The 54,519-nt window shown below is 70.3% G+C and carries 57 protein-coding genes (1 of these 57 only partly in view); 25 read left to right on the forward strand and 32 right to left on the reverse strand.

What is annotated here, in order from left to right; translation table 11 throughout:
• Positions 1-34 precede the first annotated feature (34 nt).
• Positions 35-583, reverse strand: coding sequence for an NYN domain-containing protein (locus ACT3UL_RS04735; protein ID WP_193117724.1), 549 nt, complete (start codon positions 581-583; stop codon positions 35-37).
• Positions 584-707: 124 nt separating this feature from the next.
• The gene (locus ACT3UL_RS04740) at positions 708-1,958 is read right to left on the reverse strand and encodes an IS256 family transposase (RefSeq protein WP_444576983.1); all 1,251 of its coding nucleotides are present in this window, start codon (positions 1,956-1,958) and stop codon (positions 708-710) included.
• A gap of 1,213 nt (positions 1,959-3,171) precedes the next feature.
• Here ACT3UL_RS04740 and ACT3UL_RS04745 point away from each other — a divergent pair.
• Positions 3,172-4,761, forward strand: coding sequence for an HNH endonuclease signature motif containing protein (locus ACT3UL_RS04745; RefSeq protein WP_444576984.1), 1,590 nt, complete (start codon positions 3,172-3,174; stop codon positions 4,759-4,761).
• Between the two features lie 21 nt (positions 4,762-4,782).
• On the opposite strand, the gene fdhA is transcribed toward ACT3UL_RS04745, so the two are convergent.
• The 5 genes from fdhA to ACT3UL_RS04770 form a co-directional block, all read right to left on the reverse strand.
• Positions 4,783-6,009 (reverse strand): formaldehyde dehydrogenase, glutathione-independent, encoded by a 1,227-nt coding sequence (fdhA, locus tag ACT3UL_RS04750; RefSeq protein WP_193117726.1) that lies wholly within the window; start codon positions 6,007-6,009, stop codon positions 4,783-4,785.
• A gap of 151 nt (positions 6,010-6,160) precedes the next feature.
• Positions 6,161-6,487: a DUF2249 domain-containing protein gene (locus ACT3UL_RS04755; RefSeq protein WP_444576985.1), complete on the reverse strand. Its 327-nt coding sequence runs from the start codon at positions 6,485-6,487 to the stop codon at positions 6,161-6,163.
• 212 nt (positions 6,488-6,699) lie between these two features.
• A complete protein-coding gene (locus ACT3UL_RS04760; protein WP_444576986.1) occupies positions 6,700-7,761 on the reverse strand; it encodes a Gfo/Idh/MocA family protein in 1,062 nt (353 codons plus the stop codon).
• A gap of 56 nt (positions 7,762-7,817) precedes the next feature.
• Positions 7,818-8,717: a sugar phosphate isomerase/epimerase family protein gene (locus ACT3UL_RS04765; RefSeq protein WP_444576987.1), complete on the reverse strand. Its 900-nt coding sequence runs from the start codon at positions 8,715-8,717 to the stop codon at positions 7,818-7,820.
• A gap of 105 nt (positions 8,718-8,822) precedes the next feature.
• The gene (locus ACT3UL_RS04770; RefSeq protein WP_444576988.1) at positions 8,823-9,998 is read right to left on the reverse strand and encodes an ROK family protein; all 1,176 of its coding nucleotides are present in this window, start codon (positions 9,996-9,998) and stop codon (positions 8,823-8,825) included.
• Between the two features lie 173 nt (positions 9,999-10,171).
• Between ACT3UL_RS04770 and ACT3UL_RS04775 the strand changes: the two genes are divergently transcribed.
• The 4 genes from ACT3UL_RS04775 (at position 10,172) to ACT3UL_RS04790 (ending at position 14,644) form a co-directional block, all read left to right on the forward strand.
• Entirely contained in the window at positions 10,172-11,674 is a 1,503-nt protein-coding gene (locus ACT3UL_RS04775) for a protein adenylyltransferase SelO (protein ID WP_444576989.1), read from the forward strand.
• Between the two features lie 265 nt (positions 11,675-11,939).
• Positions 11,940-13,361 carry a mechanosensitive ion channel gene (locus ACT3UL_RS04780; protein WP_444576990.1) on the forward strand — a complete coding sequence of 474 codons (1,422 nt, stop codon included), beginning with the start codon at positions 11,940-11,942 and terminating at the stop codon, positions 13,359-13,361.
• Between the two features lie 270 nt (positions 13,362-13,631).
• Positions 13,632-14,192 carry a type 1 glutamine amidotransferase domain-containing protein gene (locus ACT3UL_RS04785; RefSeq protein WP_444576991.1) on the forward strand — a complete coding sequence of 187 codons (561 nt, stop codon included), beginning with the start codon at positions 13,632-13,634 and terminating at the stop codon, positions 14,190-14,192.
• Between the two features lie 35 nt (positions 14,193-14,227).
• Entirely contained in the window at positions 14,228-14,644 is a 417-nt protein-coding gene (locus ACT3UL_RS04790; protein ID WP_444576992.1) for a hypothetical protein, read from the forward strand.
• Positions 14,645-14,736: 92 nt separating this feature from the next.
• On the opposite strand, the gene ACT3UL_RS04795 is transcribed toward ACT3UL_RS04790, so the two are convergent.
• The 3 genes from ACT3UL_RS04795 to ACT3UL_RS04805 all read right to left on the reverse strand — a co-directional run bounded on the left by ACT3UL_RS04795 (position 14,737) and on the right by ACT3UL_RS04805 (position 17,272).
• On the reverse strand, positions 14,737-16,443 hold the full coding sequence (locus ACT3UL_RS04795) for a DUF4091 domain-containing protein (RefSeq protein ID WP_444576993.1): 1,707 nt from the start codon (positions 16,441-16,443) through the stop codon (positions 14,737-14,739).
• A 77-nt stretch (positions 16,444-16,520) separates the two neighbouring features.
• Positions 16,521-16,769, reverse strand: coding sequence for a helix-turn-helix domain-containing protein (locus ACT3UL_RS04800; protein WP_444576994.1), 249 nt, complete (start codon positions 16,767-16,769; stop codon positions 16,521-16,523).
• Positions 16,769-17,272, reverse strand: a complete 504-nt coding sequence (locus ACT3UL_RS04805; protein WP_444576995.1) for a DUF2975 domain-containing protein — start codon at positions 17,270-17,272, stop codon at positions 16,769-16,771. Before ACT3UL_RS04805 ends, ACT3UL_RS04800 begins: the two co-directional genes overlap by 1 nt.
• Positions 17,273-17,761: 489 nt before the next feature.
• Here ACT3UL_RS04805 and ACT3UL_RS04810 point away from each other — a divergent pair, with 489 nt between their 5' ends.
• The 8 genes from ACT3UL_RS04810 (at position 17,762) to ppsA (ending at position 28,085) form a co-directional block, all read left to right on the forward strand.
• Positions 17,762-18,448, forward strand: coding sequence for an alpha/beta hydrolase (locus tag ACT3UL_RS04810; protein WP_444576996.1), 687 nt, complete (start codon positions 17,762-17,764; stop codon positions 18,446-18,448).
• Between the two features lie 431 nt (positions 18,449-18,879).
• Positions 18,880-20,280: a hypothetical protein gene (locus ACT3UL_RS04815; RefSeq protein ID WP_444576997.1), complete on the forward strand. Its 1,401-nt coding sequence runs from the start codon at positions 18,880-18,882 to the stop codon at positions 20,278-20,280.
• Positions 20,281-20,282: 2 nt separating this feature from the next.
• Positions 20,283-20,840 carry a hypothetical protein gene (locus tag ACT3UL_RS04820; RefSeq protein WP_444576998.1) on the forward strand — a complete coding sequence of 186 codons (558 nt, stop codon included), beginning with the start codon at positions 20,283-20,285 and terminating at the stop codon, positions 20,838-20,840.
• A gap of 454 nt (positions 20,841-21,294) precedes the next feature.
• The gene (locus ACT3UL_RS04825) at positions 21,295-22,773 is read left to right on the forward strand and encodes a hemolysin family protein (RefSeq protein ID WP_444576999.1); all 1,479 of its coding nucleotides are present in this window, start codon (positions 21,295-21,297) and stop codon (positions 22,771-22,773) included.
• Positions 22,770-23,810 (forward strand): hemolysin family protein, encoded by a 1,041-nt coding sequence (locus tag ACT3UL_RS04830; protein WP_444577000.1) that lies wholly within the window; start codon positions 22,770-22,772, stop codon positions 23,808-23,810. Before ACT3UL_RS04825 ends, ACT3UL_RS04830 begins: the two co-directional genes overlap by 4 nt.
• Positions 23,811-23,880: 70 nt before the next feature.
• Positions 23,881-24,504, forward strand: coding sequence for a class I SAM-dependent methyltransferase (locus ACT3UL_RS04835; protein WP_444577001.1), 624 nt, complete (start codon positions 23,881-23,883; stop codon positions 24,502-24,504).
• A 145-nt stretch (positions 24,505-24,649) separates the two neighbouring features.
• Positions 24,650-25,663 (forward strand): pyruvate, water dikinase regulatory protein, encoded by a 1,014-nt coding sequence (locus ACT3UL_RS04840; RefSeq protein WP_444577002.1) that lies wholly within the window; start codon positions 24,650-24,652, stop codon positions 25,661-25,663.
• Between the two features lie 28 nt (positions 25,664-25,691).
• Positions 25,692-28,085 carry a phosphoenolpyruvate synthase gene (ppsA, locus tag ACT3UL_RS04845; RefSeq protein ID WP_444577003.1) on the forward strand — a complete coding sequence of 798 codons (2,394 nt, stop codon included), beginning with the start codon at positions 25,692-25,694 and terminating at the stop codon, positions 28,083-28,085.
• Between the two features lie 45 nt (positions 28,086-28,130).
• On the opposite strand, the gene ACT3UL_RS04850 is transcribed toward ppsA, so the two are convergent.
• The gene (locus ACT3UL_RS04850) at positions 28,131-28,517 is read right to left on the reverse strand and encodes a hypothetical protein (RefSeq protein WP_193117742.1); all 387 of its coding nucleotides are present in this window, start codon (positions 28,515-28,517) and stop codon (positions 28,131-28,133) included.
• Between the two features lie 42 nt (positions 28,518-28,559).
• Positions 28,560-30,221, reverse strand: coding sequence for a LarC family nickel insertion protein (locus tag ACT3UL_RS04855; protein WP_444577004.1), 1,662 nt, complete (start codon positions 30,219-30,221; stop codon positions 28,560-28,562).
• Between the two features lie 116 nt (positions 30,222-30,337).
• On the opposite strand from ACT3UL_RS04855, the gene ACT3UL_RS04860 reads away from it, so the two are divergent.
• Complete coding sequence (locus tag ACT3UL_RS04860) at positions 30,338-30,544, forward strand: hypothetical protein (protein ID WP_444577005.1); 207 nt, start codon at positions 30,338-30,340, stop codon at positions 30,542-30,544.
• Positions 30,545-30,559: 15 nt separating this feature from the next.
• Here the strand turns inward: ACT3UL_RS04860 and ACT3UL_RS04865 are convergent, their stop codons facing one another.
• On the reverse strand, positions 30,560-31,063 hold the full coding sequence (locus ACT3UL_RS04865; protein ID WP_444577006.1) for a hypothetical protein: 504 nt from the start codon (positions 31,061-31,063) through the stop codon (positions 30,560-30,562).
• Positions 31,064-31,217: 154 nt separating this feature from the next.
• Positions 31,218-32,225, reverse strand: a complete 1,008-nt coding sequence (locus ACT3UL_RS04870; protein ID WP_444577007.1) for an HD domain-containing protein — start codon at positions 32,223-32,225, stop codon at positions 31,218-31,220.
• Between the two features lie 54 nt (positions 32,226-32,279).
• Between ACT3UL_RS04870 and ACT3UL_RS04875 the strand changes: the two genes are divergently transcribed.
• Complete coding sequence (locus ACT3UL_RS04875; RefSeq protein ID WP_444577008.1) at positions 32,280-32,843, forward strand: GNAT family N-acetyltransferase; 564 nt, start codon at positions 32,280-32,282, stop codon at positions 32,841-32,843.
• A 9-nt stretch (positions 32,844-32,852) separates the two neighbouring features.
• Here ACT3UL_RS04875 and ACT3UL_RS04880 read toward each other — a convergent pair whose 3' ends face one another.
• From ACT3UL_RS04880 to ACT3UL_RS04900, 5 genes are all read right to left on the reverse strand, one after another.
• Entirely contained in the window at positions 32,853-33,395 is a 543-nt protein-coding gene (locus ACT3UL_RS04880; RefSeq protein ID WP_444577009.1) for a hypothetical protein, read from the reverse strand.
• A gap of 279 nt (positions 33,396-33,674) precedes the next feature.
• Entirely contained in the window at positions 33,675-34,085 is a 411-nt protein-coding gene (locus ACT3UL_RS04885) for an MFS transporter (RefSeq protein WP_444577010.1), read from the reverse strand.
• A gap of 34 nt (positions 34,086-34,119) precedes the next feature.
• Positions 34,120-35,187: a MerR family transcriptional regulator gene (locus ACT3UL_RS04890; RefSeq protein ID WP_444577011.1), complete on the reverse strand. Its 1,068-nt coding sequence runs from the start codon at positions 35,185-35,187 to the stop codon at positions 34,120-34,122.
• Between the two features lie 339 nt (positions 35,188-35,526).
• A complete protein-coding gene (locus tag ACT3UL_RS04895; RefSeq protein ID WP_444577012.1) occupies positions 35,527-35,766 on the reverse strand; it encodes a type II toxin-antitoxin system prevent-host-death family antitoxin in 240 nt (79 codons plus the stop codon).
• Between the two features lie 206 nt (positions 35,767-35,972).
• Positions 35,973-36,524: a hypothetical protein gene (locus ACT3UL_RS04900; protein WP_444577013.1), complete on the reverse strand. Its 552-nt coding sequence runs from the start codon at positions 36,522-36,524 to the stop codon at positions 35,973-35,975.
• A gap of 139 nt (positions 36,525-36,663) precedes the next feature.
• Between ACT3UL_RS04900 and ACT3UL_RS04905 the strand changes: the two genes are divergently transcribed.
• From ACT3UL_RS04905 to ACT3UL_RS04935, 7 genes are all read left to right on the forward strand, one after another.
• On the forward strand, positions 36,664-37,194 hold the full coding sequence (locus tag ACT3UL_RS04905; RefSeq protein WP_444577014.1) for a TetR/AcrR family transcriptional regulator: 531 nt from the start codon (positions 36,664-36,666) through the stop codon (positions 37,192-37,194).
• Positions 37,191-37,535 carry a DMT family transporter gene (locus ACT3UL_RS04910; RefSeq protein ID WP_444577015.1) on the forward strand — a complete coding sequence of 115 codons (345 nt, stop codon included), beginning with the start codon at positions 37,191-37,193 and terminating at the stop codon, positions 37,533-37,535. The genes ACT3UL_RS04905 and ACT3UL_RS04910 overlap by 4 nt, the downstream gene beginning before the upstream one ends.
• Positions 37,535-37,867, forward strand: coding sequence for a DMT family transporter (locus ACT3UL_RS04915; protein WP_444577016.1), 333 nt, complete (start codon positions 37,535-37,537; stop codon positions 37,865-37,867). The genes ACT3UL_RS04910 and ACT3UL_RS04915 overlap by 1 nt, the downstream gene beginning before the upstream one ends.
• Positions 37,868-38,190: 323 nt before the next feature.
• Complete coding sequence (locus tag ACT3UL_RS04920) at positions 38,191-38,628, forward strand: GNAT family N-acetyltransferase (protein ID WP_444577017.1); 438 nt, start codon at positions 38,191-38,193, stop codon at positions 38,626-38,628.
• Positions 38,629-38,812: 184 nt separating this feature from the next.
• Positions 38,813-39,913 (forward strand): phospho-N-acetylmuramoyl-pentapeptide-transferase, encoded by a 1,101-nt coding sequence (mraY, locus tag ACT3UL_RS04925; RefSeq protein ID WP_444577018.1) that lies wholly within the window; start codon positions 38,813-38,815, stop codon positions 39,911-39,913.
• Positions 39,914-40,072: 159 nt separating this feature from the next.
• Positions 40,073-41,284: an MFS transporter gene (locus ACT3UL_RS04930; RefSeq protein ID WP_444577019.1), complete on the forward strand. Its 1,212-nt coding sequence runs from the start codon at positions 40,073-40,075 to the stop codon at positions 41,282-41,284.
• A gap of 76 nt (positions 41,285-41,360) precedes the next feature.
• The gene (locus tag ACT3UL_RS04935) at positions 41,361-42,332 is read left to right on the forward strand and encodes a GNAT family N-acetyltransferase (RefSeq protein ID WP_444577020.1); all 972 of its coding nucleotides are present in this window, start codon (positions 41,361-41,363) and stop codon (positions 42,330-42,332) included.
• An 18-nt stretch (positions 42,333-42,350) separates the two neighbouring features.
• Here ACT3UL_RS04935 and ACT3UL_RS04940 read toward each other — a convergent pair whose 3' ends face one another.
• From ACT3UL_RS04940 to ACT3UL_RS04950, 3 genes are read right to left on the reverse strand one after another with little or no spacing between them, the layout of a single operon-like run.
• The gene (locus ACT3UL_RS04940) at positions 42,351-43,235 is read right to left on the reverse strand and encodes an aminoglycoside phosphotransferase family protein (RefSeq protein WP_444577022.1); all 885 of its coding nucleotides are present in this window, start codon (positions 43,233-43,235) and stop codon (positions 42,351-42,353) included.
• A gap of 4 nt (positions 43,236-43,239) precedes the next feature.
• On the reverse strand, positions 43,240-44,547 hold the full coding sequence (locus ACT3UL_RS04945) for an RNA polymerase sigma factor (RefSeq protein WP_444577024.1): 1,308 nt from the start codon (positions 44,545-44,547) through the stop codon (positions 43,240-43,242).
• A 21-nt stretch (positions 44,548-44,568) separates the two neighbouring features.
• Complete coding sequence (locus ACT3UL_RS04950; protein WP_444577026.1) at positions 44,569-44,943, reverse strand: YciI family protein; 375 nt, start codon at positions 44,941-44,943, stop codon at positions 44,569-44,571.
• Positions 44,944-45,228: 285 nt separating this feature from the next.
• On the opposite strand from ACT3UL_RS04950, the gene ACT3UL_RS04955 reads away from it, so the two are divergent.
• Positions 45,229-45,603, forward strand: a complete 375-nt coding sequence (locus ACT3UL_RS04955) for a VOC family protein (protein ID WP_444577028.1) — start codon at positions 45,229-45,231, stop codon at positions 45,601-45,603.
• A 2-nt stretch (positions 45,604-45,605) separates the two neighbouring features.
• On the opposite strand, the gene ACT3UL_RS04960 is transcribed toward ACT3UL_RS04955, so the two are convergent.
• The 6 genes from ACT3UL_RS04960 to ACT3UL_RS04985 form a co-directional block, all read right to left on the reverse strand.
• Positions 45,606-46,037, reverse strand: a complete 432-nt coding sequence (locus ACT3UL_RS04960; RefSeq protein WP_444577030.1) for a VOC family protein — start codon at positions 46,035-46,037, stop codon at positions 45,606-45,608.
• An 82-nt stretch (positions 46,038-46,119) separates the two neighbouring features.
• The gene (locus tag ACT3UL_RS04965; RefSeq protein WP_444577031.1) at positions 46,120-46,791 is read right to left on the reverse strand and encodes a cation diffusion facilitator family transporter; all 672 of its coding nucleotides are present in this window, start codon (positions 46,789-46,791) and stop codon (positions 46,120-46,122) included.
• Positions 46,788-47,123, reverse strand: a complete 336-nt coding sequence (locus ACT3UL_RS04970) for an ArsR/SmtB family transcription factor (RefSeq protein WP_444577032.1) — start codon at positions 47,121-47,123, stop codon at positions 46,788-46,790. The genes ACT3UL_RS04965 and ACT3UL_RS04970 overlap by 4 nt, the downstream gene beginning before the upstream one ends.
• A gap of 75 nt (positions 47,124-47,198) precedes the next feature.
• The gene (locus ACT3UL_RS04975; RefSeq protein ID WP_444577033.1) at positions 47,199-47,492 is read right to left on the reverse strand and encodes a hypothetical protein; all 294 of its coding nucleotides are present in this window, start codon (positions 47,490-47,492) and stop codon (positions 47,199-47,201) included.
• Between the two features lie 156 nt (positions 47,493-47,648).
• Positions 47,649-47,990, reverse strand: coding sequence for a type II toxin-antitoxin system RelE/ParE family toxin (locus tag ACT3UL_RS04980; RefSeq protein ID WP_444577035.1), 342 nt, complete (start codon positions 47,988-47,990; stop codon positions 47,649-47,651).
• Complete coding sequence (locus ACT3UL_RS04985) at positions 47,990-48,277, reverse strand: type II toxin-antitoxin system ParD family antitoxin (RefSeq protein WP_444577036.1); 288 nt, start codon at positions 48,275-48,277, stop codon at positions 47,990-47,992. The genes ACT3UL_RS04980 and ACT3UL_RS04985 overlap by 1 nt, the downstream gene beginning before the upstream one ends.
• Before the next feature lie 158 nt (positions 48,278-48,435).
• On the opposite strand from ACT3UL_RS04985, the gene ACT3UL_RS04990 reads away from it, so the two are divergent.
• Positions 48,436-49,113 carry a hypothetical protein gene (locus ACT3UL_RS04990; protein ID WP_444577037.1) on the forward strand — a complete coding sequence of 226 codons (678 nt, stop codon included), beginning with the start codon at positions 48,436-48,438 and terminating at the stop codon, positions 49,111-49,113.
• A 78-nt stretch (positions 49,114-49,191) separates the two neighbouring features.
• Here ACT3UL_RS04990 and ACT3UL_RS04995 read toward each other — a convergent pair whose 3' ends face one another.
• Genes ACT3UL_RS04995 through ACT3UL_RS05005 form a run of 3 tightly spaced genes read right to left on the reverse strand, consistent with a single transcriptional unit; the run spans position 49,192 to position 51,623 of the window.
• Positions 49,192-49,860 carry an HAD family hydrolase gene (locus ACT3UL_RS04995; protein WP_444577038.1) on the reverse strand — a complete coding sequence of 223 codons (669 nt, stop codon included), beginning with the start codon at positions 49,858-49,860 and terminating at the stop codon, positions 49,192-49,194.
• Between the two features lie 9 nt (positions 49,861-49,869).
• Positions 49,870-50,619, reverse strand: coding sequence for a phosphotransferase enzyme family protein (locus tag ACT3UL_RS05000; protein ID WP_444577040.1), 750 nt, complete (start codon positions 50,617-50,619; stop codon positions 49,870-49,872).
• Complete coding sequence (locus ACT3UL_RS05005; protein ID WP_444577042.1) at positions 50,616-51,623, reverse strand: N-acetylglucosamine kinase; 1,008 nt, start codon at positions 51,621-51,623, stop codon at positions 50,616-50,618. Before ACT3UL_RS05005 ends, ACT3UL_RS05000 begins: the two co-directional genes overlap by 4 nt.
• 81 nt (positions 51,624-51,704) lie before the next feature.
• Between ACT3UL_RS05005 and ACT3UL_RS05010 the strand changes: the two genes are divergently transcribed.
• Positions 51,705-54,266 carry a family 78 glycoside hydrolase catalytic domain gene (locus tag ACT3UL_RS05010; RefSeq protein ID WP_444577044.1) on the forward strand — a complete coding sequence of 854 codons (2,562 nt, stop codon included), beginning with the start codon at positions 51,705-51,707 and terminating at the stop codon, positions 54,264-54,266.
• A gap of 108 nt (positions 54,267-54,374) precedes the next feature.
• Here ACT3UL_RS05010 and ACT3UL_RS05015 read toward each other — a convergent pair whose 3' ends face one another.
• On the reverse strand, positions 54,375-54,519 hold the final stretch of the coding sequence (locus ACT3UL_RS05015; protein ID WP_444577046.1) for a GNAT family N-acetyltransferase. Its footprint extends 395 nt past the window's final position; 145 of the gene's 540 nt are visible here — the last part of the coding sequence; its start codon lies off the right edge, out of view; it ends in the stop codon at positions 54,375-54,377.

The raw sequence follows: 54,519 nt of genomic DNA on the forward strand, positions 1-54,519 counted from the left end.
GTGGGGGGACGCTGAGGCGCCCCCCGACCGTGCCTCAGATGAACTCGAGCGGATCGAAGTCGTCGATGTCGATGATCCGCACGCGGGGCAGCTTGCTGGTGAACGCGGCGACGTCGTACTCGAGGTCGTGGAACTCGATGCCCGGGATCTCCTGGAGATCCGCGGCCATGAACTCGCGGAAGCCCACGAGAGCGGTGCGGCGGTCCGGCGTCGCCGCCAGATCCGTCATCTGCGGGACGAAGTCCTTGTCGTGGCTGACCAGCATGACGTCCGCCGCGCGCGACTGCAGCGCCTCGGCCGTGCGCTGGATAGCGATGTCCACGACCTTGCCCTCGCCGCGCAGCGGGACCGTCTTGTAGCCCAGCGCGATCAGCGCCTGGACGAAGCCCGACGGCAGGCTGTCGCCGACCGCGAGGAAGAACAGGCCCTTGACGGGCTGTGCCCACGAGACCTCGGCGTGGTGGAGAAGCTTGTTCCAGCGCGGACGCTCCTCAGGCTGCGGCCGACGGCCGAGCACGGAGATGCCGAGCGTGGCGTCGATGTTCTCGCCGTCCACCAGGAGGTATGTGGTGCGTTCTGTCATGCCTCGACCTTACGCGCTCGGGAGGGCCGACGCGCGCGAGGACCGACCCGCGCAGGGGCGGACGTGCGGGAGCACGAACGGTCAAGTCCCTGGTAGTGGTGTAGCGATCCTTCGATGAGGAGGGTCAGGCTGTCAGTGCGGGCAGGGCATCAGTGTTCACCTCGTTCACGGAGTCGGTGACGGTGATCGTCAGACGGCAGCGGGCCAGGACGTCGAGGCCGAGGTAGCGGCGGCCTTCGGCCCATTCGTCGGTCTGCTCGGCCAGGACCGCGCCGACGAGGCGGACGATCGCGTCGCGGGTGGGGAAGATCCCGACCGAGTCGGTGCGCCGACGAATCTCCCGGTTCAGGCGTTCGGTGGGGTTGTTCGACCAGATCTGGACCCAGACGTCCTTGGGGAAGCCGGTGAACGCGAGAACATCAGCCCGGGCGGCGTCGAGGTGCTCGGCGACGTCGGGAAGCTTCTCGCCCACGTAGTCCAGCAGCCGTTCGAACTGGGCGTTTACCGCCGCGGCGTCGGGCTGGTCATAGACGCTGTGGAGCATCGCTTTCACGGCGGGCCACATCCCCTTAGGACAGATGCTCATCAAGTTCGCGGCGTAGTGGGTGCGGCAGCGCTGCCAGGACGCGCCAGGCAGATGCGCGGCGATCGCCTCCACCAGCCCGGCATGCGCGTCGGAGGTGACCAGGCGGACTCCGCCCAGGCCCCGGGCGACGAGGTCGGCGAAGAAGCTGCTCCACGCCGCTCCGGTCTCGGAGGTCGCGACTCGCGTGCCGAGCACCTCGCGGTGCCCGTCCCCGTTCACGCCGACCGCGAGCAGGACGACCGCGTTGATCACGCGCCCACCCTCGCGGACCTTCATCGTCAGCGCGTCGGCGGAGACGAACGTGAAGGGGCCGGCCGCGTCCAGGGGGCGGTGGCGGAACTGCTCCACATGCTCGTCCAGATCCGCGGCCATTCGGCTGACCTGGGACTTCGAGAGGCTGTTGATGCCGAGGGTCTTCACCAGCTTGTCCATGCGGCGGGTGGAGACGCCAGCGAGGTAGCAGTCGGCGACGACCGTGATCAGGGCGGATTCGGCGCGTTTGCGCCGCTCGAGCAGCCACTCGGGGAAGTACGTCCCGGAGCGGAGCTTGGGGATCGCGAGGTCGATCGTGCCGACGCGGGTGTCGAGGTCGCGGTGGCGGTAGCCGTTGCGCTGGGCAGTCCGGTCCGGGCTGGACCGGCCGTATTCCGCGCCGGCGACCGAGTCAGCGTCCGCGGAGAGGAGCTCGTTGATGATCGTCTGCAGCATGCTGCGCATCAGATCCGGGGAGGCTTCGGCCAGGGCTTCACCGAGCAGGCCGGAAGGGTCGACAATATGAGGAGCGGTCATCGTGATGACTCCGTTCGAGGATTCTGTGGAAGGTTGACTCGAAGGATCACACGGTGACCGCGCCCACGTCCGAGACGATCACGAGGCCACCGCGCTACACCACTATGCGGGACTCAACTGCACGAACGGGGCACAGACGACTGCGGGCGGAGCACGGGCGGGCAGGTTGTGACACGAAGGGACACGGGGGAGACACGTAGGGACATGGAGGGGTGCGTGGGGACACGGAGGGACATGTGGGGGCACGGATGGACATGGTGTGACACGGAGAAATGGGTAGACGGGGCGGACGCACCGGAAGATGCGCAGCACCCCGGCCGGTGGATCCGCGTCGAATTGTCCTCCACAATGATGCTCCATCCACATTCTCAGCCCGGGGCTTGACATTCATAATGAGGCATCTTCGAGTCGGTCCGGCGGGTTATCGATGTCGATGGAGTCTTCGTCGACGTGGCTCATTGCTGCGCCTCGATGGCGAGTCTCGATGGCGAGACCGGCGAGACCGGCGAGACCGGCGAGACCGGCGAGACCGGTGAGGCCGGTAGGACCGGTGGCACCGGTCGGGCTGGTGCGGCCGGTGAGGCTCGAGGGTGAGCTGTGCCGAGTCCGGAGCGTGTCTTGGCGGGAACTCCACGCCACTTCGCCCGCGTGAAGGATGCGCGGAGATCTCCCCCTCAGAGGTCTTGTTCCGAGGTCTATCTGACATCGATGTGAGGGGAGCTCAGGCGTCGACGTGAAGGCCTCTGACCTGGATGGATGCCTATCCAGGGGCACGTCGGTCCATCGCGTCACCTGCCCATCGCGTCACCGCGGGACCTGCCGAGCTCGCTCCACCTTCGCGTCGCCTCGTTAGAGCGCGCCGCTCCATCGCCTCCGCTTTTGCGCTCACGCGCTGTCTTCACCCCGCCTCTCCGCCGAGCCTCGGCGCTCTCACCGTCACGCTGGCTGCCCTGCTGCCCTGCTGCCCTGCTGACCGTTCCGCAGGCTGTTTAGCTGGCCGTCCCGCTGGCTGCCCGACCATCTGCTCATACCGTCGTCCGGCGGTCGACCTCTCCTCCCCACAGGGTAGTTATCCACAATTCTTCCCCGCCACGCGCCCATTCCGTGAAATGTCGGAGCTGCGATATAGAATGAAGGTATTCGGTCGTAGGGTAGCCACCGAGAGAATCTGCGGACGGTTCTGATCGGGTCGTCGGAAGTCGAGGAGGGCGTCATGGGTGAGGAACTGCAGGGAGACATCCCCACCTGGCCCGTGCGCGCCCGCATCGAGCTCACCGAAGAGCGCATCGTCGAGAACGCCGAGGCGGAGGAGGACGAGGGTCAGGCTGTCTGCGTCCGGGCGATCTTCGGCTCGATGCGTGAGCGCGCGAAGCTCTATGCGGAGCAGATGCTGCTGCTCACGGAGTTCTTCACCCGTGATCCCGATGCGTCGGGTTGCCTGGATGATGCCGACATCTCCGCGATGAAGGTCGCCCTGGGACTCCGCTGCAGCATCCCGCAGGCAGAGGCTCAGATCCGCGATGCCCACCGCAGCGTCGAGCTCATGCCGCTGACCTACGACGTGCTCGCCGCCGGTGATCTGCCCGAGGACTTCCACCACTATCTGCTGCGGCGGATGCGCCGGCTGAGCGACGAGCAGGTCGGGATCGTCGACGCGCACGTGGCGGGTTGGGACCTGCGGTCGATCTCCCGCAGCCAGTTCGAGCGTCATGTGCGTCTGCTCGTCGCCCTGGTGAGCGCCGGGTCGCTCACCATGCCGCAGTCACCGGTGCGGGACGTGCGGCTCGACATGACAGATCCCGAGAGTGGCACCGCGACGCTCCTGGTCAGCGGGCCTATCCCGGAGATCACGGCGCTCGCGCATCGTCTCGACGTCAGCGCGAGGGACGTGCAGAAAGCCCAGCGCCATGCCCTCCAGGACGAACTGGAGGGGCCGCTGCCCTTCGATATCGACGAGAACATTCGGGAGCGGGGACGGCCGCTCTCCCTGGCCACGTTGCGCTATGCAATCCTCACCCACTCGATGCTCGACATCGACCCGGTCCAGGAGACGTCCACGGCGTACAAGATCCTGGTCACCGTGCCGGCGATGACGCTGATGGGGCTTGAGGACGCACCCGCCACGCTGAACGGGATCACGCCGATCCCCGCGGAGCAGGCCCGCGACCTCGCCGCAGGCCACAGCACTTGGCAGCGGATCCTCACCGACCCGATCACCGGCGCATACCTCCCGGTCGTGGCGGAGACCTACCAGCCCACCGCTCAGATGCGCCTCCAGCTGCGCCTGCGGCACCCGGTCTGTGCGGCCCCGGGCTGCGCAAGGCCCACCGTTCTCGCCGCCGAGGACGACCACATCCTCGAATACGACCACGAGCATCCTGACCGGGGCGGGCCCACCAGCATCTGGAATCTCCACCGACTGTGCTGGCTGCACCATCAGCAGAAGACCGCCGGGCGCACCGATCCGGTTCGGGCCCCCGAGGACCCGGAAGATCACGCACGGGACGCCGCCGGTCGCAGACCGATCGGGACCACCTGGAACATCGACCGGGAGATCCGTGCCCGCACCCGCGAGGAACGGGATCTCCTGACCCCGATCCTCGCGACGCTCCTCGCCACCGCCTGGGAGCAGCATCAACGTGCCCATGCCGACGCCGCCCGGCTGCGTGAGGAGCAGGAGCGGACGCCCCCGGCAGAGCGCAGCGCCGAGGAACGCCGCAGCGTCAGGAGGCGGGCGGAAGGTTGCCCGCCCGCTCCGCCACCGAAGCCCTCGGATGGTTGGGACGACCCGCCGCCCTTCTGACCGTGCCGATGATCGTTCCGGTCAGAGCGCCTCGACCTTCCCGGTGACACCATGAGGATCGATGACGTACTTCTTGGCGATGCCCGCGTCGAACTGGGCGTAGCCCTTCGGGGCGTCGTCCAGGGAGATGGCGGTGGCGTTGACGGCGTCCGCGATCTGCACCTTGTCGTGCAGGATCGCCTCCATGAGTTGACGGTGGTAGCGCATCACGGGGCACTGGCCGGTGGTGAACGACAGCGACTTCGCCCAGCCCAGGCCGAGGCGCAGCGACAGCGATCCCTCCTGGGCAGCCTCGTCGACGCCGCCCGGATCGCCCGTGACGTACAGGCCGGGGATGCCGAGGGCGCCGCCCGCCCGGGTGACGTCCATCAGCGTGTTCAGCACGGTCGCCGGCGCCTCGCCGGCATCCTTGCCGTGGCCGCGGGCCTCGAAGCCGACGGCGTCCACCCCGGCGTCGACCTCCTCGCGGCCCAGGATCCGGGTGATCCCCTCGCGGGGATCCTCCTGGGAGACATCGATGGTCTCGCAGCCGTGCTTCGCGGCGTTGGCCAGGCGGTCCGCATTCATGTCCGCCACGATCACGACCGAGGCGCCGAGCAGCTGCGCGCCGATCGCGGCGGCAGTGCCGACGGGGCCAGCACCGGCGATGTACACCGAGGAGCCCGGGCCGACCCCGGCGGTGACCGCGCCGTGGAAGCCGGTGGGGAGGATGTCCGAGAGCATCGTCAGGTCGAGGATCTTCTCCATCGCCTGGTCCGCGTCCGGGAACTTCAGCAGGTTCCAGTCCGCGTAGGGCACCAGCACGTACTCGGCCTGTCCGCCCACCCAGCCGCCCATGTCCACGTAGCCGTAGGCACTGCCGGGCCGGTCGGGGTTCACGTTCAAGCAGATCTCGGTGCGGCCCTTCTTGCACAGGGAGCAGCGGCCGCAGGAGATGTTGAAGGGCACCGAGACCAGGTCGCCCTTCTGGATGAATTCGACGCCGGGTCCGGTCTCGATCACCTCGCCGGTGATCTCATGTCCCAGCACCAGACCCTCCGGGGCCGTGGTGCGACCGCGCACCATGTGCTGGTCGGAGCCGCAGATGTTCGTGGTGACGACCTTGAGGATCGCGGCGTGGGGGAGCTTTCGGCCGACGTTGTCCGGGTTCACCCCCGGACCGTCCTTCAGTTCATACGTCGGGTAGTCGATGTCGACCACATCGACCTTGCCGGGTCCCTGATAGGCGATGGCGCGATTGCTGGTCATGGGAGGCCTCCTTGCCTGATGGGCGGCCTGTCCGTGCCCGGTTCCACCGGGGCGCGGCCACCCCCTCCAGACTCTGTGACCGGCGTCACGATGTCAATATGTCGGCGAGCGATGCGCGCGAACGGACAGGAGCCTCTCGGGGGGGGGACGCTCAGCCCTTGCGCGTCAGCCGCAGCACCCATTCGTCGGGCCCGCTGACCAGGTAGTCGATGTCGACACCGGCGTCATAGCGTGCCTGGGCCTGGGCGAGCAGCGGCTTGGGGTCGTGGGGTGCCACGAGATCCATCGAGAAACCCGGCCGGATCGAGTCCAGCGCCCCGAGGACTGCGGCGTGACGGATGGAGTGAGGGATGGCGGCGGCGTCCAGGCGCGGCACCTGCGCGTCGTCGTGGTCATGGCCGGAATGCTCGGCATGGCCGGACGTGCCGTGCGGGGAGGCGGACGAGGACGAGCCGGGGAACGGGAGATTCTGAGTCATGGACCCATGTAACTCCACATTCCCCGGCTCGTGGGGGCCGTCGTCGGCTGGATCGGCTGGGCGACCGGATCGACGGGATCGACTGGATCGACTGGATCGACTGGATCGACTGGATCGACTGGATCGACTGGATCGACTGGATCGACTGGATCGACCGGATCGACTGGATCGACTGGATCGACTGGGCGACCGGATCGGCCGGACCTCGGCTGTCAGACCAGCGAGATCTCCTGGCCGGACTCGGCGGAGGCATAGATCGCCTCGAGGATGCGCACGATCTCGACACCGTGCCAGGCCGGGGCGACCGACTCGGCGCGTCCCAGGCCCGCGTCCACGAAGTTCTGGATCTCGTTGGCGAAGCCGACGCCGAACTCGAAGGTGCGCGAGGCGATCTGCGGCTCGATGTTCACCACGGAGTCGTGCATCTCGGTGGCGATGTGCAGCGCCGGCTCGAGCTCCGCGCCGCCCTTCTCCCCGTAGACGGACACGTCGATCGAGTCCTTCGTGGCGTGCAGCGAGTACGAGCAGTCCAGCAGCAGCGAGGCGCCGTTCTCGAAGCGGATCACGGCGTTGGCGAGGTCCTCGACGGTGTTCTTGCTGGGGTCGTAGTCCGCCGCCTTGTAGCGCGGCATCGTGGTGACGTTCCCGCGGCTGCCCAGCTTGTCGTAGGTGTTGCCGCTGACGGAGACCACCTTGGGGGAGCCCATCAGGTACCAGCACAGGTCCAGCACGTGGATGCCGATGTCCAGCAGCGGACCGCCGCCGGAGATCTCCTTGTCCGCGAACCAGCCGCCGGGGTTGCCCACCCGGCGCATGCAGCTGGCCTTGGCGTAGTAGATCTCGCCCAGCTCATCCGCGTCGATGAAGGACTTCAGCACCTGGCAGTTGGGGGAGTGGCGCCGCACGAAGCCGACCTGCACCACGCGGTCGTGCTTCTCGGCGGTCCGCTGGATCTCCTCGGCCTCGGCGACGGTGCGGGCGATCGGCTTCTCGACCAGCACGTGCTTGCCGGCCTCGATCGCGGCGATGGCCCAGCTCGCGTGGGAGTTGTTCCAGGTGCAGATGCTCACGCCGTCGATCTCGTCGTCCGCGAGCAGCTCGTGGGGATCCGCGTAGGCGCGCTTGGCGCCGAACTTGTCGGCCACGGACTGCGCGCGCTCGAGGTTCATGTCCGCGACGGCGATCAGCTCGACGTCGGCGTTCTCGGAGTATGCGGTGAGGTGGGACTGGGCGATGCTGCCGGCGCCGATGACGCCGACTCGGAACTTCGTCATGATCAGGGGGTCCTTAGGGGTGGAAAGGTGGTGCGGTGAAAGGTGTGACGTGGGGGTCAGGCGTTCTCGAGCAGACGGCGGGCGTTGGCGATGCCGCGTTCGCAGCCCAGCAGGCAGTCCTCCCAGCCCTCGAACTCGATGGAGGCGTAGCCGCTGTAGCCGGAGGCCTTGATGGCGCGGGCCACGGCCGGCAGGTCGATATCGCCGTTGCCGACGACCGCACCGCGCAGGTGCTTGCCGCCGCGGCTGCGGAACCAGCCGTCGCCGGGGGCGGCGTCGGCCGGACGGATGTAGAAGTCCTTGAAGTGGACGACCATCGCGTACGGCAGGTTCTGGGCGACGGAGACCTCCGGGGCCTCGTCGACGCAGACGAAGTTGCCCACGTCCAGGGTGGTGCGGAAGTTCGGCTCGTCCACCGCGTGGATGATCCGACGCACGCGATCGGCGGCCTGCACGAAGAAGCCGTGGTTCTCCAGGCTCGTGGTGATGCCCTTGGTCGCGGCGTACTGGGCGACCTCCTTGCTGGCGGCGACGATCGAGGGCAGCGCCTTCTCGAACTCCGGGGTGTCATCGCCCTCGAGGCCGGGATGGCCCACCACGTCGTGGCGCATCTGGCGGATCCCGAGCGTCTCGGCCAGGTCCACGTACTTCTTGATGCGGGCCACCTGGGAGGCGAGCTCCTCGGCATCGTCGGTGAAGAGGTTCGCGCCGATTGCGAGGGTGGACAGCGGCACGCCGGCCTTCTGGGAGACGGCGCGGATCTCCTCGACGTAGGCGGGATCGGAGTTGATGGTGGGGATCGCCGAGTCGGCGTCGTCGCCGAGGGAGGCGAGCTCGAGGTGCTCGCCCTCGCTCGCGGCCACCCACTCGATCACCTCGGGCAGGGTCATCTCGCCCGTGGAGAGCTTGGAGTGGAAGCTGTAGGAGCTGAAGCCGAGGCTGATGCCGGTGGTCATGGTGTGTTCCTTCGCGAGAGGGTGCTGGGGGTGGAATCGGTGGCGGTGGCGGTGGCGGTGTGGATGTCGTGGGGGCTGGACGGGCCGGTGCAGGTGGGGGCGCTCTCAGGAGAGGGTCGCGACGGGCTCCTCGCTCGAGGGCGAGGACGAGGACACGTGGGCCGGCGCGAAGGCGCTCCACGGCGCCGGCACGCCGGGCACGCCGGCGATGCGGGAGGAGCCGTGCTCGAACGCTCGGCCCAGCGCCCCGGTGAGGGAGCCGTCGGTGGTCAGGCGCGCGGCGACCACCTCGGGCCGTTCGGGAGTCATGAGCAGGTGATGCAGGCTCCGGCGCAGCGGACCCAGCAGGGCCTCGCCCTCCCGGGACAGGCCGCCGCCCACGACGACCAGCTCGGGGTCGACGGTCAGCAGCACGGTCGCGATCCGGGGCGCGATCTCCTCGCAGAAGGCGACGATCTCCTCCTGGGCGGCGGGCTCTCCGGCCGCCGCCCGCTCGAGCAGCGGGCGGGCCTCGTCCCCGGTCGACCAGGTCAGGCGCCCGCGCCGGGACGTGCTCGTCCAGCGCATGCCGCGCTGGCTGCCGAGCTCCCCGGCCAGCCGGTGGCTGCCCTGCAGGATGGTGCCGCCCACGATCAGCGCCACCGAGATGCGGTGACCGATCTGCACATAGGCGATCGACTCGGCGGGGGGCCCCAGATGCCGCTCCGCGAGGGCGGCGAGCTTGATGTCGTTCTCGACCACGACGTCGGCCTCGAGGAGGTTCTCGAGCTCACGGGTGAGATCCCGGCCGACGAGACCGGGCAGGGCGAGGCTCCGGGCGACGCGACCGTCGGCCCCGACGATGCCGGGCACGGCGACCCCGATCGCCGCCGGGGCGGTACCGGTCTCGCGCAGTGCGTGCTCGATCGCCTGGACGGGTTCCCCGCCCTCCATCGGCACCGTGGCGCGGGCGATCTCCACCCCGGCGGCGTCGGTGACCGCGCAGGTCGCGGAGCGCTCGCCGAGATCGATGGCGGCGACGGAGCGGGCCGAGGGGTCGAGGGCGAAGCGCCGTGCGGGGCGTCCGGGCTGCCCGGCGCGGGCGGCGGCCGTGGTCGCGAGCACGGTGGTGCCGTTCGCCGTGAGATCCTGCAGCACGCTGTCCACGGTGGGGCGCGAGAGCATGGTGCGAGCGGCGAGCTCGGCGACGCTCAGGGGCCCTGCGGCGTCGCGGAGGGCGAGCACGCAGTCGCGGGCGTTGGCCTGACGCACGACTGACGAGCTTCCTTCGATCCCGCTCATCGAGCTCCCTCGCTCTCGTCGTCCCGTGGTCGGCGTTGCGACGCCGGGCCCCGGGCCCTGTTTTGCAACCCGGTTGCACATTATCGGGGACCAGTCTTCGTTCTGAGGCCGCCCGGTGTCAAGAGAGGGCTTTCCCCTGGCGGCGGTAGCGTGGCGGGAAGGAGGCGATTGCCATGGACGATCAGGTCCTGTCCCAGACCTATGCCGCCGCTCTGCCGGAGCTCTCGATCCCCTGGCAGGCGGACGCTCCGCCGCGTCCCGAGCTGCTCTGGCTGAACGAGGAGCTCGCCGGTGAGCTCGGCCTTGACCCGGAGCAGCTGCGCACCCCCGATGGGATCGCCCTGCTCACGGGACAGGTGGATGAGCAGGGGTGCCCGCGACCGTCCCTCGCGCATGCCCCGGAGCATCCCTTCACCACGGCGCAGGTCTATGCCGGCCACCAGTTCGGGAATCCCAATCCGCAGCTCGGGGACGGCCGCGCCGTGCTGCTCGGCGATCTGCGCGGGCCCGCCGGCAGTCGTCATGACCTGCACCTCAAGGGGGCCGGGGCCACGCCCTTCGCCCGCGCCGGCGACGGCAAGGCGCCGCTGGGGCCGATGCTGCGGGAGGCCGTCGTCGGCGAATCCCTCCACGCGCTCGGCGTGCCCACCACCCGCGCCCTCGCCGTGCTCGGCACCGGGGAGCAGATCGCCCCGCGCCAGGGCGTCACCCCGGAGCCGGGCGCGATCCTGGTGCGCGCGGCGGCGAGCCATCTGCGCGTGGGCACCTTCGAATACGCCGCGTGGCACCTCGGCACCGAGGTCCTCGAGCGCCTCGTGGAGTACGCGATCGAGCGTCACCACCCGGCGGCGCGCGCTGCGGCGAATCCGTCCCTGTCCCTGCTCGAGGCGGTCGTGCAGGAGCAGGCGACGCTGCTCGCGCAGTGGATGCTCGTGGGCTTCGTGCACGGCGTGATGAACACCGACAACATGACCATCTCCGGCGAGGGCATCGACTACGGGCCCTGCGCCTTCCTGGACCGGCATCGCCACGGCGCCGTGTTCAGCTCGATCGACCGCGGGGGCCGCTACGCCTACGGCAACCAGCCGGGCATCGCGCTGTGGAACCTGTCCCGGTTCGCCGAGACCCTGGTGCGGCTGATCGACGAGGACCCGGATGTCGCCGTGGAGCAGGCGACGGCGGTGCTCGAGCGCTTCGAGCCGACGTATCTCGACGCGTACGCCCGGGGGATGGCGGCGAAGCTCGGGATCCCGACGGCCGACGGGGGAGGCCGGCTGGATGCCGTCCGCTCGATGGGCGCCGAGATCCTCGCGCTCCTCGAGGAGCAGCAGGTGGACCACACGGGCTACTTCCGCGCCCTGAGCGACGGGGACCCCTCGGCCCTCTTCGCCGATCCGACGCCGTTCCGGGCATGGCACGAGAGGCTGCTCGAGCTGCGGGGTGCCGGGCCTGCGGCGGACGAAGCCCGGGCGGGGATGACGCGCGCGAACCCCGTGCACATCCCGCGCAACGTGCACCTGGACGCCGCCCTCCGAGCCGCTCACCTGGGGGACCTCGACCCGGTGCTCACGCTCTTGGACGCCGTGCGCGAGCCGTTCGAGCGTCGCGCCGAGCATGCGCACCTCGAAGGGCCCGGAGACGGCGGCGAGGACTTCCTGACGTTCTGCGGGACGTGAGGCTGCGGGACAGCGAGGCCCCGGGACAGCGAGGCTGCGGGGCGTGAGGCCGAAGGACGGTGAATCATCAGATCTCGGACAAAAACGACACTCGAACAGGAATCGGTATTCCGCTCTCACCTGCAGTTCTGGACGTGACGTAGGTCATAAACCATGCTCTTCATGAAGGAATCGTGAATGTTCCTTGGCCGATGACCGACCGGTTTACCTCAGGGCCGTCGGACGTGATCGGTGACCATCTTCCCCTCGAGCTCCGGAGGTTCCCGTGGATTCCCTATCGAACGTCGACTGGGCGGGGTTGGGACTGAAAGTCCTCGCTGCCGTCGTCATCATCATCATCACCGCGATCTTGGCCATGCTGGTCAAGAAAGGCGTCGCAAGCCTGACGCAGAAGGTCCCGGCACTCCGGCGGCCCGGCGTCGACGGAGCTGCTCTCGGCAATTCGCTCGGCACGATCGCCTCGATGGTCATCTGGCTGCTCGGTCTGATCCTCATCCTGGGGATCTTCCAGCTCTCGCAGGTGCTCACGCCCGTCATCGGGATGCTCGAGCAGGGCCTCGGGTTCATCCCGAACATCATCGGCGCCGTCTTCGTCTTCATCATCGGTCTGACGATCGCGAAGATCGTGAAGGCCCTGATCGTGACCGCGCTGAACGCGGTGGACTTCGGGAAGCTCCTGGGCACCGCCCAGTCCGGCTTCGACAAGGCCACCGGCGGCGTGACCTCCGCCGCTCGTCCGGCTGCGGCCGCCCAGGCCCCGCAGGGTGCACAGACCCAGACCGCACCTCAGGGCCAGGCCGGCCATCCGGGTCAGCCCGGTCAGCAGTCCGGGCATCCGGGACAGGCCCCGCAGGGTCGCCCCGCCGCTCCGGCGTCGAAGGTGCCCGAGATCCTCGCTTCGGTCGTGTTCGCCCTGATCATGATCGTGGTGTCCATCGCGGCGCTGCAGATCCTGGGCATCGCGTCGATCTCCGACCCCGCCTCCGCGATGCTCACCTCGGTGTTCACCGCGATCCCGAACATCATCGCCGCCGTGGTCCTGGTGGGCATCGGTGTGCTCATCGGCCGCTTCGTCTCCGGGCTGTTCCGCCCGATCCTCGAGAGCTCCGGCATCGATGCCTGGCTCACCAAGCAGGACATCCTCCCGGAGGGCTCCTCCGCCACCCCGACCGTGCTGCGCGTGGTCGAGATCGCCGTGGTGCTGTTCTTCGCCGTGATGGGCGCCCAGGCCCTGGGCTTCCCGCAGATCACCGCGATCCTCAGCCAGATCCTCGAGCTGGGCGGCAACGTGCTGTTCGGCGGAGCCATCATCGCCGCCGGCTTCTTCATCGCGATGATCGTCGGCAAGGTGCTGCGCGGCACTGCCGGCACCATCGTGAAGTGGGCCGTGATCGTCCTGTTCGTGGCCATGGGCCTGAAGTCCATGGGCGTGGCCGACTCGATCATCGAGATGGCCTTCGGCGCTCTCGTGATCGGTGCCGCCGCCGCCGCGATGCTGGCCTTCGGTCTCGGCGGGCGCGACGCCGCGGCCCGTCAGCTCGCCAAGCTGGAGAAGGCGCAGGCCCACAAGCCTGCAGCCTCGGGCACGGCGACCGGCTCGACCGGCCCGGCGACGGCTGCCGGCCCGGATGCCTCCGGGCCGGCTCCGTCGGCCGGACCTGCGGTGCTCCCGCGCCCGCAGGACTGATCCACTCCCTTCGCTGCCCGCTTCCCCGCATCGCAGCGGTCTCGAGGCCGTCATGGTTCCGCCATGGCGGCCTCGAGGCGTGCAGAGCAGGCTCTGAGCAGGGCGGGAGAGCTGCGAGAGATCCACGGGAGAGCCACGGAAGAGTTCCGGGAGCGACCGGTGGAACCCGTGGAGAGCACGGTGCTACGGTCGGGAGCACAGGCGGTCCGGAGGTCGACGTCACCGCACGCCGGACTCCGCCGCCGTCCCTCTCGACGGAAGGTGACGCTCATGACCAATACTCTTGAAGGCCGTGCGGTCCTTGTGCTGACCAGCAACTTCGGCACGGAGACCGACGAGATCCAGCGCCCCCTCGCCACGCTGCGCGACGCCGGCGCGACGGTCACCGTCGCGGCGACGGAGGCGGGAACAGTGCAGACCCTCGTGGTGGACCACGACCTCGGCCCCGAGGTGCCCGTGGACACCACCTACGACGCCGTGCAGGCGGGCGACTTCGACGCCGTCGTGCTGCCCGGCGGCACCCTGAACGCGGACGCCCTGCGCACCGACGAGACGGTCCGCTCGCTCGTGACGGCGTTCGCCGAGAGCGGCAAGCCCGTCGCCGCCATCTGCCACGCCCCCTGGGTGCTCATCGAGGCCGGCCTCGCCGACGGTCGCGAGCTCACCTCCGTCGACACCATCCGCACCGACCTCGTCAACGCCGGGGCGCAGTGGAGCGACCAGGAGGTCGTGCTCGACGACTCCACGGGATTCCGCCTGATCACCTCACGGAACCCTGGGGACCTCGACGCCTTCGGGGCGGCGATCATCGACGCCCTGCGCCAGTCCTGATCAACGCGAGACCACGTGACCACAGGAGGAATGCCATGACCGAACCCCTTGACCCCGAGCGCCTTGACCCCGAGCCCCTTGACCCCGAGAACCTCGCAGCCGACGCCGAGCAGGCCGACCCGATGCAGGATCCCGAGGTGGAGAAGCTGGCAGAGACCAGCGAGGACGAGTACGAGCGCCCGGTCGAGGACGGGCCCGGGGACGTGAGCATCGACGACGCCCTGGAGACCGACCGGGTGGCCGCCGAGGGCGCGGACTCCCGCAACGCGGACGGTTTCGGCTTCGACGCGGACCGCGAGCGCGGGGCCGACGACACGGTCGCCGCGGAGCAGGGCAACCGCGACGAGGACCGCATGGAGAGCGATGCGGAGGACGCGGAGCTCGACCAGATCGCCGGTTCCGCCGGGGATGCCGCCGGGACGGACCGCGACCTCGCCGACCCGGAGGTCTGAGCGGGCGGGGTCCGCGCTCGCCGCTCACCCCGCCCGCGGCCGACTCAGCTCACGGCCGACTCAGCTCACAGCCGCTTCAGCCCGCGGCCGCTTCAGCCCGCGGCCAGGGCCGCCAGGATCCTCTCGTCGGCCGCGTGCCGGGAGCGCAAATGGGCGCTCACGTCGTAGGAGAACGACGAGTAGGTCAGCGTGCCGCCCTCGTCGATCAGCGCCTTCGCACTCGGCCGGTCGGTGAGCTCGGCGAGCCAGGTCAGCGCCCGATGGTCGGCCATGGCCTGCGCGAACACGCGATGCCCGATCGACAGCCAGGGAGTCCCGTCGGGGCCCGGGTAGACGGCGAAGGCGTCGCCGCCGAAGAAGGGGCCACCGGCGCAGGTCTCCTGGAACGGGTCGATCGGCTCGAGAGCGAACTGGGACCACCAGAAGTTGTATCCCCAGTGCAGGAAGCCCGGGGCGTCGAAGGCGAACAGCTGCCTGCCCAGCACCCGGTTGCGCACCGAGGGCAGGGCGATGAACCGGTTGGCGACATCGCGGTTCTGGGAGACGCAGTAGTACACCCAGGGTGCCCAGCCGGCCTCGAGGAACGGCCCGACGTGGTCGGTGGCCACGATCGGGGTCGCGACCACACCCTGCGCGGCGAAGTCGAAGGAGCTCAGCGCGTCGACCACCCGGGCGCCCTCGAGCAGGTCGGAGACCTGGTCCTTCGCGGCGCGGTACGCCTCGAGGTGGTCCTGGCCCGGCTCGTCGCTGATATGCCAGAGCACCTCGCCGTCCCAGTTCTCCCGGAGGTGCTCGCGCAGCGCGGGGACGAGAGCCTCGAGCAGCCGGCGGTAGGCGGGGGAGGTCGCCGGGACGTGCCATCCGAAGCGGTCCTCGAGCCCGCCGACGGTCTCCACCACGATGGCTGGGGTGAAGCGCGCACCCCACTGGGTGAACAGGTGGGCGACCTCGATGCCCGTGAAGCCCAGGTCGCGACAGATCCCCAACCAGCGGTCCAGCCGGTGGAAGTCGAAGCTGTACTGCCCGTCGAGGTCGCGGATGCCCACCAGCTGCACGGTCGGGCGCGCATGTCCCTCGGCGGTGTCCAGCGGCGGGGTCCACGTGGGAGTCAGCACGGAGTTCACGTCCATCTCGCGCGCCGAGGCGAGGAAGGCCTCGATGAGCTCCCAGTGCCGCTCCGAGAACACCTCGACGTCGTAGTAGGTCGAGAGGCTGTCGGCGTGGAACCAGTGGGTGTTGGTGATCGCGAGGGCGGGCAGGGAGTGCGGATGGATCCTCAGCTGCACGGTGTGCTCGGCGAGCACGTGCTCCCCGTCGGCGCTGGTCAGCGTCACGGTGAGCGCATGGCTGCCGGCGTCGGCCTCTGCAGCGCCTACTACGTCGATCCACAGGGACTCCCAGGTCCCCGGTGTCAGGCGCACGGAGCCGTCGGTCACCGGCTCCAGGAGGTCGGGGTACTCGCCCGGCTCGGTGACCAGGTAGTGCTCGTCGGGGTTCTGCGGCGCCGGGGTCGCGACGGGGACGCGCCGCACCACGTGGAGACGGGCGCGCGGGGCGAGGTCGCCCGAGATCCGCACCTGCACCACCGCAGAGGCATCGTCGAGGCTCCGGGACGCGTGGGCGAACTGGTCCGGGGATGCGGTGTCAGGGGCGTCGTGCTCGTCGAGCAGCAGCGCGACCTGCACGGACAGGACCTCGCCGAGGAACCCGGCGGCGTGCGCACCCCCGATCAGCTCGGCGGGGCGCGGGGCGGCGTCCCCGAGCACCTTCTCCAGGGAATCGGTCAGGACAGACTGCACGGCAGCACTCCTCGTCGGGGACGACATCGATGTCGGCGACCATCCTGGCACGCGCTGCGGCTGAGCCGTGCTCCGTCTCAGCCGTGCTCCGTCTCAGCTGCCTCCGACTCAGCTGCCTCCGTCCCAGGCACCCACTCGAGCAGGTCGCCCGGCTGGCACTGGAGGACCTCGCACATCGACTCGAGAGTGCTGAGCCGTACGGCCTTGGCGCGTCCGTTCTTCAGGACGGCGACGTTCGCGGGGGAGATCCCGACGCGCTGGGCGAACTCGCCGACGGACATCTTGCGACGGGCGAGCTCCACATCGATACGGACGATGATCGCCATCAGATCACCGCAGCCATCTCGACACGCAGCGTCGTGGCCTGCACCAGGAGCGACCGCATGACGATCATCAGCAGGGCCATGCCGACCCCGCCCACGATCCCCATCAGCAGCATCAACGAGAAGAGCGGCGGGCCGCCGACGGCCGAGGCCTGGTAGGTCACCGTGGCCAGGCACACCACGCTTCCCGCGAGAAGCGCGGCGATGATCCCATCCACCCAGCGCAGAGCCAGGGCCGAGAACACGTCGCCGCGCCGGGTGAATCCCAGGAGACGGATGGTGCAGAGGATGCCGACGTCGACGCACGCCAGTCCGAGGATCGACAGGCCCAGGAGCGGCCACCGCAGGAAGGCCGCGTCGGGCATCTCCTCGGCGACGACTCCCGAGAGCCACGGGAGGACGGCGAGCTGCAGGGCGGCGACCACCAGCAGAGCGACGACGAGGAGAGCGCGCAGGGCATCGACGGCGAATCGGGTGGGCATGTCTCGGGTGCTACGGGAAGGCATGCTTCGAGTGTCGCCACAAATCTATCGAATGTCAATCGATCGATCGGGTGCCTCGCACCCCTGCGCAGCTCTCCCTGCGTCGCTGGTGGGGCGCCGGCCCCAGGAATCTGCTCGCATCCCTGCGCGCTCACCGAGTGCGACCTTGGGAGCTGTTCATGCAGGTGAGAACGACTCCAAGGTCGCATTCGAATATTCCGTTGCCTGTCCGTGCGGGCAGTCGTACGGTGGTCGGACACAGAAGGGAGGTGATCCGAGAAGTGATTTCTTATCGGACAAGTGAGGTGGCTCGCCGCTGAGGCGACCATCGACCTGACCCGCCATCGGCGGATCATCAGATCGACGGACGTGCAGCGAAATCCCACCGAGCTGCCGGGACCCGCAGGTGGTCGGACATCGTCCATCCGACCAGCGCAGATGCGCAGCCTGCGGGTCCTTTCCTGCCCGGATTCCCCACGCGCCCGTCCCGCGTGCGACGGCTACGCTCGAGGCATGACGAATGCATCCCAGTACGCGCCGGTCGAGCTGATCTCCTCGGCGATCGATGAGGACGCCGTGGTGCGGGCGGACCCGAAGGGCTCCGCGCCCGACGGCAAGCCCGTCGTGATCCTGCTCCACGGCCTGGGCAGCCACGAGGAGGACCTCACCGGTCTCGTGCCCTTCCTGCCGGCGGACTTCACGTACGTCTCCCTGCGCGGCATCTACCGCTACGTGCAGGGCTACGCCTGGTTCGAGATGCCCGTGGATCCGGCCCGCCCGGAGTCGCTGCAGGCGTCAGCCGCCGCCGTCGAGGCCTGGATCGCCGGCCAGTCGGCCCAGGGCGTCCGCGTGGCCGGCGTCATCGGCTTCTCCCAGGGCGGCGCGCTCGCGCTGCAGCTGCTGCGACGCGACCCCCGTGCCCTGGACTGGATCGTGCAGCTCTCCGGGTTCCCGTTCCCCGCGCCGATGCCGGGCGATGCGGCCCTGGCCGAGATCGCGCCTCCCGCGCTGTGGGGGCACGGCGGCATGGACCCGCACTTCGACCCCGAGCGGGAGGAGGCGGTGCGCGCCTTCATGCGTGAGCACACGCGGATGGAGGAAGAGCGCAGGCCGCACCTCGGGCACGCCGTGGACGAGGTCGAACTGCGCGCGATCGCCGCTTTCCTGCAGCGCCGGGCAGAGGAGTCCCCGGGCCGCTGAGCTCGTGGCGCTCGTGGCGCTCGGGACCCGAGGTCGGGGGCGAGGCTGACCCGGGGCCGGGGCCGGGGCCGGGTGTCGGGGGAGCGAGGGTGAGGCTGGCCCGGGGGGCGGGGGCCGGGTGCCGGGGGAGCTTGCGGGGCGAGCGGAGGCATCGAGTGGCGTCTGGTGAGCAGGCTGCCCGCATACGGCGCGGTCTGCACACCACGCGCCAGTGGATGCGTCGAGACCAGATGAGGTGGGGCTAGGCGAGGCGAGATGGGGCCGGGCTAGGCGGGGCGAGATGAGATGAGGCGGGGCGGGACGGGGCGAGATCAGGTCGATGTCCGGTAATTCTGGACAACCGTCACCTGGTGTCGTCGACTTCTCTAGGCTGGAGGTCACCCGATCTCGCTCGGCGGTGGCTCGCTCCTCCGTCGTCCCCGGAGGATGCCATGCACACCACCGTCACCCCGTCCCCCTTCCTCGCGGAACGCGGCCTCTCCCGGTCCAGGCTCCTGCTGCTGCTCTTCGCCGGGATCGCCGCAATGTTCCTGCTGGCCGCCTGTGGGGAGGTCGACGACAGCACGGAGATCGCCGCCGACGGAACCGGCGTCCAGACCCTCGCGGTCGTGATCAGCGAGACCGATATGGACGACGTCGACGGCGGTGCGAAGACCATCGAGTCGGTCATCGAGGCGAATAATCCGGGCCTCGATTACCAGGGCATGACGAAGAACGGCACGGACACCGTCTTCACCCTCACGCTCTCCTTCAAGGACGCGAAGGACTACGCGGCGAAGGCTCAGCCGATCCTGGCCGCCGGCGAGCTCACGAAGACTGCCGAGGTCACCTTCACGCCGCCGAGCCCGCCCTTCAGCTCCGGATACACCCTCACCCGCAACTTCACCGCCAACGACCTCACGCGCTGGGCCGTGAAGGCGCTCGTCGACGACGGCAAGATCGCCGACGCGAGCGAGAGCGACATCGACAGCGCCCTCGATCCGGGCACGGTCAAGGTCACGGCCGACGGGTCCGAGCTCGAGCGGGACTCGTACGCCGGCGACGGATCCGCCGCGGTGTGGACCAACGCCGCAGCCGTCGGCTTCGACGGCGTGAAGGTGGTGACCGCCGGGGCTGAGGATCCCGCGGCGGATGCCTACACGCGCACTCTCACCTATGAGCTGTCGCGCGCCACATATCTCGATGCGAAGGACCAGTTCGACGACTTCTTCGCGGCGGCGACGCCCGACGGCGGGGAGCTCACGCCGGCCGGCGAGACCGGCACGACGTGGGTGATCGCCTTCCCGCAGGGCACCGCGGAGCAGGTCGGCACCTGGACCGACACCGCCCTCGCCACCACCGGGAGCGTGCTGTCGGTCGAGACCGAGCCGAGCTCCGAGGACCCGTTCGCCATCGAGACCCGCGTGGTCGACACCATCGAATGCACCGTGGCCTGCGGGGAGATGGGCTCTCTGGAACAGGCTCTGCTGGTCCCGGCCGGATTCTCCGGCGGCGAAGTCGACGACCCGGACGCCACCGAGGAGATCGCGCTCGACGGCGGCACCGAGGCGCAGGTCATCACCAAGAACATCACCTTCAGCAAGGCCGTCTACGACGTCACGGTCAATCGTGACGGCGGCGGGACCGTCACGATGGACCTCTCGCTGCCCGCCTCGGATGATGCCGTGGTGACCGAGGAGAACGTGGTGGCTTTCCTGGGCAAGGGCACCGAGCGTTCGGAATCCGAGGGCGTCGTCACGTACACCCGGACCGCCGAGGCGGATTCCTCCGAGGAGTTCTCCGGTGCCCTGCAGAAGCTCGGCTTCGAGGGCCTGGACGGGGCCCGGAGGTGACCGTGCGTGAACGTGATGGGGGGAAGTACTCCGTGTCGCTGGCCATGGGGCTGAACGAGAAGCTCTGGGACAAGGCGGGCACTGAAGCGACCTGGACGATCCGCGGGGACGGTCTCCGTCCCACCGCCGTGACCGAGGACGAGCAGGGCGGCGCGACCCTCGGGGAGGAGACCATCACGGTCGAGGGAACGCACGGCGTGATCCTCACCTTCGCGGCGGAGCGCACGGGCCTGGGGATCGGCGCCATCGTCGGCATCCTCGCCGTCCTCGCGTTCCTCGGCCTGCTCCTCGCCGTGGGCATCGTGGCCTTCCTGAACCGCGCGAAGCTGAAGGCGCTGTTCGGCGGGTCCGCGGGAGGGAGCAGTGAGGGTCAGGCAGGCTCGGGTCCCGCGGTCGCGGATCAGGCAGGCCCGGTTCCCGGAGCCGAGGGTCAGGCAAGCCCGGGCCCCGCAGCCCCGGGCGCCACAGCCCCGACCGATGCAGGCATGTCCCCGGGCAGCGCCGCGCCGCACGAGGGCGGTGGGGGCACTCCGCCGCCGCAGGGGCCGTACGGCGGCTGAGAGCAGGCACGGCCGACGTGACTCGAGCTCGGACGGCTCGGGCGGTTTGGGCAGCCCGGTGCGGGGCCGGTGGAGAGTGCCGGGGAGCGGAGGTATCGAGTGGCGTGTGGTGAGCAGGCTGCCCGCATACGGCGCGGTCTGCACATCACGCGCCAGTGGATGCGCTGAGGTGCGGCGGCGGCGCGGCAGCAGCTGTGTTGGGCGGCTGGGGCGGCGGGGCTGGGGGTGCGGAGCTGGCGGCTGCGGGGCTGGGGCTGGGGGTGCGTCGGACGTCGCATCCACAACCCCTCCCGCGCTCAGGGGCCGGGTTGTAGCATTTCCTCATCCCCCTCCGAACGCCGGGCGGGGTCTATGAGGAGCACCAGGAGATCATGAGCGCCGCCAGCGACGCCCCGAGTGACAGTCCCAGGCCTTCGGGCCTGACACGACATGCATTCTCCGGGGGGATCCGTCCATGGACCTGATCGGTCCCCTCATATCCCTCGGCGTCGGGCTCCTGCTCGTCGTCGCCTGCGGTGGCTTCGTCGCCGCCGAGTTCTCCCTCATCACCGCCAACCGCAATGACGTCGAGGCCGCCGTCAAGAACGGCGACAAGCGCGCCGGCGGCGTGCTCGAGGGGATGAAGACCCTCTCCACGCAGCTCTCCGGGGCGCAGCTCGGCATCACCGTCACCAACCTCGCGATCGGCTTCCTCGCCGAGCCCGCGATCGCCGCCCTGATCGGCCCCGCCCTGGTGGACCTGGGCCTCGGGACGGTCGCCGCCCGGTCCGTGTCCGTGACGATCGCCCTCGTGCTCGCCACCGCGATGACCATGATCTTCGGCGAGCTGGTCCCCAAGAACATGGCGATCTCCCAGCCGCTGCGCACCGCGAAGGCCGTCGTCGGCTTCCAGCGCATCTTCACCACGATCTTCGCCCTGCCGATCCGCCTGTTCAACGGCAACGCGAACGCCGTGGTGCGGGCGCTGGGCGTGGAGCCGCAGGAGGAGCTCAGCTCGGCCCGCAGCGCCGAGGAGCTCTCCGCCCTGGTCAAGCGCTCGGCCGACGAGGGCGCCCTCGCGGAGGAGACCGCCTCGCTCGTGCAGCGCACCCTCGCCTTCGGCGACCGTCGTGCGCACGACGCGATGGTGCCGCGCGGCCGCATGGATTCCCTGGACGTGGACGACACCGTCGAGGATCTGCTGGAACTGGCACGCACCACTGGTCACTCGCGCTTCCCGGTGCTGACCGACGAGAACGAGATCGCCGGCGTCGCCCACATCCGCCACGGGCTCGCCGTGCCCTTCGACGAACGGCCCACCACCCTGGTCGACGCCGTGATGGGCACCGCCACCTTCGTGCCGGACACCGTCCCGCTGGACGACCTCATGGACACCCTGCGCAGCGGGGGTCTGCAGATGGCCGTGGTGGTCGACGAGTTCGGCGACCACGCGGGGCTGATCACCCTCGAGGACCTCGTCGAGGAGATCGTCGGCGAGGTGCGCGACGAGCACGACGAGGAGATGGACGACACCCCGGAGCCCGACGGCTCCTGGGACCTCGACGCCCGCATGCGGCCCGACGAGGCCACCGAGCGCCTCGGCGTGACCGTGCCCGAGCACGAGGACTACGACACCCTCGGCGGCCTGGTCACGATGGAGCTGGGCCGGCTCGCAGAGGTCGGCGACGAGATCGTCGTGGCCACCGACCCCGCCCCCGGCGAGGCCCTCGCCCAGCTGCGTATCGAGGTCACCGAGGTCGACGGCATGCGCATCGAGACCGTCCACGTGAAGGTCGAGCCCGTCGTCGAGGACGACGAGGATACCGAGGACGACAAGCCCTCCCGTCGGGAGCGGGAGAAGGCCGAACGTCGTGAGCGCTCCGATCAGCGCGACAGCGAGAGGGCTCTGCGACGAGCCGCGAAGGACCACGACGAGAGCGAGGCAGGCCGATGAGCACCGCAACGGGCCTCGCCCTCACCCTGATCCTGCTGCTGCTGAACGCGTTCTTCGTGGGCGCCGAGTTCGCGCTGATCTCGGCGCGGCGCTCCGTGATCGAGCCCAAGGCCCTCGAGGGGAAGTGGGCCGCGAAGGTCACGATCAACGCCATGGAGCACGTCTCGCTGATGATGGCAGGGGCGCAGATGGGCATCACCGTGTGCTCGCTCGCCCTCGGCGCGATCAGCGAACCGGCCATCGCCCACCTGCTCGCGGTGCCCTTCGACGCTCTCGGTGTGCCGGGCGCCCTGGTCCATCCGATCTCCTTCGTGATCGCGCTGTCCCTGGTCACCTACCTCCACGTCGTGTTCGGCGAGATGGTGCCCAAGAACATCGCCCTCGCCGGGCCGGAGCGGATGGCGCTGATCCTCGCACCGATCCTCATGGGCATCGTCACCGTGCTGCGGCCGATCCTGTGGCTGCTCAACGCCATCGGCAACCTCGTGCTGCGGATGCTCGGTGTCACCCCCAAGAGGGAGGTGACCAGCGTGTTCACCCGCAACGAAGTGGCGGCCATGGTGAGTGAGTCCCGCGAGGGCGGCCTGCTCGAGGACAACGACGAGGCGCTGCTGCTCGGGGCCCTGCGCTTCGAGGCCCGCAGCGTCGCGAACCTGGTGATCCCGCTGGAGAAGATCTCCAGCCTGCCCGAGGGCGTCACCGCCGCCCAGGCGGAGACCGCCGCCGTCGAAGGCTTCTCCCGGTTCCCGGTGAAGGCGGCCGACGGGCGCCTGACCGGCTACGTCCACATCAAGGATCTGCTGGACTCGGTGCAGGCCCACCGTCACGACCCGATCCCGGCGGAGCGCATCCGTGCCCTGCCGGAGATCGGCGCCGATGAACCGCTGCGCCAGGCGCTGACCTCGATGCAGGCCTCCGGTGCGCACCTGGGCGCCGCGACCGATGAGACCGGCGCTGTGATCGGCATCGTCACCCTGGAGGACATGCTCGAGGAGCTCGTGGGCCAGATCCGCGACGACTCGCGCCTTGCCGCCTGAAGCACCTGAGTCGCCTGGGCCACCTAGGCCACTTGGGCCGCTTGAGCCGCCGACGGTGCACCATGGAGGCATGACGCAGAATCCTTCCCCCGGCCCCGCGGCGAACCTCTGGACCGAGGCCGTGCGACGCAACCCTGAGCACGCCCGCGGCTACGCCGAGCGCTGGCGCCGCATCGAGGCGTCGGGGAAGGACATCTTCGGGGAGGCGCGGCTGCTCGACGCCATGGCTCCGCGCGGCGCTCGGATCCTCGACGCCGGCTGCGGCACGGGGCGGCTGGGCGGTCATCTCGCGCGCGCCGGCCACCGGGTCGTCGGCATGGATCTCGACCCGCATCTGATCGACGTGGCGCGCGAGGACCATCCCGACGTCCGCTGGGAGGTCGGCAACCTCGCCGAGCTCGACCTGCGCGACGCCGACGGCCGGCCGGAGCAGTTCGACCTCGAGCTGAGCGCCGGCAACGTGCTCACCTTCCTCGCCGGCGGCGAGCGTCGTCCGGCCCTCGCCCGTCTCGCCGCGCACCTCGCCCCCGAGGGCCGACTGGTCGTCGGATTCGGTCTGGACCGCGGCTACGAGATCAGCGACTTCGAGGCCGACGCCGCCGCGGGCGGTCTGCGTCTCGAGCAGCGGTTCTCCACCTGGGACCTCCGCCCTGCGGCCGACGATTTCCTGGTGGGGGTCCTGACCCGGGCCTGACCTGGGCTGGAACCGAGATCGCGCCCGGGTGAGACGGCGATCACGACGCAAATACTGCCGTCGCACCGTCGGGCCGCGTTACGTTGGCCGCGAGCACGACGTCGTGTCCCCGGTGCGCGCACCGGGCCCAGTGGAAGGGGCACCCATGGGTTCTTCACTGCCGATCCCTCCGCCGTTGCCGCCTGCCGCGCGGACTCCTGCCGCGAGAACTCCTGCCACGGGGACTCCGGGCGCAGAGCCGGATGGCGCGGACGCCCTCAGCCCGGCGGACCTGGCCCCGAGCCCTGCTGCCGCCACTGCCACTTCAGCCACGTCTGCCACCACTGCCGCCAGCGCTGCTACCGCCGTCCCGGTCTTCTTCATCTCCGACTCCACCGGCATCAGCGTGGAGACGATGGGCAACGCCCTGCTGATCCAGTTCCCCGGTGCGCCCTTCGAGCGCACGCTCATCCCCTTCGTGCGCAGCGTCGAGGAGGCCCGCCAGGTGCGGGACCGGCTGGACGCCGCGATGGACGGACCGGTCGCGCCGATCGTGTTCCTCACCGTCGTCGACGAGGCGGTGCGCGAGGAGCTTCTGGGCACGCGCGCCCCCGTCGTCGACTTCGTGAGCGGGCACCTCGCCCAGCTCGAGTCCCAGCTCGGCATGAGCGGCGACCACGCGCCGGCCCGCCTGCACGGGGTGGGCGACTCCCACCGCTACAACCGGCGCATGCAGGCCGTCGAGTTCGCGATCGAGCACGACGACGGCCAGTCCGTGCGGGCGCTCGAGAAGGCCGACGTGGTGCTCATCGCCCCCTCCCGCTGCGGCAAGACCCCCACCAGCATGTATCTCGCGCTCATGCACGGGATCTTCGTGGCGAACTATCCGCTGGTGGACGAGGACCTCGCCGCCGGCGTGCTGCCCGAGTCCATCGCTGCGCTCTCCGATCGCTGCTTCGGCCTGCTGATCTCCCCGCAGCGGCTGGCCGCCGTGCGCACCGAGCGCATGCCCGACTCCCGGTATTCGTCCCTCGAGCAGGCCCGCTGGGAGCTGTCCCGGGCCCGACGCGTCTATGACGTGTACGGGATCCCCTTCGTCGACTCCTCGACCAGATCGGTCGAGGAGATGTCCACCCTGATCCTCCAATCGCTCGATCGCCGCGGGACGTCGTCCCGTTGAGCAGCACACCCCCCAGAAGGAGCCCGCAATGACGCAGAGCATCCAGTGGTTCTCCGAGCTCGGCATGGCCGACCTCGACCAGGTCGGCGGCAAGAACGCCTCGCTCGGAGAGATGGTCTCGAACCTCAGCCGCCTGGGGGTGCAGGTCCCGGACGGCTTCGCGACCTCCGCCGATGCCTATCGCGAGTTCCTCGGCGCGACCGGTCTCGCCGAGCGCATCGACGCGCAGCTCCAGCAGCTCGACACCGAGGACACCCGCGCGCTCGCCGAGGCGGGCCGCATGATCCGGCAGATGGTCATCGAGCAGCCGTTCCCCGCGCAGCTCGAGGCGGACATCCGCTCCGCCTACGAGCAGCTCGCCGCGGGCAGCGGCGAGGAGGCCTCCTTCGCGGTGCGCTCCTCGGCCACCGCAGAGGACCTCCCCGATGCGTCGTTCGCGGGCCAGCAGGAGACCTTCCTCAACGTGCGCGGCATCGATGCGGTGCTCACCGCGATCCGCGAGGTGTTCGCCTCCCTGTACAACGACCGGGCGATCGCCTACCGCGTCCACCACTCCTTCGAGCACGCCTCGGTGGCGCTCAGCGCCGGCGTGCAGAAGATGGTGCGCTCCGACCTCGGGGCCAGCGGAGTGCTGTTCACCGTCGACACCGAATCCGGCTTTGACCAGGCCGTGTTCATCACGTCGGCCTACGGGCTGGGGGAGGGCGTGGTGCAGGGCGCGGTGAACCCCGATGAGTTCTACGTGTATAAGCCGGGCCTGCGCGAGGGTCGGCCCGCGATCCTCAAGCGCACCGTCGGCGAGAAGGCCACCAAGATGGTCTACACCGACGACGCCGCCGTGGGCCGCACCACCGAGTTCATCCCCGTGGAGGCCGCCGAGCAGGTCAAGCTGTCGCTGACCGACGAGCAGGTCACCGAGCTCGCCCGTCAGGCGCTCATCATCGAGGAGCACTACGGCCGCCCGATGGACGTCGAGTGGGGTCTGGATGGGGCCGACGGGGGCCTGTACATCCTCCAGGCCCGGCCCGAGACGGTGCAGTCCCGCGCCGGCAGCACCGTGGAGAAGTACCACCTGGCCTCCCGCGGGGCCGTCCGGGTGGAGGGTCGCGCGATCGGGGCGAAGATCGGCGCGGGCCGGGTGCGGGTGCTCGAGGACATCGACCGCATGCACGACTTCCAGGCCGGCGAGGTGCTGGTGGCGGACATGACCGACCCCGACTGGGAGCCGATCATGAAGCGGGCGAGCGCGATCGTCACCAACCGCGGCGGCCGCACCTGCCACGCCGCGATCATCGCCCGTGAGCTGGGCATCCCCGCCGTGGTCGGCACCGGCACCGCCACCCGCGAGCTGGCTGACGGCGACGAGGTCACCGTCTCCGCCGCCGAGGGCGACACCGGCTTCGTCTACGAGGGCGAGCTCGAGTTCACCGTCGCGACCAGCGAGGTGGACTCCATGCCCGAGCTGCCGGTGAAGATCATGATGAACGTGGGCACCCCGGCGCAGGCCTTCGCCTTCTCCCGGCTGCCGAACGCCGGGGTGGGCCTCGCGCGACTCGAGTTCATCGTGAACCGGCAGATCGGCATCCACCCCCGAGCCCTGCTCGAGCTGGACCGCCTGGACACCGACGAGCCCGAGGTGGCTGCGCAGGTCAGGGCCCAGGTCGCCGCTTACGCCTCACCCCGGGACTACTTCGTCCAGCGGGTCGCGGAGGGCGTCGCGACGATCGCCGCGGCCTTCGCGCCGGAGCCGGTGATCGTGCGGATGAGCGACTTCAAGTCCAACGAGTACGCGAACCTGCTGGGCGGCACCCTCTTCGAGCCGCACGAGGAGAACCCGATGATCGGCTACCGCGGCGCGAGCCGGTACCTCTCGGAGGACTTCGCGGAGTGCTTCGCGATGGAGTGCGAGGCCCTGCGGTACGTGCGCGAGGACATGGGGCTCACGAACGTGAAGCTCATGATCCCCTTCGTGCGCACCCCCGCCGAGGGCAAGGGCGTCATCGACCTGCTCGCCACCCACGGCCTGGTGCGCGGGGAGAACGACCTGCAGGTCATCATGATGTGCGAGATCCCCTCGAACGCCGCCACCCCGGAGCTGTTCCTCGAGCACTTCGACGGCTTCTCGATCGGCTCGAACGACATGACCCAGCTGACGCTGGGCCTGGATCGCGACTCCGGCCTGGTCGCCGACGCCTTCGACGAGCGGGATCCCGCCGTGAAGTTCATGCTCTCCCGGGCCATCGAGGCCTGCCGGGTGGCCGGGAAGTACGTGGGGATCTGCGGGCAGGGCCCGTCGGACCACCCCGACTTCGCGCAGTGGCTGATGGACCAGGGCATCGCCTCGATGTCCCTGAACCCGGACACGGTGGTCGACACGTGGCTGCAGCTCGCCCAGCACGGCGGTGGCGGCGAGGTGGGCTGACAGCGCCCGGGTCGGGGCCCCCGTCCAGGGCCCCGGGCCGGGAGCTCAGTCGTCCTCGCGCACCCGCAGCAGCTCGCTGGTGTGGGTGCCGGGGGTGCTGTGGCTCTCGGCGCCCGGCACGCTGGTCACGGTGGTCAGGAGGAACACGGTGTCATCGAGCGCCTCGACCGAGTGGCGGTGATGGGTGAGCGCCTCGACGTGGCCGGTCTCCAGCACCACGGTCTCCTCGCCGGTCACCTTCACGCTGCCGCGGATCACCTGGATCGAGGCGGCGGGCGGGGAGTTGTGCTCGGCCAGGCGCTCCCCCTGCTTGAGAGCGATGACGGTCTGGCGCAGGGGGCCGTCATGGACCAGGAGCTCCGCGTGCCGGCCGTTCTCGGCCTTGCGGGCCTGGTCGATGGCCTTGGTGATCGCGTCGGACAGGGCAGCCATGGGAACCTCCAGGTGAGCAGCGGTGGTCCCAGCCAGTATCCGTCAGTCGGCGTGTTCCGTCAGGCCGGTTGCGGATTCCTTCGCGAGGTCCAGCATGGCGCGCTCGCTGATCCCGAGCACCCGGGCCGCTGCGGCGACGTCCCGGAACTCCGGTTCGCGGCGCACGACGGCGCCGCGGGCATCGCGGGCGATCTTCACGGCGATCCGCTGGCCCTGCACCTCGACCTCGGTGAACTCGCGGGTGCGGATGACCCGCTCCACCCGGTGCATCCTCACCCCGAGCGTGCCCGTGCGATCCATCAGCACCGCCGCGATCTCCTGCACGGACCGTTCCCTGACCAGGGCATGGATCGTGATCGCGGGGCGGCCGCGCTTCATGGTGATCGGGGTGTGCCAGGCATCGAGGGCGCCGAGGTCCAGCAGCTCGTCGATGATCCGCGGCCACAGCCGGGGGTCGAGATCGTCGACGTTCGCCTCGAGCTGGACGGCCGACGTCGGGGTGTCATGCGCGTCCGCGGCGCGAGGGCCGACGCTGTCGCCCCCGGGCCCTGCCGGGAGGGGAAGCTCCGAGGCTGCGAGCGCCGACGGGTCGACGGACGGGGCTGACCCGACGGATCCGGACTGGCTGGCAGAGGCGGACTGGCTGGCGGAATGGGCCGGGTCGGGCGACGCTCCGTATCCCCGCCGACCGACGAGGACCCGCACCACGTTCGGCCGGCCGGGGGTCTCCTTGGTGCCCGCGCCGACGCCGACCGCCTCCGTGAGCAGCATCGGCTGCGGCCCCGAGGTGCCGGCCAGACCCCGCATCAGTGCGACGCCGGTGGGGGTGGCGAGCTCGCCGATCCCGGGCGCGACGCCCGCGGGGACCTTCCGGCCGCCGTGCTCGTGGGGGCCTCCGGCCATGTGCGCGGGGATCGTGTGCGCGGGGACGTCGACGTCCGACGTGGGGACCGGCACCGCCGCGTCGTGGTCCGGGGTGCGGTCCGTGGCGTGAGGATTCTCGTGGTCGTGGTCGTGGTCGTGGTCGTGGTCGTGGTCGTGGTCGTGGTGGTGGTGGTCAGGCTGGTGGTCGGACGACGGTCCGTGGGCGTGCTGGTGCCCGCGCGGGGGCAGTAGCTCGCCGGCGACCGTCGGCCAGCCGATCGCGAGACGCACCACGGCCGGGACCGGCACCGGGATGTCGCCATGTGCGGCGCGGATGCGCCCGCTGCCCACCGCGATCACGCTGCCCGCTCCCTCGGTGATGCCCAGCTGGCGCCACGCCTCGCAGGCCCCGATCACGTCGGCCAGGGAGTCCAGCGCGCCCACTTCGTGGAAATGGACCTCGTCGGCCGGGACCCCGTGCGTGGTGCCCTCCGCGTCGGCCAGGCGGCCGAACACCGTCAGCGCGAGGTCGATCGTCCGCTCCGGCACCGAGACGTTCCCGCGGGAACGTTCCAGCAGCTCCCGGATCGACGCCCAGGTGCGATGGGGCGGGTCCGTGACCAGCACGTCCACGTCGATCTTGGTGGCGCGCTGCCCGCCGCGGTCCACCGTGCTGCGCACGAAGCGCACCGAGTCCGGGACCAGGGCGTCGAGCACCTCCTGCACCGCGTCGAGGTCCGCGCCGGCGTCGACCAGAGCCGCCAGGAGCATGTCCCCGGCGATGCCCGCGGTCGCGTCGATGTAGGCGAGGCGGGGGGCAGAGGGCGAGGGGATCTCCATGGGATCGATCGTAGGCCGCTCTCGCGACGGCGGCCGCGCGGTGAGCAGGGGTTGCCGCCTTTCGGCGTTCGCCCAGGGCGTATGGCGAGCACGGCGAGAACCCCTAGAGTGGAGTCATGAGCCACGAGCCGACGTCCAGCCTCGTCGCGTCGGAGCGACGCACCTTCTCTGCGCTCGCCCTGATGGGGGCCGCGATCGTCGCCCTGCTGCTCGTCGCCGTGACCGGGACGATCCTGTTGGAGTCGCCCACGATGCACATCCCGGATTCGACCACGCACGGGGCGTTCCTCGATGCCCTGGTCATCCTGATCCTGCAGGTGTGAGCGGCCCGGTCGGGCTCAGTAGTCGCTGCCGCCCTGGCCGGAGAGCGTGATGAGCTCGCCGCCGAGCTCGTCCTTGACCGTCTCGAGCCACTCCTGGACTGCGGGATCGTCGTCGTCCACGAGGATCACCCAGTTCTTGGCCAGCAGGCCGTACCCCTTTTCGTCGTTCTCCTCGGCGAAGGCCTCCATGAAGTCCTTGCCCTTGACGTCGTGAGGGACCACGGTGCTGACGGTGACGCTGTCGTCGTCCCCGAGCTGGCATTCGCCGTCGACCACGTCGAAGGCGGGGAAGCCGTCGGTCAGCTCGCCGTCCATGAATGAGTTGAAGTCGTCGGAGTCCACGGTGTCGCAGTGGAAGTTCACCCGGAGCTCCTCGTAGAGGTCGCGCGAATCGTCGTACGAACCGCCGCCGCACCCTGCGAGCAGCAGCGCGGTGCCGGCCGAGATCGCCGTCGCTGCGATCCGTCGTCGTGTGCTCCCCGTCGATCCCGTGGTGCTCCTGAGCTCTGTGGTCCCCATGGCATGTCCCCTGTTCGGCGTTCGTCGTCGTGGTGGTCGACGGGCCCCTCGCCCGCCGGGCGCGAGCCACTATACGGGTGTCCGATTTATCGGGACGGCGCACCGGGCGGCGTGGCGCGAGGGGTTCTGCGTCGGCCGGTTCTGCTGTGCGGCGTCACTGCCGGCGCAGCACGAAGACCAGGGGAAGGCCGCGACGCAGGTCCTCGGCCTCGCGGGTGTGGAGGAGCTCGCCGTCGACGCTGGGCGGATCGAGATAGGTGCGGGTGATGCGGTGCTCCACGCGAGCCGCCCGGGACGGGCCGTCCTCCGTCTCGTCGTGCTCGTCGTGCTCGGCGAGCAGGCGCCAGCTGAGCGGATGGTGGCGGAACGCCTCGGCCTCCTCGGCTGTCGACGGGCAGCGGCGCAGGGCCGCGAGCAGCTCGTCGTCGGTCATCTCCACGAGCTCGGCGACCGTCAGGTCGGGCTCCTCGCCCGAGAGCGCTGTGGTGACGAGGTGCCGCAGGACCGCGACGGGCAGCACATCGGCGGGGGAGCGCTGGGCCCGGGCCTCCGCCACGGCCAGCCGCACCAGCTCGGCGCCGGTCCGCGGATCCGTGTCCACCGTGCCGTCGCGCAGCCGGAGGCGCTCGAGCAGGTCCGACGGGAGACCGCGGGTGCGGCCGTGCGCCTGGCCGCTGCGCAGGAAGGAGTCCAGGTGGTCCAGCTTCATCCCGCCACGGCCACTGGTCAGCGGGGAGACGAGGCGGCCGTCGTCCACCGCGTTCACGTCGTCCGCATCGATCCCGTGCTGCGCGAGCAGCTCGCCCATCGCCCGGACCCGCGAATGGCCCAGCTCGTGATGGTCCAGTCCGTCGATGCCCTCGAGGGTGTGGCTGAAGGGCAGGTGCCCCACGTCGTGGAGCAGCGCGCTCGCCCGCGCGAGCTGGTCATCCGGGGCGAAGTGCGCGACGAGCGCGAGGACCCCGAGGGAATGCTCGAGCCGGGAGTAGGTCTGCGTGGTGGTCAGCGACGCCGCACCGGCATGGGAGATGGCCCCGAGGCGGCGCACCGGCCAGGAATCGAGGAGCGCCTGCTCGAGGGGGCTCAGCTCGACGGTGATCCGCCACAACGGATCGAACCACCTGCCGTCGAGCCCGAGGGTATCCGCGGAATCAGGCCTCATCGCACCTCCTGGGGAGCTCTCTTACGGTAGCGCGGAGGGGATACCCTCCTGCGCATGAGTGACGCCGCCGTGAGGCACCTGCCCCGAGAGATCCGGACGGATCGCCTGCTCCTGCGTGCGGTGAGCGTCGACGACGCGGCGGCCCAGGCGGAGGCGGTCACCGCCTCGCTGCCCGAGCTGGAGCCGTGGATGCCCTGGGCCCAGTCGCCGCAGACCCTCGAGCAGGCCACGGAGAACCTGGCCGCCGCGGTGGGCCGTTTCGAGGCGGGCACGGAGTCCACCTGGACGATCTGGGACCCGACGGGGGAGGACTTCATCGGCCGCACCAGCATCTTCGCCGTGAACTGGAAGGTCCCCAAGGGGGAGATCGGGTACTGGCTCACCAGCACGCACACCGGTCGCGGGTACATGCGCGAGGCCGTCGGCGCTGTCATCGACGCCGCGGACCACGAGGGCTTCCGGCGCCTGGAGATCCGCTGCGATCGGCGGAACACCCGCAGCGCTCGGGTTCCGCTGAGCCTCGGATTCGAGCTGGACGGGGTGTTCCGCAACGACGCCGTCTCGGCCACGGACCCGTCCCTGCTGCGGGACACCCTGATCCACTCCCGGATCAGGTGACCGGGCCGGTCATGACGGGACTGGCGCGACGGGTTCCCGCGTGCTCACACCGATCATGAGGGCTGCGCCGGCGGCCAGGGCGGCCGCGAGGAGCAGCGCGACTGATGCATGACCACCTCCCGAAAGAGCCGCGAAGGGGCTGTTCAGCAGGGCGGGTGGTGCGAGCTGCACGACGCCCACGAGCGCCTGGAAGCGGGTCATCTGCCCCGCAGGCGCCAGACGCAGCAAGGTCGGTGCGATGTGGGTGGTGAAGACGGCGGTCCCGACACCGAGAAGAGCCGCGGAGAGGATCGCCGCTCCGGCGCCGAGAGGCCCGGGAGGCGACGCGAGGGCCCCCAGGGCGATCGACATGAGCACCGGGCCGCCGATCAGCGCGAGGTTCTGCCGGGACAGGGTGCCGGTGATGGAGATCAGGAGCGTGACCGTGAGGGTTCCTGCGGCCCACGCCGCCTCCAGGAGGCTCGCCTGTGAGGCGTCCCACCCGTTCGCGCGCGCCCAGGAGGGCAGGACCACGGCCACCACGGGGAGCACTGCGGAGCAGACGAGGGCCACCGCCCCCAGCAGGGGCCAGACGTGCAGCGCGTGCGCGGAGCGGATCCCGAGCGCCAGGGAGTGCCAGATGCCGCCGGCCGGGGCACTGGTCGTCGAGGAGGAGCGCGGTCCCTGAGGCCGCAGGGCGCAGAGGCCCGCGACACAGAGCGCCGTGAGCAGGGCATGTACGGCGAGGACCGCGGTCAGGGACCAGAGGGAGAGGGCTATGCCGCTCGCTGCGACCCCCAGGATCCGGGCGGCGTGCAGACTGCCGGAGATCCGTGCCAGGGCCCGCGGCAGCTAGTCGTCGCTGCGGATCAGCAGCCGGGCGTACACGGTCGCCGACGGCCGGGAGATCGCGGAGATCGTGGAGGTGGTGACCGCGGCAGTCGCCAGCAGCGTGACGGTCGGATCGCCGCCGGAGACGGCGAGGAGGGGGATCAGCACGATCAGCTCGGCGCCCATGGTCACCAGGAGCATGCGGCGGGGGCCGTGCCGATCGCCGAGCACGCCGCCCAGCAGCATGAGGGCCACCGGTGGCAGCACGGAGAGCATGCTGACCAGGGCGACGGCGCCGGGGCCGTGGCCTGTGGCGAGCCAGATCAGAGCGAAGCCCAGCATGGAGCCGCCGGCGGACTGCAGGGTGGAGGCGGCCCACCACAGGTGGAATCGGGCAGGGAGCGGGGACGGGATCGAGGGGTGTGTTCTCACGCCCTCGAGGTTGAGGGTTCGAGCGACCTGAAGGTCAAGGAAGCATCGGCATCACCAGGCAGGTCAAGGTGTCCTGCACGGGGGAGGCGACCCGCACGGGAGTGATCGTGTCCACCAGGGAGAGCACGATCTCCTCACCGGCGCAGACGGCGATGGCCGCCGCGAATAGCGCCCGGCCCACCAGGACCTCGAGCCGCTCTCCGCGGGTGGCCCACCCGTTCAGCACCGGAGCGTCGTCCTGAGCGCCGCCCGCGTGGAGAGCCGTCTTCCCTCCGTCGACGACGAGCAGGAGCTTCTCGCTCAGGCCCGACCGATCGAGAATCTCCTGCAGCTCCGCTCGGTCGAAGCCCGCGAGGGCCCGGGCGGGTGGCTGTGTGGAGACCAGGCGGCCGAGGTCGGGGACCGCTCGTTCGACGGCAACGGTGCGTGCGAGCAGCGTTCCGTCCGCGTCGTGGATCGTCAGCCCCTGCTCGGTGAGCTCGAGGTGCACCGTGCCGCGATGGGAGCTGGTCGCTGCGACCTCGACGGCGTCCTCGCACGAGATGATCGCCCGTGCCTCGCGGCCGGCACCCTCCGCCTCGAGGTGGCGATGAGCGAGCCAATAGCGGTCCGTGGCGATCAGTTCGATGCCCCGCGGGCCGATCGAGCACACGAGGCCGGAGACGTCGGCCGCGGCCTTCGCGGCGGCCTGAAGCACCTGGGAGACGGCGCTGGCCAGGACGGTGCCGAGGAGGTCGGCAGTCGCAGGGGCGCGATGTGCTGGGGCGGGGTCGAGCTGAGCTCTGAGCGCCGTCAGCTCGTCCACACGCTGACGGGATGCGGCGCCGTGGTGCGTGGCCAGCTCGGCGAGCAGACGAGCTCCGTCGCTCGGGGCCCCGGCGAGCACCTCCCGCATCACGGGCAGCGGCACAGCGGCAGACCTCATCCGCTGCAGCAGCACGCCGCTGTCGATCTGAGCGGGCGCGTAATAGCGGTAGCCCGAGACGGGGTCCACGTCGGCCGGTTCGAGCACCTGCTGCGCGGCGTAGTGCCGCAGAGCGCTGGCCGGGATCCCGACAGCTCGGGCAAAGGTGCTGATCGTCAGCAGTCGCTCATCGGCCATGCCGCATCTTGGCATGCGCGGCCGTTGTCGACGCGCTCCAGCTTCGGGACGACAGCGATCCTCCGGGACGCCGTCAGACGGTTGCGCGATGTGCGCCGGGGGCTGCGGCGGCGGACGCAGGGCTTGTCGGCGCGAGGCATGTGCGCGTTGCAGCGAGGTTCCTGCCGGAGTGCGATGATCCTTTCCGGGTCCGCGCTCCCCGCGACGCGCTCGACCGCAGCACGCAGTGCCGGTGCCGGATCAAGCTCGCCGATCTCTGGGTCCCAGGCGTCTGCAAGGGCAGCGTAGATCTCGTCGGCCGAGAGGCTCTCCGCGCCCGCATGGACTTCTAGGAGAGCATCACCGACGCGCAGGCAAGCCCTCGCGGACCTCGTCCACCGTGTGGAACTCGGAACGCTCAGCGACAAGCTGACTGACGCCCTGGATCATCTGATCGGCAGCCAGGCGAAGGGAACGTTCGAGGTCGTCGAAACGTTCAGGACTCATCACGATGGCGCTGGGCTTGCCGTGGTCCGTGAGCACCACGGTTCGACCGGCAGCCGTTTCGGCGAGGTAGCCGACACCCTTCTTGGTGGCCATAGTGGCGGGCATCCGAAGTGGAGCAGTCATTGGCCCAGTCTCGCAGTCCTGTTGCCTAAAGTTCGAACTTTTGGAGGCGTCGGTCGCCTGTCCGGTACCCCCGGCGACGTGGCCGGCGGCTTGCACAACCCCTTGCGAGCTCCGGCGTGGAGGGGGCCGACGTGAGCCCCGCTGGGGCGTACCCGAGTAGGCAGATCTGCGTGAGATCAGCCGTCTTCCCCGCTGTTCCCGTGGCTCCCAGGATCCTCTCGTGCATCGACCACGGCTGCGATGAGGGCGATCAGCCCGGCGTAGCCGATGCCCTGGCTCAGACCCACTGCGAGCCTCGCGTGTCGCACTCCTCGGTCGGTGAAGAACGACTCCAAGCGTCTGTCCACCACCACTCCGACAGCAGTGGCGGTGCCGGACATCGTCCCCGATGCGGCGGCGATGGCGGCTCTCCGTACGAGCGCCCGACGGTCTGCCACACCCAGGGGCTTCGCTCCGTCTCCCTCGGTCTTCGCAGAATCAGTCGGCGCAGCCTGCCCGTGGGGGGTCCACGGCATCCACCCGTCGGGAGCGGCCGTACGTGCTCTCGCGGCGGCCCGGAGGCCGAGGAAGGTACCCGCCGCAGCGAGGGAGGCGGACGCCGCGACGAGGGCCATGACCTGCCGTCCGTGCAGGCGCCCGACGGGGATCGCCGCGAAGGCTGAGGACGTCGCGGCATCGCGAGCGAACTGGGCCAGTGGGCGAAGGAACGCGAGGGAGCGGGTCGGCATGGTCGTGACGCTAACAAGCGGACGCACCGAGGGGACCCGACCTCCAGCGATGCTGGGTGCTTCTGAAGGCCGACGAAGGTCGACATAGCCGACATGCCCTCGACTTGCCGACCAAACGTTTGGTCGGTACTCTCGACGCATGGCCAAGACGACAACTCAACTTCTCGACGACGCGATCTCCGTGCTTCGACGCGGAGGCGTGGTCACGATCGATTCCGTGGCCTCCGAGGCAGGAATGAGCAAGGCCGGGGTGGTGCATCACTTCCCCTCGAAGGAAGCGCTGATGGTTGGCGTCGTCGACCGAGTACTGGACCTCTGGGAGGACGAGCTCACCGAAGCTATCGGGGGAGCTGACGATCCCGTCGAACGACTGCGCGCTTACGTCGACCTCGGCGTGCTCTCCGACTTCGATGGGGGCGACCTCGCCCTGCTCGCGGACGTGAGGTTGCGCGACACTCTCGCCGCCCAGTGGCAGAAACGACTGCGCCCATGGTTCGGCGAAGAAGCACCGGGGACCAGCGCCCAGAAAGCATCCTTGCAGGCGGCACGCCTGCTCGCCGATGGCGCTTGGACTGACCAGGCGCTCGGACTTCTCACCATGACCAGCGAACAGAAAGCGCTCGTGTGCGCCATCGCCCAACGACTGATCGATGAAGGATCACAGGCATGAAGTGGCTATTTCTCGCGGGTGCGATCGCTTTCGAGGTGACCGGATCACTATCACTCAAAGCGGCCCTCGAGGCACCCGGATTCTTCGCCCTCGCGGCGATCGGATACGTGGGCGCCTTTGCGCTGCTGGCCGGGGCGCTGCGTCGAGGTATGCCCCTCGGCGTGGGCTACGGCATCTGGGGGGCATCGGGGGTGGCCATGACTGCCATCTTCTCCGCGATCCTCTTCGGTGAGCCAATGACCGGTCTGATGACGCTGGGGATCGCAGTGATCATCGGCGGAGTCCTGTGCGTCGAACTGGGCTCACAGGCCGCCACGAAGAACCTCGAGGAGACCCCCTGATGGCCTACCTGTACCTCAGTGTCGCAATCATCTTCGAAGTCGCCGGCACCCTCTCACTTCGCATGGCGACCTCACAGCCGAAGGACGAGGGGCGCCTCTGGCTGCTTGCCGTCCTCGGCGGCTACGGAATGGCGTTCTTCGCCCTCACCATGACGCTCGCCGAAGGCCTAGCCCTAGGCGTCGCATACGGCATCTGGGCAGCAACCGGTGTCGCGCTCACCGCGATCCTCAGCCGCATCCTCTTCAAGGAGCCGCTCACCAAGGTGATGGCCGCCGGCATCGCCCTCATCATCATCGGCGTGCTCATGATCGAACTCGGCGCCGCCCACTAGACCCGCGCCCGGACCGACAGTCGACTGCGCGCTGCCTTCCGCCTCTGCTGAGCGGCCCGCGGCCGATGGCATCGCTGGAACGATCGGTGCCCCGTCGGGGTGTACACCGACGGCGCACCCAGACCGTGGTGTCGCAATGGTTGCGGATAGGGTCCCCGCCGGGTATCTCGTGATAGCTCTGTTTGCCGGGCAGCGCCCACCACCTCGACGTGGCATCCGGAGGGGCTGCCCCCGGCAAACAGAGCACCGGCGGCGCCGGGGCATTCGCTCAGGTGGACCGGACCTGCGTCATCGCTGAGGCAGCGCGGGATAGCGTTGCGCCCATGTCTGTGACGACACCGGTGATCCGCGAGGCGCGCGTCGATGACGAAGCGGAGCTGTGGCCCATGGCGTCAGCCCTCGCCACGTCGTACGAGCCCACGCAAGAGCGCTTTCGGATCGGCCTGCGGGGGATCATCGAGGATCCGCACGCCACGGTGCTCGTCGCGGACCAGAACGGGCGACTCGTCGGCTACGTGCACGTGCTCGTCCATGACGCGTTCCATGCCGACGGGATGATCGGCTGGGTCGAGGAGCTGATGGTGGGGGAGGACCAGCGCGGCACCGGATGCGGCCGCGAGCTGATGAATGCTGCCGAGCGGTGGGCCACGGAGAACTTCGACATCGCCTACCTCGCCGTCGCGACCCGCAGGGCCGAGGGCTTCTACCGTTCCATCGGGTACGACGAGTCCGCGACGTACTTCAAGAAGTCCTTCCGCTGATCCCGGGACCGTCTGTGCGCAGCGCTCGCCGAGAGGGCGTCCCCGGGCACTGCGATACCTTGACCCTTCGACCCCCGTGACCCGGGCGGACTTCCCCACGGATGGACCGACGAATGAATGGCCCCCAGATGAACCCGATTCTGCCCGACAGCTCCGAGTCCGACAGCTCCGAGGGAGCGCGTCGGTGAACCTCGTCTTCCTCGGCGCCGTCGTCGCGCTCGTCATCAGCCTGGTCGGCACGCGTTCCTACACCGCCCTCGCGCAGCGCAGGGGCTGGGCCCAGTTCGTCCGGGACGACGGCCCCACCAGCCACCATTCGAAGCGCGGCACCCCGCAGATGGGCGGTCTCGTGATCATCGGGGCCACGGTGGCCGGCTACGTCCTCGCGCACCTGGCCACCTGGAGCGCTCCGACGGTCTCGGGGCTGCTCGTGCTGTTCCTGATGGCGGGAGTCGGGTTCATCGGCTTCCTCGACGACTGGACCAAGATCAGGCGCGAGCGGTCCCTCGGCCTGCGGTCCGGGCAGAAGCTCCTGGGCCAGACCGTCGTGGCGGTCATCTTCGCCCTCCTGGCCACCCGGTTCCCCCGCGAGGGGATCACCCCGGCCAGCTTCCGCATCTCCTTCGTGCGGGACACCTGGATCGACCTCGCCGTGCTCGGCACCGTCATCGGCCTGCTGCTGTTCGTCGCCTGGTCCGTCCTCATGATCACCGGGGCCAGCAACGGCGTGAACCTCACCGACGGTCTGGACGGTCAGGCGGCCGGCGCCTGCGTCATGGTGTTCGGGGCCTACGTGCTGATCGGCGTGTGGCAGTGGATCCACAACTGCCAACGGGTCACGTCGACCGGATGCTACGAGGTGCGCGATCCGCTGGACCTGGCGCTGGTGGCCGTGTGCATCATGTGCGCCTGCATCGGCTTCCTGTGGTGGAACACCTCCCCGGCCCGGCTCTTCATGGGAGACACCGGATCGCTCGGGCTCGGCGGGGCTCTGGCCGGGATGGCGATCATGACCCATACGGAGCTGCTCATGGTCATCCTCGGCGGGCTCTTCGTGTTCGAGACCATGTCGGTGATCCTGCAGGTCAGCTACTTCAAAGCGACCAAGCGTCGCAACGGCGGCGTCGGGAAGCGGCTCTTCCTGATCACCCCGATCCATCACCACTTCGAGATGCTCGGCTGGGAGCAGATCACCGTCTCGATCCGCTTCTGGATCATCTGCGGGATCTGCGTCGCGGCGGGCCTGGGCATCTTCTACGGGGAGTGGGTGCTCCTCGCCGGGTGACGCGCTGTGCGGCAGCTCGCCCAGAGGCCGGGCCCCTCTCCCGCTCCCGTGCGAACGGGGATAGGTTTGCTCTGCACGGTGTGTACGCCCGTGCACTGCGGCGGATCCCGTCGCCCCGTCGTCGGCCCCGCCGCCCTGCCATCCCCTCGAGGAGCCCTCGTGCCCATCCCTCTGCGCCGCCGTCGCTGGGCACTGTACGCGCTGTTCCTGCTGCCCGGCCTCAGCGTCTCCGCGTGGGTGACCCGCACCCCCGTGGTCCGCGACCTGCTGGAGGTCTCCACCGCGCAGATGGGCATGGTGCTGTTCGGCCTGTCCGTCGGCTCGATGATCGGGATCCTCTCCTCCGGCCCGCTCGTGATGCGGTGGGGCACCCGCCCCGTCGTCCTGGTCGGATCGTCGCTGATCGTGCTGGCCATGCCCACGATCGGACTCGGAGCCATGGCGGGGCTGCCCGTGCTGGTCGCGCTCGGGCTGGCCCTGTTCGGTGCCGGAATGGGCGGCGGCGAGGTCGCCATGAACATCGAGGGGGCCGACGTCGAACGGATCGGCGGGCGCCCCTTCCTCCCCGCTCTGCACGGCTGCTTCAGCCTGGGCACCGTGATCGGTGCGGGCCTCGGCATCCTCGCCAACGCCGCCCATTTCCCCGTCGCCGCGCACCTGTCGCTGACCGGTGCGCTCGGCGCCGTGCTGCTGATCTGGGCCCTGCGCTCGATCCCCGCCGGCACCGGTCGCGTCTCCTCGCAGCAGCGCACGGAGCAGGCCGCGACGCCCGGCCCCGCGATCTGGAAGGACACCCGACTGCTGTTCATCGGCGGCATCGTGCTGGCCATGGCGCTCGCCGAGGGCACCGCCACCGACTGGCTGCCGCTGGTCATGGTCGACGGCCACGGCTTCGGCGCGACCATGGGAGCGAGCGTCTTCGCCCTCTTCGCGGCATCCATGACGGTGGGCCGCTTCGCCGGCGGACCGATCGTGGCCCGAGCAGGCCGCGCCCGCGTGCTCATGGTCAGCGCCCTGTTCGCCGCCACGGGCCTCGCGCTGATCTCGTTCATCGACAGCCAGGGCGTGGCCGTGGCCGCCGTGATCCTGTGGGGCCTCGGCGCCTCGCTGGGCTTCCCGCTCGCGCTCTCGGCCGCCGGCGACTCGGGAGCCAACCCGGCCGGCCGCGTGGCCCTGGCCTCCACCATCGGGTACCTGGCTTTCCTCGTCGGCCCGCCCACGCTGGGCTTCCTCGGCGAGCACATCGGGCTGCGTTTCGCCCTCGTGGTCCCGCTCGCGGTGGTGCTCGTGGCCGTATTCCTGGCCCCCTCGACCGCCCCGCGCTCCATCCCCGACGAGGACCGGTCCGAGGAGTTCGAACCCGCTCGCTGAGCGGAATCGCGGGGTGGCCGTGCGGCACCGCGGAAAGACGTCGCGCAGCAGCGGATAGCCGTGATCCGATGGGTGCATGAGCACCGTGCAGATCACCGACGTCGATCCGACCCGCGCGGGGGATCTCCTTGCCTGGAACGCCCTGCTGAGAGACGGGTTCATCGCCGGACGCGAGGCCGCCTGGTGGGCGAGCGACGAAGCCGTCCTGGCCCGTTACGGGGACCCGAAGCCCGGCCACACCGCCGTGCTGCTGCTCGCCACTCTCGAGAGCCGACCCGTTGGTGCCGCAGAGGTCGACGCCGGTCCCGGGGAGCCCGCCGAGGTGGAGATCTCCGTGCTGCCCGACGCCCGCCGTCAGGGCGTGGGCACCGCGCTCGCCGAGGCGGTGCGGGAACGACTGCGCGGCGTGGCCGACGTGGTCCAGGCCGAGACGTACTCCGAGGCCGGAGCGGGTTTCGCGACCGAGCTCGGGCTGCGTGTCGGGAACCAGGAGCACCGGCTCCTGCTCGACCTCCCCGTCGACCTGGAGGCGCTGCGTGCGCAGCACCTGGCGCCGTCTGACGTGGAGGTGCGGTCGTGGACCGGTGCCTGCCCGGACGACGTCATCGAGGACTGGGCGCGCCTGACCACGCAGATGGAGGAGGACGTGCCGATGGGCGACCTCACCCGCCCCGCCTCCCGCGGCGACGTGGAGTCCGTGCGCCGCGGGGAGCAGCGGATGGCGGACCAGGGCTGGATCCTGGTGCGCAGCCTCGCCCGGCTCGACGGCGTGAGCGTGGGCTACACGGAGATCTTCGTCAGCCGCCACGACCCCGAGATCATCACACAGGACGACACCCTCGTGGACCGCGACCATCGCGGCCACGGCGTGGGACGGGCTCTCAAGCTCGCCAACCTCGAGAACCTGATGACGCTCGAGGAGACCCGGCGGGCCCGCTGGGTGCAGACCTATACGGCACTGGACAACGCCGCGATGCTCGCGCTGAACCTCGCGTTCGGCTTCCACACCGCCGATCAGCTGACGATCCTCGAGGGGCCCGTCGGCTGATCGGCCCGGAGTTGGCCGTCAGCTGAAGAGCTCCAGCAGGCGCCGGCACTTCGGCGGGTCCAGGGTCAGGCCCTGCTCCAGCCCCCACAGCAGGTAGGACATCGAGCGCACGAGCACCCAGTCCCGTGCCCGCTCCGGCGGGACCTGCGCCGCCTCGACGAAGGCGGCCAGCGCCGCGCGGACGTCTTCCTCGGCCGGCAGCTCGTCCAGGCGCGACCACAGCGCACGGCCGACGTCGTACTCGCGGTCCCCGCGCAGCAGCACCGGGTCCACGACCGTCCATCGATGCCGGGCCCCGGTGAGGACCTGCTGGTCGTGGAGGTCGCCGTCGACCGATCCGTGGCCGGGATCGTCGGCGGTGCGTCGGCCCGCGGCGGCGATCCCGGCCTCCAGGAGCGTGCGCGGAACGGGCTCACCCAGGGCCTCCCAACGGGCGGTGGCCGAGCGGGCCTCGCCGGCGGCGATCTCGTGCGTGCCCGTCGCCGTCCCCGGGGCCGGGACGGCGAGGGTGCGGGTGAGGGCACCGAGCACGGCGGCGGAGCGCTGCGGGGACTGTGCCGACAGGGAGCGCGAGGGGTCCAGGCGTTCGAGCAGCATCACGCCCGCCGCCTCGTCGCTGTCGAGCAGCTCCACGACCCCGCGACCGTCCCAGTGCCGCAGCGCCGCGCACTCGAGAGCCAGATCGTCCCCGGGAGGGGAGAGCCGCAGTGCGGCCTCCTGCGTGCCCCGGCGCACGGGTACGACCAGCGCGTTCGAGCCGTGCACGGGGTCTCCGTCGACCTCCAGGCCCCAGTCCTCGCACCGGCGGGCGACCAGCGCGGGCAGCCGGTCCAGCCACGCCCGTCCGGACTCGTCGTGCCACCAGCGCGGCATCCGACGGAACGAGGAGGGCACGGTGATCATGAGGTCATCCTGCCGTGGCGTTGGCGTTGGCGTTGGCGTTGGCGTTGGCGTTGGCGTTGGCGTTGGCGGCCGGCCCGTGGCCGGCGAGACGCAGCAGGTAGCGCTGCTCGGGGAGGCTGTGCGTGCCCTCGGCCGCGCGCAGGAACGCCTCCCGCGCCTCCGACTCCCGGCCCAGCCGGGTCAGGAGGTGCCCGGTGATCGCCTGGTGGCGGTGGCTCTGCTCAGGGCTCCGGGCCAGCAGGTCGAGACCGGCCTGCGGCCCCGCCACCTCGGCCGTCGCGACCGCGAGGCCGAGCGCGACCGACGGGGTCGGGTCGACGCGCTCGAGCATCCGGTAGAGCTCGAGGATCTGCGGCCAGTCCGTCGCGGCGAACGACGGGGCCTCCGCGTGCACCGCGGCGATCGCGGCCTGCAGCTGGAAGGCGCCGACGTACCCGGAGCTCAGCGTCGGCACCAGCAGCGCGATGCCCTCTGCGATCAAGTCCTGGTCCCAGAGTCGGCGATCCTGCTCCGGGAGCGGGATGATCTCCCCGTCGCTGTCGAGACGGGCGGGTGAGCGGGCGTGGGTGAGCAGCAGGAGCGCCAGCAGGCCGGCGCTCTCCGGCTCCGACGGTCGCGCATGATGCACCTCCCGGGCCAGCCGCACGGCGCTCTCCCCGAGCAGCGGATCCGCTCCGCGCACACGCTCGGCCAGGGAGTGGTCCTGCGTGTAGATCGCGGCCACGGTATGGCGCGCGGCATGGAGCCGGCGCGGGAGCTCGGCCGGAGTGGGAGGGGAGAAGGTCGCCCCGTGCGCACGGAGGGTGGCTTTGGCACGGCTGATCCGCTGCGCCATCGTCGGTTCGGGCACGAAGAAGCAGGTCGCGATCTCCGCGGTCGTGAGGCCGGCGACCGCTCGCAGGGTGAGCGCCACCTGCGAGGGCGCGGTCAGGGCGGGGTGGGCGCAGAGCGTCATCAGGGTCAGGGTGTCGTCCCCGTCGTCCCTGTTGCCGCTGTCGTCCTCGGGAAGGTTCTGGTCTCCGAGGTCGCGGACCTCGAGCCGGGCGGCGCGCTCCTCCCGACCCCGCCGGGAGGCGTCGGCCCGGATGATGTCGACCAGGCGCCGGGAGGCGACCCGGTGCAGCCACGCCCGCGGCGTCGTCGGCAGGCCGTCGCGCGGCCACTGCTCGGCGGCGGCGAGGAGCGCGAGCTGGACGGCGTCCTCGCAGTCCGCGAGATCCCGATGACGGCGCAGCAGCGCGGCGAGGACGTGCGGCGCCTCATCGCGCCACACGTCCTTCCACGCGTCGGCCTGCGCCGTCAGGTCGGGCATGCGTTCAGGACCCGTCGGGCCCTAGCTCATCACCGGGCGCAGCTCGATCGTCTCGCCGCGTGCCCCGAAGAGGTTGGCGATCTCCTCGGCGCGCTCGAGGGTGTCGACATCGATGACGAAGAACCCCGCCAGATGCTCCCTGCCCTCGGCGTACGGGCCGTCGATCGCGACCTTCTGCCCGTCCTTCCACCGGAACAGGCGGGAGGTCGACGGGGCGGCGAGCGCCTCGGCGTGGACGAGCTCCCCGCGGTCCATGACCTCGGCGAACCCTTCGTCGAACGCCTTTCCGCCGGCATCTCGCTCTTCCTGGGGGAGGGCCTGGTGCTCGGGCAGGTAGTCCGCGGTGGGGTGGCCCCAGGGCTGCGGGTTCGAGTGGATGAGGATGACGTACTTCATGACTGCTCCTTCGAAGAGGGGTCGAGAGGAGGCGCCGTGCGGCGTCTCCGTCCGGTGGTCGGAACAGGTCCGGGTTTCTCGACATGTCCGGGGTGGCGGGGCTGCGGCCGGGCCGACGCCGGTCTCTTCCCGTCGGCCAGCCGGTCCGCTAGAGTCACCGGCGATGATGACCAGTCAGGCCCCAGCGGGCCGCTCCCGGAACGGCCACCTGGTCGTGGCCTGATCCGCGCTCCTCCTCGCGTCTGTGCGACCTCGACCCTCGACCCCACAGACCCACGGAGAACCATGACCGCACGTTTCAACCACACCATCATCGCCTCGACGGATCCGGCCGAGATGGCCGATTTCTACCGCGAGCTGCTCGAGGCCGACGACGCCCCGGCCTGGGGCCCCTTCCGCAACCTGCAGATCGCCGACGGCGTGCTGCTCCAGTTCGCGGCACCCTCGATCGACTTCCCGCCCCAGCACTACGCCTACCTGCTGGACGACGAGCACTTCGACCGGGCGTATGCGCTGATCACCGGCCAGGGGCGGGAGCACTGGGCGGATCCTCGGCGAACCCTGCCCGGGGAGATCAACCACGAGCACGACGGCCGAGGGGTGTACCTGCTGGACCCCTCCGGCCACTACCTCGAGCTGATCACCCGCGCGTACCTCTGAGCTCAGGCCTGCTCGGGTGCGCCGATGTTGACCTGCCAGATGATCCCGAACCGGTCGGTGAAGGAGCCGTAGACGTCGCCCCACATCTGCTTCTCCAGGGGCATCGTGATCGAGCCGCCCTCGGAGAGTCTTTCGTAGGCGCTGCGCAGCAGGGTCTCGTCGTCGCCCATGAGCGAGAGGGTGACGTTGGTGCCCTGGACGAAGCCCTCGGGGCTCATGCCCTCGATGACGTCGGAGACGTACAGGCGGATCAGCTCGGTGACCTCGAGCGAGCCGTGCATGATCTTGTCGGCTGCAGGGTTGTCGGCAGGAATGGCTCCGGCCTCGCCGAAGGTCACGAACTGCGGGATCGACCCGAGGGCCTGGCCATAGAACTCGAAGGCCTCGCGGGAGTTCCCCTCGAAGTTGAGGTAAGGGTGCAGGGCTGCGGGCATGGCGTCCTCCTCGACGTCGGCGCGGGTACGATGCCGTGCGCTCAGGAGTGAGCGTAGGTGCCCGGGCCGACGGGCGGAAGACTCAGCAGCAGCTTTCGCCGCCCTCGCTCTCGCCGACCAGTGCGGAGACCGGCTGCTTGCACGCGTCGCCGCGCCACGCCTCGAGGCCCTCGCGGAGTGCGAACACGGCGATCACCAGCGCCGCGACCGCATCGGCCCAGGCCCACCCCAACAGGGAGTTCGCGACCAGCCCCAGCAGCACGGCCGCGGAGAGGTAGGAGCAGATCAGGGTCTGCTTCGAGTCGGCGATCGCGCTCGCCGAGCCCAGCTCCCGCCCCGTGCGGCGCTCGAACCAGGACAGCACCGGCATGATCACGACGCTCACCGCGGCCAGGGCGATGCCCACGGGCGAGTGGTCGGGATCGGCCGCGCCGAGCAGCGAGCGCAGCGCGTCGACCGTGACGAAAGCGGCCAGACCGAAGAACGAGATCGCGATGACCTTCAGGGCGACCTTCTCGCGACGGTGCGGGTCGGGGCCGGCGAACTGCCAGGCCACGGCCGCGGCGGAGAGCACCTCCACGATCGAGTCGAGCCCGAACCCGATCAGCGCGGAGGAGGATGCCGCGTGACCGGCGGCCAGGGCGATCACCGCCTCGAGGACGTTGTAGGTGATCGTCGCCGCGACGATCCAGCGGATCCTGCGCTGGAGGAGCAGGCGGCGGGCGGGGGGCGGGGGAGCGGCGGCCGGGATCATGCGCAGGTGCACTCGTCGCCGGAGCAGCAGTCGGGGTCGACGACCAGCACGAGGCGCACGAGGTCGCCGAGGGCTTCGGCGAGGTGCGGGTCGCTCAGTCGGTACCAGGTGTTCCGGCCGTCCTTCACGCCTTCGACCAGTCCGCATCCGCGCAGGCAGGCGAGGTGGTTGGAGAGCTTCTGGCGGGACACCCCGAGGGCATCGGCGAGGTCGGAGGGAAAGGCGGGGGCTTCGCGCAGCGCCAGCAGCACCCGTGCCCGGGTCTCGTCCGAGAGGGCGTAGCCGAGGCGGGCGAGGGAGGCGGTGTGGCTGAGCGTCACGGTCTCGTGCATGGCCCGACAGTACAGCAGACGCTGTACTGATCGTATGTCGGTCGGGTCAGGTCGGGTCGTGTCGAGCCGGCGCAGTCAGCCGCCGAACAGGGTCCCGACGTCGAAGCCGCCGAGCGTCAGGCTGATGCCGGTCGCGGCGACCAGGAAGATCCCGACGAGCCAGCCGATCATCGCGAGCAGGTTCAGGAGGATCCCCCAGGCGGCGCGGCCGCGGGCGAAGGGTTCGCTGCCGCGGGACATGAATCCGAGGATCAGGCCCAGCGCCGGGGCGATCAGCGTCCATCCGGCCAGGAGGGAGAGGATCCCGAGCAGCAGGCTGGCGGTGCCCTTGCCAGTTCCGTGATGGGTGATCGTGCCGTAGGTGGTCAAGGCGATCCCTTCGTTCCGAGGCGGTCCCGCCCGATGTCCCGGGCGAGTACTCTCAGCGTAGGAACGGGGTGGGGGCCGGCGGATCCGCCTGCGGGATGGTCGGGGTCCGACTGGGGGTGGACATCATGGGCTGGCACTGAGCGTGGTCTGGGGCGGTCAGTTACCGGTATGACGCGGGAGGTCCATGGACTCATGGAGAACTCGGCCCACGATCAGCACGTCGCCCTCGCGGCGGCAGACGAGAAGGTGCCGTGGTCGGCGCACCAGACCGCCTTGAGAATGGCCGCGACTTCGCGCGAGATGCCAGACGAACACCCCGTGGCCGAGTTCGGGACGGTAGAGGTTGAGGTCGAAGGTCTGCGCCGATGCGTCGCGGATCGCGGCGGCCAGCAGCGCTTCATATCGCTCCCGTGCCTGCGCGCCGAAGCTCTGCTCGGATCGAGCGAGAACTTGGACGATGTCCTGCTGCGCGGACTCGGTGATCCGGAAGTTGACCATCACCCCATGCTCGGGGACTCGGCGCCGGGTTCCCCGAGCTGTGCGATCAGGCCGTCGAGGGTGGAGTCGTCGACGTCACGGAAGCGGCCCGCCGCGACGTCGGCCCAGCCTCTGTCGGCAGCTGCACGAAACGCGGCGAGGCGTGCTGCGTCTTCTGCATCCCGTTGCTCGAGCAGGCGAAGGCCGGCACGGAGGACCTCGCTGGCGTTCTGATATCGCCCTGAGGTCACAAGGGAGTTCACGAGCTCGTGCTGATGGTCGCTGAGGACGACATTCCGAGTTGCCATGGCGTTTCCTTCCGTTGGCGCTTTATGCCAATTATCCCTCCTGGTGGCTATTCACGCCAGGGCGCGCCCGGTCCACGCTCAGGCTTCGGTCACCGAAAAACCGAGGGTGGGGCCCACGGGTCGAGATCGAACAGATCCCCGCGCCCTAGCCTGTCCCCATGCGCAGATGGCAGATCGACTCCCTTGCCGAGCTCCGTCGGAGTTACCCGGACGCCGAGGTGACGCCGTACGGATCGGTCCTGGAACCGACCCTCCTGGACTCCTGGAGCGACCTCGATGTCGCCATCCGCATCACCTCGGTCGTAGATCTCGAGTCGGTGCTCGGCACCCGGATCTGGGCATCCCAGGCGGCGCGCGACGCCGGCTGGCAGGTGATCCGCCTCGTGCTCGACGACGGCCGGCGGGTCGACCTCAAGATCGCCGGCGCCGAGGCGGAGGTTCCGGCCCCGGCCTCCGACAATCAGATCCGGTTCGACGCGGCGCTCGCCGCCGCGCGGTTCGGACGCGGGAACGATCTGATCGGTCTCCACCTGGTCCTCGGGATCCTCCGCGAGTCCCTCGTGCATCGGATGGTTGCTGCGGATCGCCAAGAAGAACGCATCCACCATCGACATGCCACAGCGCAGGACGCGCACGCCGCCGACCTCGCTGCCCTGCTGCGCGCGCCTCTCGGGCCGACGACGGCTCGAGGGGCGTACGAGCTCTACGGCGCGAGCCGAGCCGAGGTCGACCCGGATTTCGTCGCGGCGCCCGGGGGTCTGGAGGCCGTGATCGCTCGGGGTACTGAGGACGGCGGGGAGGGTCTGGTCACCCAGATAGATATCGAGCTCGCATGAGCGCCAAGGCCAGGCCCTACGAAACCGCAGGTGTCCTGGCCTTGTCTCCCGGTCTCCCAGCGGGAGGCGGCTACATCGTTAGACCTCCCGACGAGGAGTTGAGTCAATGCCCTCTGACTCCATGACCAGCTCGAGCACCTCGAGAGTGGACGGCGCCTGCACGGTCGGCGGTGCGTCGAGCTCCCAGGCTTGACCGTGGCTCACCCATCCGGTGCGGCACCCGGCCGCCTGACCGCCCTGGATGTCTGCGGTGGCGCGGTCCCCGACCATCCAGCGGACGCCGTCGCTCTCGAACCCGTCCAGCGCGGCCGTGAAGATCTCCGGGGCAGGCTTCTTCGCGCCGACGGCTTCCGAGATCACCACCCGGTCCACACGGCCTTCGAGGCCGCTCACCTGCATCTTCCGAGACTGCTCGGCGACGAGTCCGTTGGTCACGACGATCAGCGTCCATCCCCGATCGCGCAGCTCGGCGAGCTTCTCGAGCAGGCAGTCGTAGCACCGCACGGACCCGGCATGGCCGTGTAGCAGGGTCTGGATGAGCTCGTCGCGGGTCGAGGTCAGGTCGAGCCGCTCGAGCAGTCCGTCGGCGAGGATCGCCCGATGCGTGTAGCCGTGGCCGTCGGTCTCGAGCAGCCAGCGGAGATCGTCCTCCGTGCCTCCCTGGGCGGCGATGAACTCCTCGGCCCAGGCGGCGAAGGCACCGTCACGATCCACCAGCGTGTTGTCGAGGTCCAGGAGCAGCAGCATCGGGCGAGCCTAGCCGGGGAGGGGCGCCGGGAAGGTGCGTCGGCCCGCTTCGCGCATCGCGACGAGGCGGCTGCGCCAGCGGGTGGGCCATCCCTGAACCACCCAGGTCGCATGGGGCTCGTGGCCGTGGGCGCCGAGCCATTCGACCTCGTCGATGGCCTGCTCATGGCGCGATACCGCAACCTCGACGACGTCGATCGGGGCGTGCCAGCCGTAGCCGTCGAGGAGCGCTCGGGCGCGGGCTCGTCGACGCTCGGCCTCGTCCTGCGGGAGTGGGGCGTCGTCGGGGTCGACGTCGACGGGAGTGACCCAGAGCAGCGCATAGGCGAGGTCCTCGGCAGGGTCGCCCGGCCGCGCGGCATCCCAGTCGAAGAGCCCGACGGCGATGCCGTCCCGCCAGGCGACGTTCCCCGGCTTGGGATCCCCGTGGCAGATGGTGGTGCTCGGGGTGCTCGGGACCGACCAGACGGCGTCCGCCGGAGGGACCCACGTGCGCGTCGCCTCGTGCACGGCGCGCAGCAGCCGGCCCAGGGAGCGGGCGGCGTCAGGGGAGAGACCATCAGGCCAGGCCTCGTCACGCGCGATCCCGGGCACGAGGCTCACGTGCTCGAAACGGTCATCGAGGCCCAGCGGCCGGGGCACCGGGAGGCCCTGCGCCCCCAGATGCTCCAGCAGGGAGTGGATAGTCGGCGTCCAGGGCTTGCGCGGTCGGCGCACCGTGGTGCCGTCGATGCGGATCTCGCGAGGTCCTGCCATCATGCGGGGATCGCCGACGGGGTCCGCTCGGTGAGCTGGCCGATCGTCGCCTCGTCGACTTCGACTCCGGCAGCCTCGAGGGCCAGGATCGCCGCTCCGCCGAGGGGGTCGAGCTGTGAGGGGACCAGGTCGAGGGCGCTCGGTTCGGCCTCGACCAACATGCGGTCGAGGCGGTCGCGGAAGCTCGGAGCGTCCGCGAGGGAGCCCGTGCAGGCCACAGGGACCGGTCGGGGCCCGGCCACAGGGGCGAGCAGGCGCACACCGCGCGCGGTGCGGGCGGCCAGGTCGGTCAGGGCTCGGTCGGCGAGGGCGGACTGCTCGCCCATCGCCGTGACCTGGGGCGCGAAGTCCCCGTAAGACCGTTTGATGGTGTTGCGATGGGTCGAGGAGCGGGCGAGGACGGCCTCGTGCAGCGACGGGACGTCAGCCACGCCGAAATGCTCAAGAGCCGCCGGCACCAGCGGATCCGTCGGGGAGCAGTCGTTCATCAGGATCTGCTGGACGACGTCGTACACGAGGTGCCGTGCGGCCCCGGCGTAGTGCTCGAGCTGACCGCTCTCCGTCTCGACGCCCTCCTCGTCGATCGCGAGGATCATCGACCCGGTGCCGGCGACCACCACGATGCCCGGCCGGCCTGACAGCGCGCCGCGATGGGCGATCACGGCGTCGTTCACGACGATCTTCGGGCAGGTCAGACCCGGTGCATCGACCAGGGCGGCCGTGCGGTCGTTGTCCCCGTCGCTCTGGTTGGAGCCGGTGCGCTCGAATCCGGCGATGCCGGCCGCGAGGGCCACGGCGCCCGCCGGGTCGAGCCCGCCGGACTCGAGTGCCTGCGCGATGGTGCCGCGGATGTTCTCGAGCGCGTCGTCGTTGTGGCTCGGGTTCCCGCCCCTGCCGACGGCCGCGGCAAGGCGCGTCCCGTCCAGCGCGAAGCAGCCCACGCGCGTGTGCGTGCCGCCCGCGTCGATGCCGATCACGAACTCGTGCTGCGGGGTCGTCGAGGTCATGACCGTGAACCTAGCAGCGGCCGGTCCACGCCACTGTTACTCTTCCTGCTCGTGTCGTCGCGAGCGAAGGAGCTGCGTCCGATGGGCTCGACCCTCCGCACCACTCGCACTTCCCGCACCTCCTCCCCGAGCGGTCTTCTGCTGAACCTGCAGGACCACGCCGTGGGCGTGGACGGTGACGGGCTGCGATGCTCCTGGATCGTCCCGATGCTGGGCGATGCGCTCCAGCGCGCCTATCGCGTGCAGATCGCCGAGGACCCGTCCTGCGCCGAGCCGCTCTGGGACTCCGGCCGGGTGCTCTCGGCGGACTCCACCGGTGTGCTGATCCACGAAGTGGGGCTGGAGGCCTCGACCCCGTACTGGTGGCGCGTGCAGGTCGACACCTCGGAGAGCGGCGACTGGTCCCTCGCCGCACCCTTCACGACGGCCCCGTGCACGGCAGGCCCCTCCACAATGGACCCGGCCCTGTGGCCGGCGACCCCGATCTGGGCAGGGGAGCACACTGACTGGGCGTCGCTGCGCACCGAGATCGACCTGCCGCCGACGCCGATCCGCGCGGCCTTCGTGGAGGCCGTGGGTCTGTCGCCGGAGGGTGGCCCCGGCGAGGACGGGCCCCGCGGCGGGCGCCAGCATGTCTACAAGCTCTGGGTGAACGACCAGGTCACGGGCTTCGGCAGCGTGCGCAGCCAGGATGAGCACCCGAGGTTGCACACCCACCACCTCACCGACGTGCTGCACCCGGGACGCAACGCCCTCGCGGCACTCGCCTGGGCGCAGGACGGCCGCCAGTTCGCCGCCCGCCTTGTCGTGGTGCTCGACGACGGCACCCGGATCGAGCACGTGACGACGCCCGAGACCTGGCGCGCGCTGCCCGGTGATCACCTGCTGCCGGGGGAGCGGAGCATCGGGGGCGGCTGGTTCCACGCTCCCGCGGAGGACTGGGATCTGCGCGAGGAGCCCGTCGGATGGACCTCGCCCGGGTTCGACGACACGGGCTGGGCGGCGGCGTCGGCCGCTCCGGCGCTGCCCGCGGAGCCGGCCCCGGCGATCGTGAGTCTCGGGCAGGCCGACGGGGACCCGGCTCCGCTGGAGCCCGTCGGCCCCGGGGCCTGGCGGTTCGACCTGGGCCGGGAGATCGTCGGCGGACTGCGCCTGCGAGCCCGGGCGAGCGACGGGGCCCGGATCGAGGTGCGCCTGGGCGAGCAGCGCGACGCCGACGGGCGGGTGATCTCCTCGATGCCCACTGGGAACGTCTACGAGGAGACGTGGACCCTGCGCGACGGCGAGCAGGAGGTCGAGCACTGGGGGTATCGCGCCTTCCGCTACGGCGAGCTGCGCGTGCTCGGGGGCGAGGCCGAGGACCTGCAGGTCACACCGACGATCCTGAGCAGCGTGACGGCGCGTGGCGAGGAGACCGGGCCCACCGAGAGGGCCGGGCACTCCGGCGCATTCGCGTCGTCGGACCCGGATCTGGACCGCGTGCACGAGCTGTGCCGCTACTCGATCGAGGCCACCACCCTGGATCTCTATCTCGACACCCCCTCGCGCGAGCGCGGGCCTTACGAGGGCGATACCTACGTCAACCAGCTCTCCCAGTACGCCTGCGCGCGCAGCTTCGCGCTGGCCCGCGTCTCGAACCAATACCTGACGCGCCGGCCCACCTGGCCGGCCGAGTACCACCTGATGCCCGTGCTCGTGGCCTGGGAGGACTACCTCGCCACCGGGGACGACGCCCAGCTGCGCTCCGATGTGGACCTGTGGCAGCAGGCGAACTACGACCGCCACCTCGGGGCCGACGCTCTGCTGCACAAAGCCCCCGGCTCCTCGAGCGCCTGGGACGCCGACCTCGTGGACTGGCCGCAGACCTGCCGCGACGACTACGAGTTCACCGAGGTGAACACCGTGCTGAACGCCTTCCAGGCCGCGGCGCACCAGGCGCTCGCGACGATCTGCACCGTGCTGGACCGCGGGAGCGAGGCGGAGCATCACGCGGCGCTCGCCGCCCGGATGCTCGCGGGGATCGAGGCGCACCTGGTGCGGGAGGACGGCATCTACCGCGACGGCCTCGGCAGCGAGCATTCCGCGCAGCACGCCACCGCGATCCCGGTCGCGCTGGGTCTCGCGCCGGCATCCCGCCACGAGGCGCTCGGCGAGGCCATGGCGGCCGGCGGGATGCGGATGAGCGTGTACGGGGCGCAGTTCCTGCTGGATGCGCTGTTCGCCCTGGGAAGGGCCGACGAGGCGCACGCCCTGATGACCTCCCGGGGGCAGCGCGGCTGGCTGCATCAGCTCGATGACCTGGGCACGAGCATCGTCCCCGAGGCCTGGGACCCCTCGCTCAAACCCAACATGACCTACTCCCACGCGTGGGGCACCGCGCCCGTGAACGCCATCGCCCGCTGGGTGCTCGGGGTGCGCGTGGTGGCTCCCGGCGCCGCACGGCTCGAGATCACCCCGCAGCCCGGGCCGCTGGCGTGGATGGAGGGCACGGTGCCCACGATCCGCGGCGACGTGCACGTGCGCTACGACCGGGCGGAGAACCTGCTCGAGGTGCGCATCCCCGCGAACACGACCGCACGGGTGCGACGCGGCGACATCGACGTGGAGGTCGGCCCAGGGAGCACCACCCTGACATCGACGTGACCGCGCAATGCCACCGTCGGGGTGGCGGTGATCCCGTAAGCGTGACGAAGTTGGGGGAATGGGCGCTTGATTCCCCCAACTTTGCCCCGTTCGTGACGCTCGTTCGGGTCAACTCCGGGTGGACTCGGGGCTCTCCCCGTCGAGCGGCTTCATCATCCACCGGGCCGGGTCGGCGACGTGGTGCACCTGGTGCGCATCGTCGATCCACGTGTACCGGTCGAGATAGTCCCGCCCGGTATCGACGTAGCCGAGT

Source organism: Brachybacterium sp. 107, from assembly GCF_052379725.1.
Lineage (GTDB): Bacteria > Actinomycetota > Actinomycetes > Actinomycetales > Dermabacteraceae > Brachybacterium.

Excerpts from the sequence above, each read along its gene's own strand:
- ACT3UL_RS04735 (WP_193117724.1), bottom strand. The coding sequence starts at position 583 with ATGACAGAACGCACCACATACCTCCTGGTGGACGGCGAGAACATCGAC.
- ACT3UL_RS04740 (WP_444576983.1), bottom strand. The coding sequence starts at position 1,958 with ATGACCGCTCCTCATATTGTCGACCCTTCCGGCCTGCTCGGTGAAGCC.
- ACT3UL_RS04745 (WP_444576984.1), top strand. The coding sequence starts at position 3,172 with ATGGGTGAGGAACTGCAGGGAGACATCCCCACCTGGCCCGTGCGCGCC.
- fdhA (WP_193117726.1), bottom strand. The coding sequence starts at position 6,009 with ATGACCAGCAATCGCGCCATCGCCTATCAGGGACCCGGCAAGGTCGAT.
- ACT3UL_RS04755 (WP_444576985.1), bottom strand. The coding sequence starts at position 6,487 with ATGACTCAGAATCTCCCGTTCCCCGGCTCGTCCTCGTCCGCCTCCCCG.
- ACT3UL_RS04760 (WP_444576986.1), bottom strand. The coding sequence starts at position 7,761 with ATGACGAAGTTCCGAGTCGGCGTCATCGGCGCCGGCAGCATCGCCCAG.
- ACT3UL_RS04765 (WP_444576987.1), bottom strand. The coding sequence starts at position 8,717 with ATGACCACCGGCATCAGCCTCGGCTTCAGCTCCTACAGCTTCCACTCC.
- ACT3UL_RS04770 (WP_444576988.1), bottom strand. The coding sequence starts at position 9,998 with ATGAGCGGGATCGAAGGAAGCTCGTCAGTCGTGCGTCAGGCCAACGCC.
- ACT3UL_RS04775 (WP_444576989.1), top strand. The coding sequence starts at position 10,172 with ATGGACGATCAGGTCCTGTCCCAGACCTATGCCGCCGCTCTGCCGGAG.
- ACT3UL_RS04785 (WP_444576991.1), top strand. The coding sequence starts at position 13,632 with ATGACCAATACTCTTGAAGGCCGTGCGGTCCTTGTGCTGACCAGCAAC.
- ACT3UL_RS04790 (WP_444576992.1), top strand. The coding sequence starts at position 14,228 with ATGACCGAACCCCTTGACCCCGAGCGCCTTGACCCCGAGCCCCTTGAC.
- ACT3UL_RS04800 (WP_444576994.1), bottom strand. The coding sequence starts at position 16,769 with ATGGCGATCATCGTCCGTATCGATGTGGAGCTCGCCCGTCGCAAGATG.
- ACT3UL_RS04805 (WP_444576995.1), bottom strand. The coding sequence starts at position 17,272 with ATGCCTTCCCGTAGCACCCGAGACATGCCCACCCGATTCGCCGTCGAT.
- ACT3UL_RS04810 (WP_444576996.1), top strand. The coding sequence starts at position 17,762 with ATGACGAATGCATCCCAGTACGCGCCGGTCGAGCTGATCTCCTCGGCG.
- ACT3UL_RS04815 (WP_444576997.1), top strand. The coding sequence starts at position 18,880 with ATGCACACCACCGTCACCCCGTCCCCCTTCCTCGCGGAACGCGGCCTC.
- ACT3UL_RS04825 (WP_444576999.1), top strand. The coding sequence starts at position 21,295 with ATGGACCTGATCGGTCCCCTCATATCCCTCGGCGTCGGGCTCCTGCTC.
- ACT3UL_RS04830 (WP_444577000.1), top strand. The coding sequence starts at position 22,770 with ATGAGCACCGCAACGGGCCTCGCCCTCACCCTGATCCTGCTGCTGCTG.
- ACT3UL_RS04835 (WP_444577001.1), top strand. The coding sequence starts at position 23,881 with ATGACGCAGAATCCTTCCCCCGGCCCCGCGGCGAACCTCTGGACCGAG.
- ACT3UL_RS04840 (WP_444577002.1), top strand. The coding sequence starts at position 24,650 with ATGGGTTCTTCACTGCCGATCCCTCCGCCGTTGCCGCCTGCCGCGCGG.
- ppsA (WP_444577003.1), top strand. The coding sequence starts at position 25,692 with ATGACGCAGAGCATCCAGTGGTTCTCCGAGCTCGGCATGGCCGACCTC.
- ACT3UL_RS04850 (WP_193117742.1), bottom strand. The coding sequence starts at position 28,517 with ATGGCTGCCCTGTCCGACGCGATCACCAAGGCCATCGACCAGGCCCGC.
- ACT3UL_RS04855 (WP_444577004.1), bottom strand. The coding sequence starts at position 30,221 with ATGGAGATCCCCTCGCCCTCTGCCCCCCGCCTCGCCTACATCGACGCG.
- ACT3UL_RS04860 (WP_444577005.1), top strand. The coding sequence starts at position 30,338 with ATGAGCCACGAGCCGACGTCCAGCCTCGTCGCGTCGGAGCGACGCACC.
- ACT3UL_RS04865 (WP_444577006.1), bottom strand. The coding sequence starts at position 31,063 with ATGGGGACCACAGAGCTCAGGAGCACCACGGGATCGACGGGGAGCACA.
- ACT3UL_RS04870 (WP_444577007.1), bottom strand. The coding sequence starts at position 32,225 with ATGAGGCCTGATTCCGCGGATACCCTCGGGCTCGACGGCAGGTGGTTC.
- ACT3UL_RS04875 (WP_444577008.1), top strand. The coding sequence starts at position 32,280 with ATGAGTGACGCCGCCGTGAGGCACCTGCCCCGAGAGATCCGGACGGAT.
- ACT3UL_RS04890 (WP_444577011.1), bottom strand. The coding sequence starts at position 35,187 with ATGGCCGATGAGCGACTGCTGACGATCAGCACCTTTGCCCGAGCTGTC.
- ACT3UL_RS04895 (WP_444577012.1), bottom strand. The coding sequence starts at position 35,766 with ATGGCCACCAAGAAGGGTGTCGGCTACCTCGCCGAAACGGCTGCCGGT.
- ACT3UL_RS04900 (WP_444577013.1), bottom strand. The coding sequence starts at position 36,524 with ATGCCGACCCGCTCCCTCGCGTTCCTTCGCCCACTGGCCCAGTTCGCT.
- ACT3UL_RS04905 (WP_444577014.1), top strand. The coding sequence starts at position 36,664 with ATGGCCAAGACGACAACTCAACTTCTCGACGACGCGATCTCCGTGCTT.
- ACT3UL_RS04910 (WP_444577015.1), top strand. The coding sequence starts at position 37,191 with ATGAAGTGGCTATTTCTCGCGGGTGCGATCGCTTTCGAGGTGACCGGA.
- ACT3UL_RS04915 (WP_444577016.1), top strand. The coding sequence starts at position 37,535 with ATGGCCTACCTGTACCTCAGTGTCGCAATCATCTTCGAAGTCGCCGGC.
- ACT3UL_RS04920 (WP_444577017.1), top strand. The coding sequence starts at position 38,191 with ATGTCTGTGACGACACCGGTGATCCGCGAGGCGCGCGTCGATGACGAA.
- ACT3UL_RS04935 (WP_444577020.1), top strand. The coding sequence starts at position 41,361 with ATGAGCACCGTGCAGATCACCGACGTCGATCCGACCCGCGCGGGGGAT.
- ACT3UL_RS04940 (WP_444577022.1), bottom strand. The coding sequence starts at position 43,235 with ATGATCACCGTGCCCTCCTCGTTCCGTCGGATGCCGCGCTGGTGGCAC.
- ACT3UL_RS04945 (WP_444577024.1), bottom strand. The coding sequence starts at position 44,547 with ATGCCCGACCTGACGGCGCAGGCCGACGCGTGGAAGGACGTGTGGCGC.
- ACT3UL_RS04950 (WP_444577026.1), bottom strand. The coding sequence starts at position 44,943 with ATGAAGTACGTCATCCTCATCCACTCGAACCCGCAGCCCTGGGGCCAC.
- ACT3UL_RS04955 (WP_444577028.1), top strand. The coding sequence starts at position 45,229 with ATGACCGCACGTTTCAACCACACCATCATCGCCTCGACGGATCCGGCC.
- ACT3UL_RS04960 (WP_444577030.1), bottom strand. The coding sequence starts at position 46,037 with ATGCCCGCAGCCCTGCACCCTTACCTCAACTTCGAGGGGAACTCCCGC.
- ACT3UL_RS04965 (WP_444577031.1), bottom strand. The coding sequence starts at position 46,791 with ATGATCCCGGCCGCCGCTCCCCCGCCCCCCGCCCGCCGCCTGCTCCTC.
- ACT3UL_RS04970 (WP_444577032.1), bottom strand. The coding sequence starts at position 47,123 with ATGCACGAGACCGTGACGCTCAGCCACACCGCCTCCCTCGCCCGCCTC.
- ACT3UL_RS04980 (WP_444577035.1), bottom strand. The coding sequence starts at position 47,990 with ATGGTCAACTTCCGGATCACCGAGTCCGCGCAGCAGGACATCGTCCAA.
- ACT3UL_RS04985 (WP_444577036.1), bottom strand. The coding sequence starts at position 48,277 with ATGGCAACTCGGAATGTCGTCCTCAGCGACCATCAGCACGAGCTCGTG.
- ACT3UL_RS04990 (WP_444577037.1), top strand. The coding sequence starts at position 48,436 with ATGCGCAGATGGCAGATCGACTCCCTTGCCGAGCTCCGTCGGAGTTAC.
- ACT3UL_RS04995 (WP_444577038.1), bottom strand. The coding sequence starts at position 49,860 with ATGCTGCTGCTCCTGGACCTCGACAACACGCTGGTGGATCGTGACGGT.
- ACT3UL_RS05000 (WP_444577040.1), bottom strand. The coding sequence starts at position 50,619 with ATGATGGCAGGACCTCGCGAGATCCGCATCGACGGCACCACGGTGCGC.
- ACT3UL_RS05005 (WP_444577042.1), bottom strand. The coding sequence starts at position 51,623 with ATGACCTCGACGACCCCGCAGCACGAGTTCGTGATCGGCATCGACGCG.
- ACT3UL_RS05010 (WP_444577044.1), top strand. The coding sequence starts at position 51,705 with ATGGGCTCGACCCTCCGCACCACTCGCACTTCCCGCACCTCCTCCCCG.